This window comes from Dietzia sp. IBK-p2-15D (genome assembly GCF_057773105.1).
Genome location: NZ_JBYMTK010000002.1, coordinates 225462 through 281599 on the forward strand (window position 1 = coordinate 225462; position 56138 = coordinate 281599).

General features: G+C 72.2%; 53 protein-coding genes and 1 tRNA gene (2 of these 54 cut by a window edge). 29 read left to right on the plus strand and 25 right to left on the minus strand.

Features of this window, described 5'->3' with window-relative positions; translation table 11 throughout:
- A protein-coding gene (locus tag AC3DEV_RS03925) for a DEAD/DEAH box helicase (protein WP_488371351.1) crosses the window boundary here: on the plus strand, positions 1-508 show its 3' portion. The gene continues 1865 nt to the left of window position 1, outside the view; the window shows 508 of its 2373 coding nt (coding positions 1866-2373); its start codon lies beyond the left edge, outside the window; it ends in the stop codon at positions 506-508.
- 4 nt (positions 509-512) lie between these two features.
- Here the strand turns inward: AC3DEV_RS03925 and AC3DEV_RS03930 are convergent, their stop codons facing one another.
- The 7 genes from AC3DEV_RS03930 to AC3DEV_RS03960 form a co-directional block, all read right to left on the minus strand.
- Complete coding sequence (locus AC3DEV_RS03930; protein WP_308203071.1) at positions 513-917, minus strand: Rv3654c family TadE-like protein; 405 nt, start codon at positions 915-917, stop codon at positions 513-515.
- On the minus strand, positions 914-1273 hold the full coding sequence (locus tag AC3DEV_RS03935; RefSeq protein ID WP_206473847.1) for a TadE family type IV pilus minor pilin: 360 nt from the start codon (positions 1271-1273) through the stop codon (positions 914-916). Before AC3DEV_RS03935 ends, AC3DEV_RS03930 begins: the two co-directional genes overlap by 4 nt.
- Positions 1273-1473: a DUF4244 domain-containing protein gene (locus AC3DEV_RS03940; RefSeq protein ID WP_307872396.1), complete on the minus strand. Its 201-nt coding sequence runs from the start codon at positions 1471-1473 to the stop codon at positions 1273-1275. The genes AC3DEV_RS03935 and AC3DEV_RS03940 overlap by 1 nt, the downstream gene beginning before the upstream one ends.
- A 153-nt stretch (positions 1474-1626) precedes the next feature.
- Complete coding sequence (locus tag AC3DEV_RS03945) at positions 1627-2289, minus strand: type II secretion system F family protein (protein WP_488371352.1); 663 nt, start codon at positions 2287-2289, stop codon at positions 1627-1629.
- Positions 2286-3161, minus strand: coding sequence for a type II secretion system F family protein (locus AC3DEV_RS03950; RefSeq protein WP_488371353.1), 876 nt, complete (start codon positions 3159-3161; stop codon positions 2286-2288). The genes AC3DEV_RS03945 and AC3DEV_RS03950 overlap by 4 nt, the downstream gene beginning before the upstream one ends.
- Positions 3158-4342, minus strand: coding sequence for a TadA family conjugal transfer-associated ATPase (locus AC3DEV_RS03955; RefSeq protein ID WP_488371354.1), 1185 nt, complete (start codon positions 4340-4342; stop codon positions 3158-3160). The genes AC3DEV_RS03950 and AC3DEV_RS03955 overlap by 4 nt, the downstream gene beginning before the upstream one ends.
- Positions 4332-5345, minus strand: coding sequence for a CpaE-like family protein (locus tag AC3DEV_RS03960; RefSeq protein ID WP_488371355.1), 1014 nt, complete (start codon positions 5343-5345; stop codon positions 4332-4334). Before AC3DEV_RS03960 ends, AC3DEV_RS03955 begins: the two co-directional genes overlap by 11 nt.
- Positions 5346-6018: 673 nt before the next feature.
- On the opposite strand from AC3DEV_RS03960, the gene AC3DEV_RS03965 reads away from it, so the two are divergent.
- Positions 6019-6852: an HAD family hydrolase gene (locus AC3DEV_RS03965; RefSeq protein ID WP_096906146.1), complete on the plus strand. Its 834-nt coding sequence runs from the start codon at positions 6019-6021 to the stop codon at positions 6850-6852.
- A gap of 478 nt (positions 6853-7330) precedes the next feature.
- Here the strand turns inward: AC3DEV_RS03965 and AC3DEV_RS03970 are convergent, their stop codons facing one another.
- Positions 7331-8089, minus strand: coding sequence for a Fic family protein (locus AC3DEV_RS03970; RefSeq protein ID WP_253003116.1), 759 nt, complete (start codon positions 8087-8089; stop codon positions 7331-7333).
- 143 nt (positions 8090-8232) lie between these two features.
- Here AC3DEV_RS03970 and AC3DEV_RS03975 point away from each other — a divergent pair, with 143 nt between their 5' ends.
- From AC3DEV_RS03975 to AC3DEV_RS03990, 4 genes are all read left to right on the plus strand, one after another.
- Entirely contained in the window at positions 8233-9096 is an 864-nt protein-coding gene (locus tag AC3DEV_RS03975) for a PRC-barrel domain-containing protein (RefSeq protein WP_488371356.1), read from the plus strand.
- Positions 9097-9251: 155 nt separating this feature from the next.
- On the plus strand, positions 9252-11219 hold the full coding sequence (acs, locus tag AC3DEV_RS03980; RefSeq protein WP_119193268.1) for an acetate--CoA ligase: 1968 nt from the start codon (positions 9252-9254) through the stop codon (positions 11217-11219).
- Between the two features lie 80 nt (positions 11220-11299).
- Complete coding sequence (locus AC3DEV_RS03985; RefSeq protein WP_067711418.1) at positions 11300-11815, plus strand: phage holin family protein; 516 nt, start codon at positions 11300-11302, stop codon at positions 11813-11815.
- Positions 11816-11910: 95 nt separating this feature from the next.
- A complete protein-coding gene (locus tag AC3DEV_RS03990) occupies positions 11911-12780 on the plus strand; it encodes an alpha/beta hydrolase (protein WP_163375697.1) in 870 nt (289 codons plus the stop codon).
- A gap of 99 nt (positions 12781-12879) precedes the next feature.
- Here the strand turns inward: AC3DEV_RS03990 and AC3DEV_RS03995 are convergent, their stop codons facing one another.
- Genes AC3DEV_RS03995 through nth form a run of 4 tightly spaced genes read right to left on the minus strand, consistent with a single transcriptional unit; the run spans position 12880 to position 16500 of the window.
- A complete protein-coding gene (locus AC3DEV_RS03995; RefSeq protein WP_488371357.1) occupies positions 12880-14079 on the minus strand; it encodes a MarP family serine protease in 1200 nt (399 codons plus the stop codon).
- Complete coding sequence (locus AC3DEV_RS04000; RefSeq protein WP_488371358.1) at positions 14076-15047, minus strand: NUDIX hydrolase; 972 nt, start codon at positions 15045-15047, stop codon at positions 14076-14078. The genes AC3DEV_RS03995 and AC3DEV_RS04000 overlap by 4 nt, the downstream gene beginning before the upstream one ends.
- Complete coding sequence (locus AC3DEV_RS04005) at positions 15044-15712, minus strand: TlpA family protein disulfide reductase (protein WP_096906150.1); 669 nt, start codon at positions 15710-15712, stop codon at positions 15044-15046. The genes AC3DEV_RS04000 and AC3DEV_RS04005 overlap by 4 nt, the downstream gene beginning before the upstream one ends.
- Positions 15709-16500: an endonuclease III gene (gene nth / locus AC3DEV_RS04010; protein WP_259822612.1), complete on the minus strand. Its 792-nt coding sequence runs from the start codon at positions 16498-16500 to the stop codon at positions 15709-15711. The genes AC3DEV_RS04005 and nth overlap by 4 nt, the downstream gene beginning before the upstream one ends.
- A gap of 324 nt (positions 16501-16824) precedes the next feature.
- On the opposite strand from nth, the gene AC3DEV_RS04015 reads away from it, so the two are divergent.
- Positions 16825-17529: a Crp/Fnr family transcriptional regulator gene (locus tag AC3DEV_RS04015; RefSeq protein WP_096906152.1), complete on the plus strand. Its 705-nt coding sequence runs from the start codon at positions 16825-16827 to the stop codon at positions 17527-17529.
- Positions 17530-17739: 210 nt separating this feature from the next.
- Here the strand turns inward: AC3DEV_RS04015 and AC3DEV_RS04020 are convergent, their stop codons facing one another.
- The 4 genes from AC3DEV_RS04020 to AC3DEV_RS04035 form a co-directional block, all read right to left on the minus strand.
- On the minus strand, positions 17740-18714 hold the full coding sequence (locus tag AC3DEV_RS04020; RefSeq protein WP_488371359.1) for a type IV toxin-antitoxin system AbiEi family antitoxin: 975 nt from the start codon (positions 18712-18714) through the stop codon (positions 17740-17742).
- Positions 18715-18990: 276 nt separating this feature from the next.
- Complete coding sequence (locus AC3DEV_RS04025; protein WP_488371360.1) at positions 18991-19863, minus strand: MBL fold metallo-hydrolase; 873 nt, start codon at positions 19861-19863, stop codon at positions 18991-18993.
- A gap of 5 nt (positions 19864-19868) precedes the next feature.
- Positions 19869-20348: a RidA family protein gene (locus tag AC3DEV_RS04030; RefSeq protein WP_488371361.1), complete on the minus strand. Its 480-nt coding sequence runs from the start codon at positions 20346-20348 to the stop codon at positions 19869-19871.
- Positions 20348-20518 carry a DUF4177 domain-containing protein gene (locus tag AC3DEV_RS04035; protein ID WP_096906156.1) on the minus strand — a complete coding sequence of 57 codons (171 nt, stop codon included), beginning with the start codon at positions 20516-20518 and terminating at the stop codon, positions 20348-20350. The genes AC3DEV_RS04030 and AC3DEV_RS04035 overlap by 1 nt, the downstream gene beginning before the upstream one ends.
- A 66-nt stretch (positions 20519-20584) precedes the next feature.
- On the opposite strand from AC3DEV_RS04035, the gene bagA reads away from it, so the two are divergent.
- Both bagA and bagB read left to right on the plus strand, forming a co-directional pair.
- Positions 20585-21640: an ATPase BagA gene (bagA, locus tag AC3DEV_RS04040; RefSeq protein WP_096907367.1), complete on the plus strand. Its 1056-nt coding sequence runs from the start codon at positions 20585-20587 to the stop codon at positions 21638-21640.
- A 1-nt stretch (position 21641) separates the two neighbouring features.
- A complete protein-coding gene (gene bagB / locus AC3DEV_RS04045) occupies positions 21642-22751 on the plus strand; it encodes an ArsA family ATPase (protein ID WP_159147758.1) in 1110 nt (369 codons plus the stop codon).
- Between the two features lie 123 nt (positions 22752-22874).
- Here bagB and AC3DEV_RS04050 read toward each other — a convergent pair whose 3' ends face one another.
- Positions 22875-23252, minus strand: coding sequence for a WhiB family transcriptional regulator (locus AC3DEV_RS04050; protein ID WP_187352252.1), 378 nt, complete (start codon positions 23250-23252; stop codon positions 22875-22877).
- A gap of 268 nt (positions 23253-23520) precedes the next feature.
- Here AC3DEV_RS04050 and AC3DEV_RS04055 point away from each other — a divergent pair, with 268 nt between their 5' ends.
- The 4 genes from AC3DEV_RS04055 (at position 23521) to AC3DEV_RS04070 (ending at position 29300) form a co-directional block, all read left to right on the plus strand.
- Positions 23521-25908, plus strand: coding sequence for a transglycosylase domain-containing protein (locus AC3DEV_RS04055; RefSeq protein ID WP_488371491.1), 2388 nt, complete (start codon positions 23521-23523; stop codon positions 25906-25908).
- Positions 25909-25936: 28 nt separating this feature from the next.
- Complete coding sequence (locus tag AC3DEV_RS04060; protein WP_119193432.1) at positions 25937-26920, plus strand: metallophosphoesterase; 984 nt, start codon at positions 25937-25939, stop codon at positions 26918-26920.
- Positions 26921-26972: 52 nt separating this feature from the next.
- Positions 26973-27046: transfer RNA gene (locus AC3DEV_RS04065), tRNA-Pro, on the plus strand.
- Positions 27047-27206: 160 nt separating this feature from the next.
- Positions 27207-29300, plus strand: a complete 2094-nt coding sequence (locus tag AC3DEV_RS04070; RefSeq protein ID WP_488371362.1) for an acyl-CoA dehydrogenase family protein — start codon at positions 27207-27209, stop codon at positions 29298-29300.
- Positions 29301-29411: 111 nt separating this feature from the next.
- Here the strand turns inward: AC3DEV_RS04070 and AC3DEV_RS04075 are convergent, their stop codons facing one another.
- Positions 29412-30878: a hypothetical protein gene (locus tag AC3DEV_RS04075; RefSeq protein ID WP_488371363.1), complete on the minus strand. Its 1467-nt coding sequence runs from the start codon at positions 30876-30878 to the stop codon at positions 29412-29414.
- A gap of 137 nt (positions 30879-31015) precedes the next feature.
- Here AC3DEV_RS04075 and mbhE point away from each other — a divergent pair, with 137 nt between their 5' ends.
- The 9 genes from mbhE (at position 31016) to AC3DEV_RS04120 (ending at position 40707) form a co-directional block, all read left to right on the plus strand.
- Positions 31016-34090, plus strand: coding sequence for a hydrogen gas-evolving membrane-bound hydrogenase subunit E (gene mbhE, locus AC3DEV_RS04080; RefSeq protein ID WP_488371364.1), 3075 nt, complete (start codon positions 31016-31018; stop codon positions 34088-34090).
- Positions 34087-34419: a sodium:proton antiporter gene (locus AC3DEV_RS04085; RefSeq protein WP_067716236.1), complete on the plus strand. Its 333-nt coding sequence runs from the start codon at positions 34087-34089 to the stop codon at positions 34417-34419. Before mbhE ends, AC3DEV_RS04085 begins: the two co-directional genes overlap by 4 nt.
- Complete coding sequence (locus AC3DEV_RS04090) at positions 34416-36008, plus strand: proton-conducting transporter transmembrane domain-containing protein (RefSeq protein WP_488371365.1); 1593 nt, start codon at positions 34416-34418, stop codon at positions 36006-36008. Before AC3DEV_RS04085 ends, AC3DEV_RS04090 begins: the two co-directional genes overlap by 4 nt.
- Complete coding sequence (locus tag AC3DEV_RS04095) at positions 36005-36337, plus strand: Na+/H+ antiporter subunit E (RefSeq protein ID WP_253003105.1); 333 nt, start codon at positions 36005-36007, stop codon at positions 36335-36337. Before AC3DEV_RS04090 ends, AC3DEV_RS04095 begins: the two co-directional genes overlap by 4 nt.
- Positions 36334-36606: a monovalent cation/H+ antiporter complex subunit F gene (locus AC3DEV_RS04100; RefSeq protein WP_067716228.1), complete on the plus strand. Its 273-nt coding sequence runs from the start codon at positions 36334-36336 to the stop codon at positions 36604-36606. Before AC3DEV_RS04095 ends, AC3DEV_RS04100 begins: the two co-directional genes overlap by 4 nt.
- Positions 36607-36611: 5 nt before the next feature.
- Positions 36612-36968 (plus strand): cation:proton antiporter, encoded by a 357-nt coding sequence (locus tag AC3DEV_RS04105; RefSeq protein ID WP_235027895.1) that lies wholly within the window; start codon positions 36612-36614, stop codon positions 36966-36968.
- Entirely contained in the window at positions 36965-38350 is a 1386-nt protein-coding gene (gene mgtE / locus AC3DEV_RS04110; RefSeq protein WP_488371366.1) for a magnesium transporter, read from the plus strand. The genes AC3DEV_RS04105 and mgtE overlap by 4 nt, the downstream gene beginning before the upstream one ends.
- A gap of 172 nt (positions 38351-38522) precedes the next feature.
- Entirely contained in the window at positions 38523-39653 is a 1131-nt protein-coding gene (locus tag AC3DEV_RS04115; RefSeq protein ID WP_488371367.1) for a TIGR03857 family LLM class F420-dependent oxidoreductase, read from the plus strand.
- Entirely contained in the window at positions 39646-40707 is a 1062-nt protein-coding gene (locus AC3DEV_RS04120; protein ID WP_488371368.1) for a phosphotransferase family protein, read from the plus strand. Before AC3DEV_RS04115 ends, AC3DEV_RS04120 begins: the two co-directional genes overlap by 8 nt.
- 107 nt (positions 40708-40814) lie before the next feature.
- Here AC3DEV_RS04120 and AC3DEV_RS04125 read toward each other — a convergent pair whose 3' ends face one another.
- Together AC3DEV_RS04125 and AC3DEV_RS04130 are read right to left on the minus strand one after the other, a co-directional pair.
- A complete protein-coding gene (locus tag AC3DEV_RS04125) occupies positions 40815-42341 on the minus strand; it encodes a catalase (protein WP_082923904.1) in 1527 nt (508 codons plus the stop codon).
- A gap of 68 nt (positions 42342-42409) precedes the next feature.
- Positions 42410-42850: a Fur family transcriptional regulator gene (locus AC3DEV_RS04130; RefSeq protein WP_488371369.1), complete on the minus strand. Its 441-nt coding sequence runs from the start codon at positions 42848-42850 to the stop codon at positions 42410-42412.
- A gap of 225 nt (positions 42851-43075) precedes the next feature.
- On the opposite strand from AC3DEV_RS04130, the gene AC3DEV_RS04135 reads away from it, so the two are divergent.
- Positions 43076-43930, plus strand: coding sequence for a universal stress protein (locus AC3DEV_RS04135; RefSeq protein ID WP_488371370.1), 855 nt, complete (start codon positions 43076-43078; stop codon positions 43928-43930).
- Positions 43931-44184: 254 nt separating this feature from the next.
- On the opposite strand, the gene AC3DEV_RS04140 is transcribed toward AC3DEV_RS04135, so the two are convergent.
- Positions 44185-45864 (minus strand): hypothetical protein, encoded by a 1680-nt coding sequence (locus tag AC3DEV_RS04140; protein ID WP_488371371.1) that lies wholly within the window; start codon positions 45862-45864, stop codon positions 44185-44187.
- A 57-nt stretch (positions 45865-45921) separates the two neighbouring features.
- On the opposite strand from AC3DEV_RS04140, the gene AC3DEV_RS04145 reads away from it, so the two are divergent.
- Positions 45922-46968, plus strand: coding sequence for a class E sortase (locus AC3DEV_RS04145; RefSeq protein WP_488371372.1), 1047 nt, complete (start codon positions 45922-45924; stop codon positions 46966-46968).
- A 4-nt stretch (positions 46969-46972) separates the two neighbouring features.
- Positions 46973-47125 carry a hypothetical protein gene (locus tag AC3DEV_RS04150; RefSeq protein ID WP_488371373.1) on the plus strand — a complete coding sequence of 51 codons (153 nt, stop codon included), beginning with the start codon at positions 46973-46975 and terminating at the stop codon, positions 47123-47125.
- 57 nt (positions 47126-47182) lie between these two features.
- Here AC3DEV_RS04150 and AC3DEV_RS04155 read toward each other — a convergent pair whose 3' ends face one another.
- Both AC3DEV_RS04155 and AC3DEV_RS04160 read right to left on the minus strand, forming a co-directional pair.
- Positions 47183-47974, minus strand: a complete 792-nt coding sequence (locus AC3DEV_RS04155; RefSeq protein WP_488371374.1) for a SurA N-terminal domain-containing protein — start codon at positions 47972-47974, stop codon at positions 47183-47185.
- Positions 47975-48124: 150 nt separating this feature from the next.
- Positions 48125-49264 carry a baeRF3 domain-containing protein gene (locus tag AC3DEV_RS04160; RefSeq protein ID WP_488371375.1) on the minus strand — a complete coding sequence of 380 codons (1140 nt, stop codon included), beginning with the start codon at positions 49262-49264 and terminating at the stop codon, positions 48125-48127.
- 106 nt (positions 49265-49370) lie between these two features.
- On the opposite strand from AC3DEV_RS04160, the gene AC3DEV_RS04165 reads away from it, so the two are divergent.
- Positions 49371-51002 (plus strand): MFS transporter, encoded by a 1632-nt coding sequence (locus tag AC3DEV_RS04165; RefSeq protein ID WP_488371376.1) that lies wholly within the window; start codon positions 49371-49373, stop codon positions 51000-51002.
- On the opposite strand, the gene AC3DEV_RS04170 is transcribed toward AC3DEV_RS04165, so the two are convergent.
- The gene (locus tag AC3DEV_RS04170; protein WP_488371377.1) at positions 50999-53062 is read right to left on the minus strand and encodes an oxidoreductase; all 2064 of its coding nucleotides are present in this window, start codon (positions 53060-53062) and stop codon (positions 50999-51001) included. The two genes, AC3DEV_RS04165 and AC3DEV_RS04170, sit on opposite strands and share 4 nt — an antisense overlap.
- A 331-nt stretch (positions 53063-53393) precedes the next feature.
- Between AC3DEV_RS04170 and AC3DEV_RS04175 the strand changes: the two genes are divergently transcribed.
- From AC3DEV_RS04175 to AC3DEV_RS04185, 3 genes are all read left to right on the plus strand, one after another.
- Positions 53394-53927: a CAP domain-containing protein gene (locus AC3DEV_RS04175; protein WP_488371378.1), complete on the plus strand. Its 534-nt coding sequence runs from the start codon at positions 53394-53396 to the stop codon at positions 53925-53927.
- 252 nt (positions 53928-54179) lie between these two features.
- Positions 54180-54830: a CAP domain-containing protein gene (locus tag AC3DEV_RS04180; RefSeq protein WP_488371379.1), complete on the plus strand. Its 651-nt coding sequence runs from the start codon at positions 54180-54182 to the stop codon at positions 54828-54830.
- Positions 54831-54991: 161 nt separating this feature from the next.
- On the plus strand, positions 54992-55561 hold the full coding sequence (locus tag AC3DEV_RS04185) for a CAP domain-containing protein (protein WP_488371380.1): 570 nt from the start codon (positions 54992-54994) through the stop codon (positions 55559-55561).
- 102 nt (positions 55562-55663) lie between these two features.
- Here the strand turns inward: AC3DEV_RS04185 and AC3DEV_RS04190 are convergent, their stop codons facing one another.
- A protein-coding gene (locus AC3DEV_RS04190; RefSeq protein WP_488371381.1) for a TetR family transcriptional regulator crosses the window boundary here: on the minus strand, positions 55664-56138 show its 3' portion. It continues 62 nt past the right edge of the window; the window shows 475 of its 537 coding nt (coding positions 63-537); its start codon lies off the right edge, out of view; it ends in the stop codon at positions 55664-55666.

Sequence of the window (56138 nt, forward strand, 5' to 3'; positions counted from 1 at the left end):
CGACGTCACCCCACTGGACCTGCCCGAGACCACACTGGCCACGCGCGCCGTGGTCTACACGCTCACCCCGCAGTTGCTGCGGGTCGCCGGGCTGGAGGAGGCGGACTGGCCGGGGGCGCTGCACGCGGCCGAGCACGCGGCGATCGGGCTGCTGCCGCTGGTCGCGACGTGCGACCGCTGGGACATCGGCGGCGTGTCGACCGCCCTGCACCCGGACACCGCGCTGCCCACGGTGTTCGTCTACGACGGCTACTCCGGCGGGGCGGGCTTCGCCGAACGCGGGTTCCGGCGCGCCACCGCGTGGCTCGGCGCGACGCTGGCCGCGATCCGCTCCTGCGAATGCGAGTCCGGGTGCCCGTCCTGCATCCAGTCCCCCAAGTGCGGCAACGGCAACGACCCGCTGTCCAAGCCGGGCGCGATCGCGCTGCTCACCGAGGTGGTGGGACAGCTGGGCGACGTGGGTGCCGGGGAGCCCGCGCCGGCCGGGCCCGCCGCCGGTCCCCGCTGACCCGTCAGGCCGGCCCCGCCCGGGCCACCGCCGAGCCCGACCGCACGCCGAACACCCCGAGATCCACGCGCACCTCGGCGCGGGCCACGACGTCGTGGCCGTCGACCCGGCAGACCGACAACTCCGCACTGTTGGAGGCCGCGATCCCGGCCGCCGCGGCACACGCGTCCTGCCCCGCGCGCAGGGCGTGCGCGCCGGCCAACGCGGCCAGGTCCGCGGCGGCCCGGGCCGCATGCGCGGCCACCGCGGCCCGTCCCACCAGGAGAACCGCCACCGTCAGTGCCAGAACCGCGGCGACGGCGAAGGCGGTCATGACGGTCATGGCGCCCTCGTCGTCGTCGACCACCCGCCGCCACCCCGGCGAACGGGGCGCGGCCGCACCGGATCGGTCAGGTACGGGGCGCGTCATCCCACCACCCCCGGCTCGGTCCGCGCGACCGCCCGGCCACGGAGCTCGACACCGGGCAGGCCCCGCGCCGGGGCCACGACCACGGCCGTGACGAACGACCCGCCGCCGTCCACCGACACCTCCGCCCCGGGAGCCACCGCCCGTCCGGCCGCGACCCCGTCGCCCGGACCCGCCATCGCCGCCACCCGGGCGGCCTCCCGCGCCGCGTCGACCACCCGGATCTGCGTGAGCGCCGCGCCGGCCCCGGCGGCGGCGACGCCGAACACCGCCACCAGGGAGGCGATGCCGAGGGCCGCCTCCACGGTCACCGACCCCTCGTCGCGGGCCGACGCGGTCCGGAGCCGCCGCAGCACCATCACACCGAGGTGTTGAGGGCCTGTTCGATGATCCCGCTGAGCGCGTCGGGAATCGAGTCGCCGCTGACCACGGTGTAGAGCACTGCGCCGAACGCGGCGGCGGCGATCGTCCCCACGGCGTATTCGACCGTCGACATGCCGGCGTCCGGGGTGGTCACGGCACTGAACCGTCGGGCCAGGGCGGCACGGGCCCGGGCTATCGGCGCGCCGGAGACCGCTGGCGTGCGGGCGGCGTTCTCGGTGGCGTTCCGGGCGGTGGAGTGGGTCGTGAGGTGGGTGTTCATCTGGGTTCTCCTTCTTCGGTGACCGGGGCGGCGTCTCCGTCCCGGAATCGGTGTGGCCGGCCGGTCCGCTCACGGCAGGACCCCCGGCAGCATCCCGTCGGCCAGGCCCACGACGACGGGGAGGACTCCCAGGCAGACGAACGCCGGGAGGAAGCACAGGCCGAGCGGGCCGGCGACCATGACGGCGGCCCGCTCGGCCCGGGCGGTGGCGTCGGCGTCCGCCTCCGAGCGCAACCGGTCGGCGGCGTGTCCGAGCGCGGCCAGTACCGACCCGCCCCCGTCGGTCGCGCGGGCCAGCACCGGCGCGATCGGGGCCAGCCGGGCGGCGTCCGGGACCTCCCGCCACGCCTCGGCCGGGGCGGCCCCCAGCCGCATCCGCGCCGCGGCCGCCCGCAACGGACGCGCCGACGCGGGATCGGAGTGATAGACGGCGTCGGCGACCGCGGCCAGTGCGTCGGGCACGGGCAGACCGGACTGCAACGCAACCGCCAGCAGGTCCACCAGCTGGGCCAGGGCTCCGGTGTGGGCGCTGGTGGGGCCGCGGCGCGTGATCGTGGCCAGGGCGCGGGCGGCCACCTTCGAGGGGAGCCTGCCGCCGGGTCGATCGCTGTCGCGCGCCCGGGGTGTCGATCCCTCGGCACCGACCGGGAGGGCGTCCGCCCTGTCGGCGGCCCGCGGGCGCCACGGCGCCACGCACAGCGCGGCGGCGAGCAGGAGGACGGCCGCGGTCATCGGGCGGCACCGCCCGCGATGCGGTCGGTCCACAGGAGTCCGGCGGCCAGCAGGATCGCCCCGGCCAGGCACAACCCGCCGCCCAGGGCGCCGCTGCCCAGGACCCCCAGCGGGTCGGCGCCGAAGCCGGACCCCAGGAGCACGCCCAGTCCGGGGAGCGCGGTGAGGATGACGGAGGTGGCTCGGGGTCCGGCCAGGGTCGCGTCCACGCGCAGCGCCCGCTGCCGCCGCGAGGCCACGTCGGCCCGCAGTCCGTCGACGACATCGGCCAGCACCACCCCGTGTCGGGTGGCGAGGAGCCAGGCGCCGGCGAGCTCCCCGGCGACCCGGTCCCCGTCCGGGCCGTCGCCTCCGGCGGGTCGCAGAGCTGCCGCGACGTCGCCGCCCAGGCGGGCGTGCGACCCCGCCGCGGCGAGGATCCCGGCCACCCGCGGGTCGTGCGCGGCCGCGGCGTCGGCGGCCTGCCCGAGGGCGCCTCCCGGCCCGGCACCGGCGCGCAGGGCCGAGGAGGTGTCGTCGAGCGCGCGCTCCCACGCCCCCAGTCGCGCGAGACGCTGTCGGCGTTCGGTGGCCCGCCCGCGCAGGTCAGCCGCGGCGCCACCCAGCACGGCGGCCGCGCAGGCGTGGGTCGGGCCCGCCGCCACCAGCGCGACGGTGCCCGCGGCGACAGGCCACAGCACGCCGGTCGGCACCTGCGCGAGGGCGGACCGCAGCCGGGCCACGCCCGCGCCGCCCGCCAGCCCCGCGCCGCCCGCCTGCCCCTCGCCGCCGGCCTGCCGCGCACCGCCGACCCCGAGCGCGCGTACCCGGCCGGCTGCGATCCCGCCCGGCCACACCAGCAGCGCGGCGGCGAGGAGCACCGCGGCCGTCATGAGACCCTCGCCCCGAGCACCGCGTCCAGGCCCGCGCGGCCGGGAACCGCCCCACCGTCGGCGCGCCAGGCCGGGTCCACGACGATCCCGTGCGCCTCGCGCCGCACCACCCCGATCGAGTCGACGCCCCGCCGCCCGTCGGGCAGCCGGCGCATCCCCACCACCACCCGCAGGGACGCCGCGACCTGTGCGGACAGGGCCGCCCTGTCGAGTCCGCCCAGCGCGCCGAGCGCCTCCAGCCGGGCGGGCAGTTCCGTGGGCGAGTTGGCGTGGACGGTGCCGGCGCTGCCGTCGTGGCCGGTGTTCAGCGCGGCCAGCAGGTCGGCGACCTCGCCGCCACGCACCTCCCCCACCGCGATCCGGTCCGGTCGCATGCGCAGTGCTTGCCGGACCAGGTCGGCCATGGTCACCTGTCCGGCGCCCTCGACGTTGCCGTGCCTCACCACCAGGCGCACGACGTGCGGGTGCGCGGGTCGCAGCTCGGGGGAATCCTCGACGCACAGCAGCCGCTCGGTCGCCGGGACCAGCCCCAACAGCGCCGCGAGCATGGTGGTCTTGCCGGAACCGGTCCCGCCCACCACGAGGTAGCCCACCCGGGCGTCGACGAGTCCGCGCAGCAGCGACTCCGCACCGGCGGGCACCGTCCCCGCCTCCACCAGCCGGCCGAAGGTCACCTGGGCCGGACGCGACACGCGCAGCGACAGGCAGGTCCCGTCCACGGCCACCGGCGGCAGCACCGCGTGCAGTCGCCACGCCATCCCGTCGCGGGAGCGCACCACGCCGTCGGCCCAGGGTCGGGCGTCGTCGAGCCGCTGACCTGCCCGCCCGGCAAGGCGTACCGCGAGCGCCCGCAGCTCGGCCTCGGTGGGTACGACGACGTCCGTCTCCTCCAGGCCGCGTCCGCGGTCCACCAGTGCCGGCCCCGGCCCGTCGACCACGACGTCGGTGACCCCGGCGCTCGCCAGCAGCGCCTCGAGTGGCCCGGCCCCGGCCAGGTGCTCGCGGACCAATCGCGCTGTACGCAGCAGGTCGAGGTGGCCGTGCAGCACCCCGGACTCGGCCCGCACCGCGCGGACCACCTCGTCCGGCTCGGGCTCCACGCCCAGGCCGGCGAGCCGCGCGCGCACCCTGTCGACGAGGTCGGCCGGCGGTGCGACCACCGCCGGATCGTCACCGTTCATCGAGGTCCACCTGCTCCAGCAGTGCGTCGGCGAGCGCGGCCAGTCGTCGCACCCGGCCCGCCCGTCCGCGATGGAGCGCGGCCGCCAGCTCACCGGCGCCCGCCGCACGGCGGACCGCCCGGATCTCCGGCAGGACGTGCCAGTTCCTCGCCCCGGCCACGTCGGCGACGTCAGCGGCGTGCAGGGGGTCGCCGCGTCCGGTCCTGATGACCGGGACCACGCCCGGGTGGTCGCGCACCGCGTTCCCGGCGGCGACAGCGCCCTGGAGGTCGGCCCTGGTGACGACGACGACGAGGTCCGCACCGGCGAACACCGGCCCGCCGTCGGCGAGCCCACCGCGATCGCTCACCACGAGTCCCCCGGCCGACCGGTGGGCCTGCACCGCTCCCGGGGCGCCGTCGAGGGCGCGGACAGGGTCGACCACGACCGGTCCACTCCTGGACCGCGCCAGGACGCCGAGTCCGGGCAGGGCCTCGGGCACCGCACCCCACAGGGCCTCCGGATCAGGTCCGCCCAGGTCGGCGCGCACGTCCTCGACCCGTAGCCCGGGCCGCTCCTCGACGCCCAGCACCAGATCGACGCCGGTGCCGTGCGGGTCCGCCTCGACCAGCAGGGTCCGGAGGGACGGCGCAGCCCGAACCGCCAGCGCCGCCGCGAGGGTGCTGGCCCCGCAGCCGCCCACCGCGCCGGCGACCACGATCAGCGGACCCGACCGCGTACGCACCGGCGCGAGCAGCGCACCCACGAGATCGCCGGTGCCGGACGGCAGGCGGACCACCTCGTCGTCGTCGCCCCGGTCGCGGTCGGATCCCACCCGCACGACGCGTGAACCACCGGAACTCACGGCGGCGTCCGCGCGATCGGTGACCACCACCTCGGAGTGGTTCCCGGCCCGGGTGTCCGTGTCCAGGGCGAGTGCGGCCAGGACGGCACGCACGTCGGCGTCCAGATCGGGGTCGGCGACGTCCACCGCGACGGACCGCGCTCTCGTAGTCGTGTTCACGGGGCTCAGCCTCGCGCACCCACCCGCCCGTCGACCGCTCCGCGGAGGCCCACGGCGGCCCGCCTGTGGAGGGGGACGGGGCTGTGGACAACGTGCCGCGGAGTACGCCGCGCGGTGAGTTCGCCGCGCGGTGAGTCGACGCGCGGTGAGTCGACGCGCGGTGAGTTCGACGCGCGGCGGGTTCGACGCGCGGTGAGTCGACGCGCGGTGAGTCGACGCGCGGGGGTCGCCTGTCGCCTGCCCGGCCCGCTCTCGGCGCGTCCGCCCCAGCGGCCGCCAGACCACCGCCGCCGGCTGACCGCAACGGCCGACCGTTTACAGCTGCTCGCGGGCATGGCGTCTCGCACCGACCGCTGCGCAGGCGAGACGCCATGGCAGCGGGCGGCGACGGCCGTGGTGTGCAACCGCGGGAGCGAGACGCCGGGCGGGGGAGCGGATGAGCGAATGCGCGGCGACGATCGACGCGGAAGCGGGTCCAAGAGGGCGCCGAAGCGAGAGGGCGGGCTGGCCGAGGGACCCGCTAAATGCGAGAGACCGCGGCAGGGGGTGCCGCGGTCTCTCAGAAGTGTCAGTTCTTGGGGGGATGAACTGAGCACCTTAGGGGGATGCCCATCACGGGCACCGTCAGTATCGCCCATCTGCATGGCCAGCACAAGAACCGTATCGTTGGGGCGTGTCCGCCCCACGCCCACCGGGCCCCAGGATGTCGCACCGGCCTCGTCGGGTCGCTGCGTTCTTCGACCTGGACAAGACGATCATCGCGACCTCCTCGGTGTTCGCGTTCAACAAGTCGTTCCTCGGCGAGGGACTGCTGTCGCGACGGTCGGTGATCGATCTGGCCTACACGCAGCTGGCGTTCAGCCTGTCCGACGCCGACGACGAGCAGATGCAGAAGGTGCGCCAGGCCATGGCGACCGCCACCAAGGGGTGGTCGCCCGAGCAGGTCGAGCGGATCGTCACCGAGGGACTCAAGGAGACCGTCTCCCCGACCGTGTACGCCGAGGCCCAGGACCTGCTCGCCGAGCACCGCGCGCTGGGCCACGACCTGGTGATCGTGTCCGCCTCGGGCGAGGAGTTGGTGGCGCCGATCGCCCGGATGCTCGGCGTGGACCACTACGCCGGCACGCGGATGAACCGGGACGCTGACGGCCGCTACGGCGGATCGATCGAGTTCTACTGCCAGGGTCCCGGCAAGGCGGAGGCGATCAGCGCGTTCGCGGAGCGCTACGGTTACGACCTCGAGGCGAGCTACGCCTACTCGGACTCCTCCACCGACCTGCCCATGCTCGACATGGTCGGCCACCCGACGGTCATCAACCCCGACCGCGCACTGCGGCGCGAGGCGCTGGAGCGGGGCTGGCCGATCCTGACGTTCGAGAACCCCACTCCGCTGCTGCCCACGCTCGAACGGGCGACCGGGCCGATCGTTGGGGTGGCGGCCATCGTCCTGGCCGTGGGGTCCGCCACCGTGTCGTTCGTCCGGGCCGCGCGACACGCGGGGCGGTAGCGCGCACCATCGGGTGCGCGCACCATCGGGTGCGCGCGGCGGCGGGGCGGGCCCGTGCGGTGCGTCGGCAACACCTCATCATCGTCGTCGGCGACGGGCACGGGCGATAGCCGGACTCCCCCACGAGTTCCCGTGTTCCTTGTGCGATCCCACCATCGCCCCGGGCCGGTCACAGGCGGCATGCTCAGGGCACGGTGGTGAAGACGCCAGGACCGGGACGGAAGAGAAGTCACGGCCCCCCGCCCTCCTCACCGTCATCGACATTCGGAAACCCACGCGACGGATAACGCCCGAGAGGCAACACCAGCCGTGGGTCCGCGCCAGCCGTCACCGACGGTTGTCCCGGACCGGCGACACGGCGGATCACAGGACGCTTGGTACCCGGATCTCTCGATGCACCGCAGTGAATTGGCGGGTCGACTCCGGTCGGCCCGCCATTCGCGCGCGCCCGGCCCGTTCGGCCACCGGCGCGCTCCGCTTAGCCCCCGGCTGCGTCGGCGATCGAGGTGGCCTCGCGCGCGCCGGCCTCGAGGGCTCTACAGCAATGGAGGAGCCATTCGGTCACGCCCTCCTCGGTGCCGCTCATGTATCCCTGCAGGGTGGCCCGGTGTGCCTCCGGGTCCCGATAGAAGGTCACCTCGGGCACGCCCAGGCCATGGGGGTCGAGCCCGGTCGACACCCCGACCAGGCGGAATGCCGCCCGGGCGACGATCCCGTCCGCGGACCCGAACGGTCGCAGGCCCGAGAGTTCGCCGAGGACGACCGCGGCGAGGACGGGCGCCGGCGCGCGGGTGCCTCCGGTGACCAACTCGGCGAGGCCCTGGAGACGCTCGGCGACTCCCTCCTCCGGGCGCGGCCGGCCGAGACCCTGAGGGTCCACCCCGGGCCCGGACGCCGCGAGTAGGTGCAGATGGGCGAGTTCCTGGAGGGGCGAGCGGGTCCACACGGACACAGCGCGGTCGAGCGACTCGCCCGTCAGTTCCCCGGCCACGCGCAGCGCTGCCGAGAGCACCTCGTCCTGCTCGCCGTCGGTGTCCAGGCGGACGGACGCGCCCTCGACGCCGGCCGATGCGCGCGCACCCCGCAGCACCGATTCGGCGGCGGTGGTGGGCCATCCGCGGCGGTTGGCGGGGTGTCGGTGCACCGAGGCGAGGGCTGCCCGGGCGGCGTCCGCGGCCTCGGCCACACCGGGCAGGGCGAGGAGCGGGGCGAGCGGGTCGGGGGCGGTGGAGGTCACGGGTCGAGGTTACCGACCCGGCGCGAATCGGCCGACACAGGTGATTTTCAGCTGCCTCAACCGGTGTCGAGCTGGTGTAATCAGCCCAATCCGTCGGGGCACGCGCCCGGCTCAGCCCCTACACCTCGATCCCGGAGGCCCTCGTGAATCTCAAGGACCAGCTCGACGCGCTGCTCGACGCGACCGCCTTCGACTCGACCGGGGCCAAGGTCGGCGCCGTGCGCCAGATCTACGTTGACGATGCCAGTGGCAAGGCGACGTTCGCGACCATCGCCACCGGGATCTTCTCCGCCGACGCGATCGTCCCTCTCCACGGCGCGCGACTCCTCGATGACGAACTCCATGTCGACCACACCCGCGCCGTCATCCGCGACTCCCCGCGCCCCGACAACACCGAGGACGCCCTCACGCCGGAGCAGGAGGCCAGGTTGCTGGAGTACTACGGCATCGAGACCCCCACGCGGCTTCGCGGAACCTCCGCGTCCGGGCCCGGGACGGCGACCGGGGAGTCGGCGCCGAGCGGCGGAAAGGAGACGAGCGCGGGCAAGACGGCAGGCGCCGGGAAGGCCGAGGGCACCGGCAAGACGGCAGGCGTCGGCAAGGCCGAGGGCAGCGGCAAGGCCGAAGGCGTCGGCAAGACAGCCGTCGCCGACAAGACGGACACCCCGGCGGGTGCGGGCAAGACGGACAGCGCCCGGACGACCAGCGGCACGCCGGCGAGCGGCGGCGGGGCCGCGGTCGGAGACAGCGCAGAGGGAACGGGCACGTCGTCGGGCACCGGCGCGCCGCGCCGGCCGGCTACCCCACCCGCATCGACCGGGACCACGGCACCGACGGGCGCGACGTCAGAGAGCGGGAACAAGGCGACGACGACGAGCTCCGCGGCCTCATCTTCGTCGACCGACACCCCGGAGCCCGCGAAGCCCTCCGGCCCGGGGCCCGCCACACCCGCCGGGCCACCGTCCGGCGGCGGCTCCACGAAGGGCGAGAACACCCCTCGCGAGTGAACGGGATCGGGCAGGCCTCCCCCGACCTCCCCCCGACGGGCGGGATCCCGAACACGGTGCGCCGCATGTGACTACGCTCACACATATCGGTCCGGTCGCTTCCGCCGTGACGATCCCGGCCGTCCGTGAAATCTGATCCCGAGAGAGAGCCGCTGATGACCGCTCCCGAGCACGACCAGTCCTTCGCTCCCGACCCCGACTTCGCCGCGCAGGCCAATGCGCAGGCCGACCTCTACGACAGCGCGTCGAGCGACCGTCTCGCCTTCTGGGAGGAGCAGGCTCGCCGACTCGACTGGGACACCGAGTGGACCGAGGTGCTGGACTGGTCCGACGCCCCGGTCGCCAAGTGGTTCGTGGGCGGCAAGCTCAACGTGGCCTACAACTGTGTCGACCGCCACGTGGAGGCCGGCAACGGCGACCGGGTGGCCATCCACTGGATCGGCGAGCCCGGCGACGACGCCCGCGACATCACCTACGCCGAACTCAAGGACGAGGTCAGCCGGGCGGCCAACTACCTCAGCTCCCTCGGCCTCGTCGCCGGCGACCGCGTGGCCATCTACATGCCCCTGCTGCCCGAGGTCTACATCGCGATGCTCGCGTGTGCCCGCCTGGGCCTGACCCACTCCGTGGTGTTCGCCGGATTCTCACCGAACGCGCTGCGCTCCCGCATCGACGACGCGGAGGCCAAGCTCGTCATCACCGCCGACGGACAGTTCCGGCGCGGTAAGCCCGCACCGCTGAAGGCCGGGGTCGACGACGCGCTCTCCGGAAACGGCGTCGATGCCGACGGCGACGCCGAGTCCGTGCAGAACGTGCTCGTGGTCCGCCGGACCGGTCTCGACGTGGACTGGACCGACGGCCGTGACGTCTGGTGGGACGAGGCGATGTCCGAGCAGTCCACCGAGCACACGCCGGAGGCTTTCGACTCGGAGCACCCGCTGTTCCTGCTCTACACCTCCGGCACGACCGGCAAGCCCAAGGGCATCGTCCACACCTCGGGCGGGTACCTCACCCAGTCCGCGTACACCCACCACAACGTCTTCGACCACAAGCCCGGCGAGGACGTCTACTGGTGCACGGCGGACGTCGGCTGGGTCACGGGCCACACCTACGGCGTGTACGCCCCGCTGGCCAACGGCGCCGAGTGCATCGTCTACGAGGGAACCCCGAACTCGCCCGACGAGCACCGTCACTTCCAGATCATCGAGAAGTACGGCGTCACCATCTACTACTCCGCGCCGACCCTGATCCGGACGTTCATGAAGTGGGGCAACGAGATCCCGGCCGCGCACGACCTGTCCTCGATCCGCCTGCTCGGTTCGGTCGGCGAGCCGATCAACCCGGAGGCGTGGCGCTGGTACCGCGAGAACATCGGCGGCGGCAAGGCTCCCATCGTCGACACCTGGTGGCAGACCGAGACCGGCGCGATCATGATCTCCCCGCTCCCGGGCGTCACCGAGACCAAGCCCGGTTCCGCCATGCGGCCGCTGCCCGGTATCGAGGTCGCCATCGTGGACGGCGACGCCAAGGAGGTCGCGACGGACGAGCAGGGCTTCCTCGTGATCACCGAGCCGTGGCCGGCCATGCTCCGCGGCATCTGGGGCGACATGGAGCGCTATCGCGACACCTACTGGTCCCGGTTCGCCGAGGAGGGCTACTACTTCGCCGGTGACGGCGCCAAGTGGGACGCCGACGGCGCACTGTGGGTGCTCGGTCGCGTCGACGACGTCATGAACATCTCCGGTCACCGCATCTCGACCTCCGAGGTCGAATCGGCCCTCGTCGGTCACCGCGCGGTCGCCGAGGCCGCCGTCGTCGGCGCCAACGACGAGACCACCGGCCAGGCGATCGTCGCGTACGTGATCCTGCGGGGCAACGTGGACGCCGAGGAGGATCGTCAGAAGCTCATCGACGAGCTGCGGGCCGAGGTGTCGCGGGAGATCTCCCCGATCGCCAAGCCCCGCGACATCACGATCGTGCCCGAGCTGCCCAAGACGCGGTCCGGCAAGATCATGCGTCGCCTGCTCAAGGACATGGCCGAGGGCCGCGACGGCGGCGACACCTCGACCCTGTCGGATCCGACGATCATGGACCAGATCCGCGAGAAGGGCACGCGCGGCTGACGGGTAGCGGGTGAACACCGCCACGTGACGTGGCACGATGGACGACGGTGCATCCGTCGCCGGACTATGGAGGAACAACCGTGAGCCACGCCCAGGGAACGCACAAGCCGACCGAGGCCTCGATCCCCCTGCATGACGCTGACTCGATCGGCCGTGGCGACGCCAGTATCGGCACCCTGGTCAAGAACGCCACGACGCAGGTGTCGACACTGGTCCGTGCCGAGATCGAACTGGCGAAGACCGAGGTCACCGAGCAGGTGAAGAAGGCCGCGACCGGGTCCGGCTTCTTCGTCGCGGCCCTCGTCCTGCTGCTGATGTCCTTCTTCCCGTTCGTGTTCATGTGGGCCAAGCTCATCTCGATGTGGTTCGGCACCAAGACCTGGGACTGGATGGGCTTCCTCATCGTGTTCGTCGTCCTGGTCCTGCTCGCGGCGGTGTTCGGGCTACTCGGCTACCGCAAGGTCAAGAAGATTCGGAAGCCGCAGCGCACCATCGACTCGGTGTCGGACCTGAAGCTGGCCATGCCCAAGGGCAACGAGCCCCGGCCCGGCACGGTGCGTGTCACCGAGACGCCCTTGCCCGCGTCGAAGTCCTGAGAACTCCCGCTCACCGGCCGCCCGACCCGTCGATCGTCAGGATCGACGGGTCGTGGCGGCATCGTGACGTCTCGGCCAACGGCATCCGCCTGCACATCGCCGAGGCGCTGCCGGCTGACACCCCGCCGGGCCGACTCCCCCCTCTGGTCCTACTGATCCACGGTCTCAGTGGAATCTGGTGGACGATGCGGGCGCCCATGCTCGCGCTGGCCGACGCCGGGTTCCATGCCGTCGCCGTCGATCTCCGGGGCCACGGCGACTCGGACAAGCCGCCGCGCGGTTACGACGGGTGGACCCTGGCCGCGGACATGACCAACCTCATCCGGGCCCTCGGTCACTCCTCGGCGGTGGTCGTCGGCCAGGGCGAGGGCGGATTCATCGCATGGACCGCCGCCTACCGCCGGCCACGCGCGGTGCGGGGCCTCGTCGTCGTCGGCTCCCCCCACCCGGTCGCCACCCGGCGCGCCGCACTGCTCGACCGCTCCCAACGTCGCGCGCTGGTGCCTCGCCTGCTCGCGGACCAGGCGCCGCGGTTGCCCGAGCGGCACCTCACCCGCGACGGCGCCGCAGTGGTCGAGGAGATGCTCCGCCGTCGATCCGGGCCCACGTGGCCCGACACGGAGGACTTCCGCGAATCCGCCGACCTGCTCAGGCGGTCCATGCTCATCCCGAAGGTCGCCCACCTGACCCTGGAGAGCCGCCGCTGGATGGTGCGGAGCCAGTTCCGTCCGGACGGCCGCGACTTCCGCCGCGCGGTCTCGGGCGTCCTGCCGCAGCCCGTGCTGGGGATCAGTGGGACCGAGGACCGGTTCATCCTGCCGGCCACCGTCCGCGCGTCCTCGGCGTGGGCGCGCGACTTCACCACCGAACTGGTCCCGGGGGCCGGGCACTATCCCGCGATGGAGGCCCCGGACGCCACGTCCCGGCTGATCGTGGACTTCGCGCGGCGCGTCACCCCGCTCTGAGCCGCCGGGACTCCGACCCGCCGGCCGGGCGCCGCCGGTTCGGCCGGCCTGCCCCGCCGGTTCGGCCGGCCTGCCCCGCCGGCCGTGACCCCGCGGTGATCAGCTGGGCAGCCCCACGCACCGCCCCGTCGAGACCGACTCCTGCGCATCGACCGAGAGCTGGAGCTGCGGCAGCACCTGCTCCACGGTCAGCGCGTACCCGGTGTCCGCGGCGTCCATCGCGGCGCCGAACACCACACCGGCGACCTGCCCCTGCGGGGTGACCAGCGGTCCGCCGGAATTGCCCTCGCGAACGGAGCCCCGCAGGATGTATACCTCGCGCTCGACGGTCTGCTCGCGGTAGATGTCCGGGCCGCGCAGGGTCACACGCTCGCGGATCCGTGCCGCGTCCGGACGGTAGGGCCCGTTGCCCGGGTAGCCCACGACGATCGCGTCGTCGCCGGTGCGGGCACGGTTCTCGGCGAAGGGAAGAACCGGAGCGTCCAGCCCGTCCACGCGCAGCACCGCGATATCCACGCGGGGGTCGTAGACCACCACCTCGGCGTCCAGCTCGTCATCACCGGACACCACGGTCGCGGACTCGGTGCCCGCCACTACGTGCGCGTTGGTCATCACGAGCCCCGGCGCGGCCACGAACCCCGACCCCTCCAGCGCGCGGCTGCAGGACTCTGCCCGGCCGCGGATCTTCAGCACGGACGGCTGTACGCGGGCCACCACCTCGGAGCCGGCGAGAACCGGATCGGGCGGTGGGACCTCCTGCATCGGGGTGGTCCCGAAGGGGCCGAGGATGTCCGGGAAACCGGTGGTGCCGAGGACCGAGGTGAACGTCGCGGGGATCCGTTGCAGCTGTTCGGGGGCGACGTCGTCGATCTTGGCCAGCACGGACGACCCTCGCACCGCCTTGCCCAGCCCGGGTCCCTCCTGCGCGGCGATGGGCACCGCGACCAGCCAGGCCACGAGCAGCATGGCAGCGGACTGGAGGACGGCGCCCACCGTGCTGTCGAGGAGTCGTGCACCGGATCCGGCGATGTAGCGCCTGGCGGCGCGGCCGATCGTGACGCCGGCGACCTGCCCGATGATCACCATCACCGCGATGATCGCCAGCCCCGCGGACAGCCTGCCGAACGGCGAGTCGATCTCCCGCACGAGGTGCGGGGCCACCAGCAGTCCGGAGGTCGCGCCGATGCCCACTCCGAGCAACGCGAAGCCCGACGCGGCGGCCCCGTTGATCCAGCCCGAGATCGCCGCGGCCGCGGCGAGTGCGAACAGTGCCAGGTCGAGCCATTGCGAGCCCGTCACCGGTACCCCCTCCGAGGATTGTCCGCGGGCAGGTCGAGCGACTCCTCGCCGTCGGCGGGCTGCTCGCCGTCCCCGGCCAGCTCGCCGCCGGGGGCCGTGCCACCGGCGACGGCGCCGTCGGCGGCGCGCGCGCTCAGCCCGGGGACGCCGGCGACGGTGCGATCGGCCAGTGGGTCCGCGGATTCGCGGCGGGCCTCCTCCGCCGACATGCGGTGCTGCTCCCCGTTCGCGGACGTGGCCAGGGTCTTCTCGAGGTCCCGGATGTCGGACGTGTCCCAGTCCAGGTCCCATCCGGCGGAGTGGAACATCGCGGCGAGGATGCCGGCGGTGAAGCCCCACACGACGAGGTCGTCGTGCTGGAACGCCGGGCCGGTCCACCCGGTGGTGTGCCGGAGCAGGAATCGGTTGGCGGGATCGAGCAGCTCGTCGACCGGCACGGTCATCACGCGCGCGGTCTCCCCCGGGTCCACGACGTCGACCTCCATCGGCTCCCGCCAGTATCCGAGCACCGGTGCGACGGAGTAGTTCGAGACCGGGATGTACAGCTCGGGGAGCACCGCGAGCACGTCCACCCCGTGGGGGTCGAGGCCGGTCTCCTCCCACGCCTCACGCAGTGCGGCCTCCACCGGGCCGCTGTCCGTGTCGTCGACGCCGCCGCCGGGGAACGAGATCTGACCCGAGTGGTTGCGCAGCGTGGGGGCCCGGTGGGTGAGCAGGACGCGGGCATCGCTGGGCGGCTGGGGGCCGGGCGCGTCCTCCGAGCCGGAGAACAGCACCAGGACGGCGGCGTCGCGGTGCGGCCGGCCGACCTCGTTGGGACCGCGGTCCTCGGGCGGGCGCCGTCTCGGCAGCAACCCGTCGAAGCTGCCGTCGGTGCACGCCGTCATGAGGGGGTCCATCCAAGCGGGGTGCGGGACGCCGGTGACGTCGCCGGGCCGGGGCACGGGCCCGTTCGCGGGGTTGCTCACGCGGTCACTCCCAGGTGTTCGGCGACGGCGTCCAGCACGTCCTGCTCGCTGTCCATGGGTTCGACCAGCACGTGCGCGATCGTCCCGTCGGCGCGGACGAAGAGCGTCAGCGGCAGGACGGGGGGCGCGCCGAGCACGGCCGGCAGCTCCTCCTCCTGGTCGGAGACGGAGATCAGTTCCTCGATGCCCAGCGCGGCGAGGGTGTCGAAACCCTTGGTCTCGGACGGGTCCGTGTGCGAGAGCACCACCCGCACCTCGTCACCGAGGGTGGCCTGGGCGTCACGGATGGCGGGCAGCTCGCGGCGGCACGGTTCGCACCAGTAGGCCCACATGTTGACCACCATGGGCGTGCCGGCCTGGATCTTGCCGAGCGTGGTGGTGGAGCCGTCGTCCATGCAGCGCACCATCAGTCCGGCGACGGGGCCGGTGGTGGTGGCGGGCACGGCGCTGTCGCGGCAGGCGGGGAGCCCGGCCTCGGCGCGGACCGCGGGGTCCACGACGGTGCGCGGCTCGTCCGCGGGCGGGGCGCCCACGGGAGGTGCGGTGGGGGCGGCGGTCGGGTCGCCGGACCCGTCGTCGGTGTCACCGAACGTGGAGAGAAGTGCGACGACGACGCCGATCATCGCCACGAGAGCGACCAGCGACCACCGGGCTGAGGCGCTCACGCGTGGTCCCCCAGTCCGACCAGTTCCAGCAGGTGGTCGCGCTCGGGTCCCGCCACGAGGCGGGCGGCGGCGACCGGGTCGAGCGGGCCGGCCTCGCCCGCGGACGGGCAGTCGTCGGCCAGCACGCACGCCCCACAGGCCGCGGTCCGGGCGTGGCACACCCGGCGACCGTGGAAGATGATCCGGTGGCTCGCGTCGGTCCAGGAGGCCCGCGGCAGCATGCGCGACACCTCGCGCTCGATGCGGACGGCGTCCGTGGCCTCAGTCCACTTCCAGCGGTTCACCAACCGGATGAAGTGGGTGTCGACCGGCAGGCCCGGGATCCCGAATGCGTTGCCCAACACCACGTTGGCCGTCTTCCGTCCGAATCCCGGGAGGGTGACCAGGTCCTCGAGCCGCTGCGGCACCTCGCCGTCGTACCTCTCCACGAGCGCCGCGCCCAGGCCCTGGATGCTCCGCGCCTTGTTGCGGTAGAAACCCGTCGGCCGGATGAACTCCTCCAGCTCCTCACGGTCCGCCCCCGCGTAGTCGGCGGCGGTCCGGTAGCGCGCGAACAGTGCCGGCGTGACCTCGTTGACCCGCTTGTCCGTGCACTGTGCGGACAGGATCGTCGCCACGCTCAGCTCGAGCGGATCGGTGAAGTCGAGCTCGCAGTAGACGTGCGGGAACGCCTCCTCGAGGCGACGGAGCATGCGTCTCGCGCGCCGGGTGCGCCCGAGGTCGGTCTCCACCCCCCTCGCGGCCACCCCTCGGCTGCGGCGCTTCACGGCAGGAGCTGGGTCGGGCATGAGTCCACATTACGGCTCGGCGCCCCCGCGGCGCGGAACCGCCGCCCCGGGTGCGTGTGCGTCCCGCGGTCCGGGGGTGGATAATCGGACAGATGCAGGGAATCCTCGTCGTCCTGGTGCCGGTCCTCCTCGCCGGGTTCGCACTACTCATGGACCGTTTCGAGAACGCGATCCTCGACGAACCCGAACAGATCGACGTCTGAACCATCCCGCTGATCGCGCGTCGCCACCACCTCCGACGCGCTTACGACTACAGTGGTTTTCGCCACACGCACGCCATGGCACGGACACGCATGTCCGCGCCCGAACGGAGGGTCACAGACTGTGACGATTGATCGCCGCACGGACCAGTCTGCCGACGACGTCCTCACCAGAGCCGGAATCTTCCAGGGTGTGGAGCCGGCAGCGGTCTCCGCCCTGCGTTCCGACCTGACCAGCGAGGAGTACTCGAAGGGTGACGTGATCATCCGCGAGGGCGAGCAGGGCGACAGCCTGTACATCGTCACCTCCGGCAAGGTGAAGCTCTCCCGGAAGGCCCCCGACGGTCGCGAGAACCTGCTCTCCATCCTCGGGCCGTCCGACATGTTCGGCGAGCTCTCCATCTTCGACCCCGGCCCGCGTACCTCGTCGGCCGTGTGTGTCACCGACGTGTCCGTGCAGGCCATGGACCGCTCGGCCCTCAAGCGCTGGATCGCCGAGCGTCCGGAGATCTCCGACCAGCTGCTGCGCGTGCTGGCCCGCCGCCTGCGCCGCACCAACAACAACCTCGCCGACCTCATCTTCACCGACGTGCCCGGCCGCGTGGCCAAGGCCCTGCTGCAGCTCGCGCAGCGCTTCGGCACGCAGGAGGGCGGCAACATCCGCGTGACGCACGACCTCACGCAGGAGGAGATCGCCCAGCTCGTCGGCGCCTCCCGCGAGACGGTGAACAAGGCGCTGGCCGAGTTCGCGCACCGCGGCTGGCTGCGGCTCGAGGGCAAGAGCGTCATCATCTCCGACACCGAGCGGCTGGCCCGCCGCGCCCGCTGACGCCCCAGCCCCGGCCCCGGCCCCGTCCCCAGCCCCAGCCCCAGCTGCGCACCCCGCCCCAGCCCCGGCTGCGCACCCCGCCCCAGCCCCGGCTGCGCACCCCGCCCCAGCCCCGAAATCCGCTACTCGGATTCGGGATCCGCTAGTCCAATTCGACCAGCCGATCCCTATTCCGAGTAGCGGATTCTTGGTTGCCGGCGGGCGACGCTCTCACGCCGCGCGGCCAAGTCCGAGTTGCTTTTGCCGACGCATCGCGTCCTTCACCCGCCGGACGATCACGTCCGGACGCCGCAGGTCATCCCATACCAAGCGAATCACCACGTAGCCGGCATCTTCCAGATCGCGCTGCCTGTGGCGTTCGCGGCTCAGTGCTTCCCGTATCTCCTGCGGGCTGTTCCCGTATTTGCCGAAGCCGTCCGCCTCGCCGATGAGCCTCCATTCTCGCCAGTAGAAGTCCACGCGGAACCGCTTGCCGCTCCGGCCCGACAGCCACACCTGCATCTCGGGCTGCGGGAGACCCGCGAACACCAGGATCAGCCGTATCAACGATTCCAGAACCGATTCCGCCAACCCGCATGTCAGCTCCGGCAGCGCCCGCGCGCGCCCGACACCCGTGCGCCCCTTCGCCAGACCCGCCTCGTCCTGGAGTTCTGGGCGCGACAACATGCCTCGGCGGATGGCCTGATCGGCAGCAGCCACGCCGCTCTCCAGGCTCACCGTCCGTGCGACGTCGATGATCGTCCTGGCGGGAGAGGTCATCTGGATGCCGTCGACGAGTCTGGTCGCCCCCTCCACGGGCAGGGTGAAACACACGAGCGCCGAACTGCGCCGCGTTCCGCCGCCCTCGCGCGGCCGGGTGGCGGTGGGTCGGCCCAAGGGGATCCCGTGGAGCGGCAGCCCGTAGAGCGCGAGGGCGGAGCCGTGCGACATCACCGTCCCGGGTTCCACGGCGAGCGCGGCCGCCCGAGTTCGTTCGAGGAACTCCCGCTCCCTGAGGACGTAGTCGGGCCCGCTCCCGGCGGGCGCCGCTTCCGGCTCGTGGGCGTAGACGCCGGACCGCACCCGCCGTAGCGTTCCGGCGCCGATCCGCCTGTTGATCTCATCGTGGTCCAGGCCGCTGCGGGCGAGCTGCGCGAACGTCGAGAGAAAGGGACTGTCGTGGTCGTCTGTCTTTGATGCACCCATGTTCGGCAGTCTCGCCCACGCCGACACGCGCACTCCCGCCGTGACCTGCGATATGCAGGCAGCCTGTGGAGAAATCCTCCCTGTGGACAACCTCCCCCCGCGTCCCCGCGCCCCCACCCGAATCCGCTAGCCGGAATCCGGATCGGCGACTCCAATTGGACTAGCCGATCCCTATTCGGACTAGCCGATTTTCGCGAATGGTCGGACCCGGCGGGCGTTGCGGGCGGGTCAGGCGTCGCGGGCGGGGCGGGGCGGGCTGGTCAGGTCGCGGGCGGATCAGGCGTCGGCGGCGCCACCCGTGCCCCCCGTGTCCAGGCGGTCGAGGTAGCGCAGCGCGACCTTGGTGGACTGCTCGGCCACCTTGAGCAGGAACGGCGTCACATCGCGGTAGATGTGCTGCGTGATCGCCTCGGCCGAGGCGTCGCGGCCCAACTCGGCCCGGGCGGCGATGATCTGGTCGAGCCGATCACGCCGGTGTCGACCGAGTACCTGGGCCGCGCGGCCGGTGTTCTCCACGTCGGGCCCGTGCCCCGGGATGCCGATCACCCCGTCGGCCCGCGCCGCGAGGAGATCCATGCTGCCGAGGTAGTCGCCGAGATCGCCGTCGGTCGAGTCCAGCACCGTCGAATCCCGGCCGAGGATCGTGTCCCCGAGGACCACGCAGTCCGGCCGAGCCGTGAACCCGGTGCCCGCGGCCCGCACCTCGAGACTGATCGAATCGGCCGTGTGCCCCGGGGTGGCCAGCACGATGATGTCCAGTCCGGCGGCGTGGATCACCTCGTCGTCGTCACCGCCCGTCACCAACGGCGCGGCGTCGCGGCAGAACCGCTCCTCCACGGCCCTGACGGGGGCGGAGGTGAATCCGCGCAGGTGATCGATGCCATCGGTGTGGTCGCCGTGACGATGGGTGACGACGACGAGCTCGATCTCCCCCACGATGGCCGCGATCCGCCCGGCGTGCGCGAGGTCGTCGGGCCCGGGGTCCACCACCACGCAGGTAGGCGACCCCGGCGCCCGCAGGATGACGGTGTTCGTCCCCTCGAAGGTCATCTCGGAGGGGTTGTCGCAGAGGATGACCCCGGACAGCTCCGTGACGGGCCGGAGGGTCTCGTACGCCGGGAAGGTGATCGGGGCCAGGCCTGCGGACATCGCGGCTATCCCTCGACCTCGACCACGAGCTCGACCTCGACGGGTGCGTTCAGCGGCAGCTCGGACACGCCGACCGCCGACCGGGCGTGGACGCCGGCGTCGCCGAAGATCTCACCGAGCACGTCGGAGGCGCCGTTGAGGACACCCGGCTGCCCGCTGAAGCCGGGCGCGGAGGCGACGAACCCGACCACCTTGACGACCTTCACCACCGAATCGATGCCGACGAGCCCGTCGACGGCCGCCAGCGCGTTGAGTGCGCAGGTTCGGGCCAGGTCGGCGGCCTGCTCGGCGGTGACCTCGGCCCCCACCTTGCCCGTGGCCGCCAGGGCGCCGTCGACCATGGGCAACTGCCCGGAGGTGTAGACGAACGCGCCGGTCCGTACTGCCGGGACGTAGTTGGCGACCGGCGGGACGACCGTCGGCAGCTCCAGACCCAGCTGGTCGAGCTTGCGGGTCCAATAACCGGCGGTCTCGGTCTCCGACATCAGAGCTGTCGCTTCATGTAGGCGACGTGCTGCTCACCCGTGGGTCCGGGCAGTACGGAGACCAGCTCCCAGCCGTCGCCTCCCCACTGGTCGAGGATCTGCTTGGTGGCGTGCGTCAGCAGCGGGACCGTCACGTACTCGAACCGGGCTGCTCCAGTGGATTCGCTCATGTGCCCCACTCTAGGTAAGTCACGAGCGCCCCGCGCGCGGTGGTGTGAGCGCTTAGTGTGGAACGCATGCCGTCCACGATGAGTCCAGGTACGCGGTCGACACGATCGACCATCGCCGACGAGCTGTCCACCGGGTGGTCCGACAGCTCCGAACGGGCCGAGTTGCACTACGTCTCGGGGAAGGGCGGCACCGGCAAGACGACCGTCGCCACCTCCCTCGCACTGGCGCTGGCCTCCACCGGTAAGCGGGTCCTGCTGGTGGAGGTGGAGGAACGTCAGGGCATCGCCCGGATCTTCGACCGCGCCCCCCTGCCCTACCGCGAGGAACTCGTGGCCAGGGTCGACGGCGGCGGCAAGGTGTTCGCGCTGGCGATCGACATCGAGGCCGCGATGCTCGACTACCTCGACACCTTCTACCGCCTCGGGGTGGTGGGCAAGGTGATGAAGTCGGTCGGTGCGATCGAGTTCGCGACCACGATCGCGCCCGGGCTCAAGGACGTCCTGCTCACCGGCAAGATCTATGAGGTCGTCGCACGCGAGCACGCCAAGCGTGAGGTCGTCTACGACGCCGTGGTGGTCGACGCCCCGCCCACGGGCCGGATCGGCAAGTTCCTCGACGTCACCACCGCGATGGCCGACCTCGCGGGCGGGGGCGGGCCCATCCGTCGCCAGGCGGAGGCCGTGGCCGAGCTGGTCCACTCCACCCGCACGGTCGTGCACCTGGTGACGCTGTTGGAGTCACTGCCGGTGCAGGAGACCATCGAGGCGATCGCCGAGCTCAAGAGCCACGGACTGCGGGTCGGGCAGGTGATCATCAACCGCGCCGAGACCCGTCACCTCGACGACGAGGCGCTGCGGCGGATCGCCGAGGAGGACATCGACGCCGAGGCGGTCGCGGACGGCCTCGACGCGACCGGCGTGGAGGTCGACGACGAGGGACTGCAGGGTCTGCTGGTGCAGGCGATCGAGCACGCCCGCGTGGCCCGCGGCCAACTCCGCGCCGGCGAGACGCTCACCTCCGCCGCCTGCCCCACCCTCGTACTACCGGCGCTGCCCAACGGGGTGGAGGTCGCGGACCTCTACGACCTCGCCTCCGCCCTCGTCGACCAGGGAGTCCACTGACATGACACGCCGCCTCGACATCACCGCCATGCTCACCGACCCCGCCACCAGGGTGGTGGTGTGCACGGGCGCCGGCGGCGTGGGCAAGACGACCACCGCCGCGGCGGTCGCCCTGCGGGCCGCCGAACTCGGCCGCGACACGGTCGTGTTGACCATCGACCCGGCCCGTCGCCTCGCGCAGGCCCTCGGCATCGACGAGTTGTCCAACGAACCCTCCCCCGTGGACCTCGGGCAGGAGAAATCCGCCGCCGGCGGGTCACTGCACGCGATGATGCTGGACATGCGCCGCACGTTCGACGAACTGGTGGTGGCCAACACCACGGAGGCCAAGGCCCGGGACATCCTGGACAACCGCTTCTACAAGACGATGGTCACCTCCTTCGCGGGGACCCAGGAGTACATGGCCATGGAGAAGTTGGGGCAGCTCCTCGACGACTCCGCGTGGGACCTCGTCGTCGTCGACACTCCCCCGTCGCGCAACGCACTGGACTTCCTCGACGCACCGCGCCGCCTCGGCGCGTTCCTCGACAGTCGGCTCATGCGGTTGCTCTCCACGCCCGGCCGCGGGGTCGGACGCCTGGTGACCGGCGCGATGAGCACCGCGATGCGCGGCGTGTCCACGGTGGTGGGGTCCTCGATGCTCAAGGACGCCTCCGAGATGGTGGTGGCGCTGGACTCCACGTTCGGCGGGTTCACCACCCGCGCGTCCCGGACCCAGGCGATCCTGCGCCGCAAGGGCACGGAGTTCCTGGTGGTCTCCTCCGCGGAGCGGCCCGCCCTGCGCGAGGCCGCGTTCTTCGCCGAGCGCCTGTCCGAGGAGAAGATGCCGCTGGCGGGGGTCGTGGTCAACCGCACCCATCCGCGACTGACCGACCTGAGCGCCGAACAGGCCTGCGCGGCCGCCGACCGCCTGGCCGGGGAGAACCCGGAGGCCGAGGCGGTGCTGCGCATCCACGCCGACCGGGCGGGCACCGCCAAGCAGGAGGTCCGACTGCTCGAGTCGTTCACCGACACCCACCCGGACGTGCGGATCGTCGGCGTGCCCTCACTGCCGTTCGAGATCTCCAACCTGGAGGCACTGCGGTCGGTGGGCGACCAACTCTGCGGCTGACGGATACGAGCGCGGCCCGCGGCGGGTGCCGCGGGCCGCGCTCGAGGTGTCCGGGCCTCGACTCGCCAGGACTCGGTGGACCTCAGGACTCGGTGGACCTCAGGACTCGGTAGACCTCTGGACTCAGTAGACCGCGGTGTGCCGCTCGATCTGCTGCGCGAAGAAGTCGGCCCAGGAACGGACCTCGGGGTGCTGCTTGAGCAGGGCGCGGCGCTGACGCTCGGTCATACCGCCCCAGACACCGAACTCGACGCGGTTGTCTAGTGCGTCGGCCCGGCACTGCAGCAGGACCGGGCAGTGCCGGCAGATGGACGCGGCCTTACGCTGCGCCGCGCCGCGGACGAACAACTCGTCCGGATCGATGTCCTTGCACCGGGCCTGGGCCACCCATTCCTGGCGACCCTCCCCGATGATGATCTCCTCGGAGCCGAGGGGGTTGCCGGCACCGGGGCGGACCCCGTGGTCGGAGGAGTGGGTGGTCCCGGGGAGGGTGGACGTCATCGAAGTACCCCTAGCGTGAGTGGAGTCGTGGACGGGTTCACCGCGCACGCCTCCGGCCTTCTGAGCCCGCCCGACGCGGCGGACTCACTGTGTCGGCGGGCGTTCGCACCTGGGATCCGTGTATCGCGATCCCATCCCGGTCCGATCCGTCCCGCGTTCCCCCATATTGTTACCGCAGTCACACAACAGAAGTAAAGAGTCGACACATGATCGCCGCGCGACGGGTGGTCCCGAAGGGGTGGTCACGTACCCTGTGCGTGTGTCGGCTATGAGTTCGCTGGGAAAGCTGGTCGCGACGTGTGTCGCCGCCGGGGTGGTCACGGCGGGGTCCCTGTTCCCGATCGCGGGGGCAGCGGGGCTGGCATCCAACAAGATGGCCGACACGTTGGCCGGGACGTCCGCGGACCTCATCAAGGGTGACCTGCCGTCGATCTCCACGGTGACCGACTCGGCCGGCGCCCCCATCGCGTGGCTGTACGACCAGCAGCGCGTGCCGGTGCCCAGCGAGGAGATCTCGCAGCAGATGAAGCTGGCGATCATCGCCATCGAGGACCGTCGGTTCGCGGACCACAACGGCGTCGACTGGCGAGGCACCGTCCGCGCGGCCCTGACCAACGCCACCTCCGGCGAGGTCGAGCAGGGCGCGTCGACGATCGACCAGCAGCTGGTCAAGAACTACCAGTTCCTCGTCTCCGCCGAGAACGACGCGGAGCGTCGCGCCGCCGTCGAGACCACACCCGCCCGCAAGATCAAAGAGATCCGGATGGCGCTCACCCTCGACGGGGAGTTGAGCAAGGACGAGATCCTCACCAAGTACCTCAACCTGATCTCGTTCGGCAACGGCACGTTCGGCGTCCAGACCGCGGCACAGACCTACTTCGGCGTCGACGCCCGCGACCTCAGCGTCCCCCAGGCGGCGATGCTGGCGGGCATGGTGCAGTCCACCAGTCGGTTCGACCCGTACACCAACCCCGAGGGCACCACGCAGCGCCGCAACACCGTCATCGACACGATGGTCCAGACCGGCGCCATCACCCCGGCCGAGGGCGAGGCCTACGCGGCCGAACCGCTGGGCGTGCTCGAGCGACCGAACCCGCTGCCCCGGGGGTGCATCACCGCCGGTGACAGCGGATTCTTCTGCGACTACGTCCTCCAGTACCTCGAGGAGAACGGCCTGAGTCGGGACATGGTGGAGCAGGGCGGGTACACGATCCGCACCACCCTCGACGAGACCGTCCAGTCGAACGTCCAGCGCTCGGTCGACACGTACGGCAACCCGACCGCCCAGGGCGTGGCAGAGGTCATGAGCGTCGTCCGGCCCGGCAAGGACGCCCACAAGGTCGTCGCGATGGCCTCCAGCCGCCAGTACGGACTCGAACTGGGTGACAGCCAGACCGTGCAACCGCAGCCGTTCTCGCTGGTCGGCGACGGCGGGGGCTCGGTATTCAAGGTCTTCACCGTCGCCGCCGCCATGGAGAAGGGCATGGGCACCAACACGAGCCTCCCGGTGCCGCGTCGCGTCCAGGTCTCCGGACTCGGCGCCGGGGGCGCCGCCGGGTGCCCGCCCGCACAGTACTGCGTGGAGAACGCCGGCTCGTACCCCTCCTCCCTGTCCGTGACCGACGCCCTCGCGCAGTCGCCCAACACGACGTTCGTGAATCTCATCAAGGACGTGGGCGTCTCGCCCACCGTCGACATGGCGGTCCGCCTCGGCATGCGTTCCTACGACCGCAAGGGCACCGCGCCCGGAGGCGACTCGATCAGCGAATTCGTCAAGAAGAACAACCTCGGCTCGTTCACCCTCGGGCCCACCGCCGTCAACGCGCTGGAACTGTCCAACGTCGGCGCCACCATCGCCTCCGGCGGCGTCTGGTGTCCCCCCAGTCCCATCGAGTCGATCACCGACCGCACCGGCGCACCCGTCGAGCTGAACGAGCCGGAGTGCGAGCAGGTGCTCGAGGAAGGGCTCGCCGACACCCTCGCCGTCGCCATGTCCAAGGACCACGTGAGCGGCGGCACGGCGGCCGGCGCCGCATCGGGCGCCGGGTGGAGCCTGCCGATGTCCGGCAAGACGGGAACATCCGAGGCCAACCGGTCCTCCGCGTTCCTGGGCTTCACCAACAACTACGCGGCGGCCGTCTACGCGTTCAACGACGGCACCACCACCACCGAGCTGTGCACCAGCCCCCTGCGCCAGTGCTCGTACGGCAACCTCTTCGGTGGCCTCGAGCCGGCACAGACCTGGTTCTCGGCCTTCTCCCCGATCGCCGACATCTACGGCCCGCTCCGACTGCCCGCACCCGATCCCGCCTACCAGGCCGGGACCAGCGGGGCCGCCGCCCCGGACGTCGCGGGCATGAGCCAGTCCGCCGCGACGTCGCTGCTCACCAACGCCGGGTTCGTCGTCAACACGCAGTTCGTCTCCGGCACGGGCCGCCCGTACGGCACCGTCATCGGCGTCGACGGCAGCACCGGCATCCCCGGGTCCCAGCTCACCCTCCGCGTCTCCGACGGATCGGGCGGCGGCGGGGGCGGGGGCGGGGGCACCGGCGCGCAGGGGCAGGGCGCCTCCGGCCCGGGGGCGCCGGTCGGGGACGAACCCATCGTGCTCAACGTGCCGGGCCTGGCCCCCATCACCATCTCGCCGCCGCGGTGACCCCGCCCGGCGTCGGTAGTCTGGACTGATGTCACGCCCTTCACGCAAGACCCGGGTTTCGACGACCTCCCCCGCCCGCGCGGCGGCCGTCCTCGCCGGGGCGGTCGTGGCGGGAACCGTGTACGCCACGGGCTGGGAGCGCAACGCCTTCACGCTGCGCCGCCACTCCCTGCCGCTGCTCGCGCCCGGCTCGCGGCCCCTGACGATCCTCCACGTCTCGGACCTGCACATGATGCCCGGCCAGAAGCGTAAGCAGCAGTTCGTCAACTCGCTGGCGGAGTTGGAGCCCGACCTGGTCGTCAACACCGGCGACAACCTCTCCGACGCCCGGGCGGTGCCCTCCGTGGTCCAGGCCCTCGGGCCACTGCTCGACCGGCCCGGGGCGTTCGTGTTCGGCTCCAACGACTACTACGCCCCGGTCCCCAAGAGCCCGCTGCCGTACATCGGGATAGGCCGCCAGAAGCACTCGGCCGTCCCGTTGCCGTGGCGGGATCTCAGGGCCGCCTTCACCGAGCGGGGCTGGGTCGACGCCACCCACCAGCGCGCGGAGATCGCGGTCGACGGCCGTAGCGTGCTGGTCGCCGGTGTCGACGACCCCCACATCGGACGGGACCACTACAACGAGATCGCCGGACCCGCCGGGCCCGCCTTCGACCTGCGGATCGGGTTGCTGCACTCGCCGGAGCCACGCGTGCTGGACCGGTTCGACGCCGACGGGTACGACCTCGCGCTCGCGGGGCACACCCACGGTGGTCAGCTCTGCCTCCCCACCGGCGCGATCGTCACCAACTGCGGCATCGATCGCTCGCGGGCCCAGGGCCTGTCCGCGTGGGGGCGGAACCTGGTGCTGCACGTCTCCGCCGGCCTGGGCACCTCTCCGTACGTGCCGGTTCGGACGTTCTGCCGCCCGGAGGCGACCCTGCTGGAACTGGTCGCCGCCCCCGGTGGTGGCGGAGAGGGATCCGAGGTCCCGGTGACCCCGCAACGGGTGAAGGTGCCCCTGCCGGTCTGACCCGGTTTCGCGATTCCGGCGGCGGGGCGCTAGAGTATCCCTCGTTGTCGACCGGGGTGTGGCGCAGCTTGGTAGCGCGCTTCGTTCGGGACGAAGAGGCCGTGGGTTCAAATCCCGCCACCCCGACAATGCGAGGGCCCGGATCACGTCGGTGATCCGGGCCCTCGGTCTTTTCGTGCCCTCGGTCATTTCGCGCCGTGCCCTCGGGTTCCCCCTGCCGTGGTGCCGCCGACGTGGGGCCGCTCTTCCGGTGCACAGCGGCGCGGACTCTCCGTAGAATCGTGTCATGACCTCCGAGACCGACGTCCAGAACGCCGCCGCCGCAGGGGACAGTGCACCCGGGACCGGCCCGGCCGTGCACCCGAACTACGGCCGCATCACCACCACCGGGGCGGGGGACGCGGTCCTCGCGGCCTCGCTGCAGAAGGTCCTCGACGGGACCTGGGCCGATGCCCGCGAGTTCACGCGCGAGGCCATGACCCCGGACATGCTCAACCCGATCGGGCTGGGCATGGAGGAGCATCGCGACCATGTACTGGCGCAGCTCCAGCGCCTGGCCGACTCCGGGATGCCCAAGCTGGGGTTCCGCGAGGAGGACGGTGGGACCGGCGACACCGGCGGGGCGTTGACGTCCTTCGAGATGCTCGGCCACCTCGACCTGTCCCTCATGGTCAAGGCCGGCGTCCAGTGGGGCCTGTTCGGCGGCGCGATCGCCAACCTCGGCGACTCCGAGACCCGTAAGAAGTACCTGCCGGACGTCATCTCCCTGGATCTGCTCGGCTGCTTCGCCATGACCGAGGTCGGCGGCGGCTCGGACGTGCAGAACCTCGAGACGACCGCGACGTTCGATCGTGAGACCGGCGAGTTCGTCGTCAACACCCCCACGCCCAGCGCGGAGAAGGCCTACATCGGCAACGCCGCCCGCGACGGCCGGATGGCCGCCGTGTTCGCCCAGCTGATCACGACCGCGGACGACGGCGGGGAACTCCGCCACGGCGTCCACTGCCTGCTCGTGCCGATCCGCGACGAGGCCGGAAACGACCTGCCGGGCGTCCGCACCACCGACCACGGCCCCAAGGGTGGGCTTGCGGGCGTCGACAATGGCAAGATCTGGTTCGACGACGTGCGGGTTCCGCGCGAGGCACTGCTCGACCGCTTCGGCGCCGTCGACGCCGACGGGGAGTACTCCTCCCCCATCGATTCGGTCGGCGCCCGATTCTTCACCATGCTCGGCACGCTCATCCGCGGCCGGGTGTCCGTGGGCGCGGCGGCCGGGGCGTCCGCGCGCACGGCGCTGGCGCTGGCCGTGCGGTACTCGCTGGTCCGCCGGCAGTTCGACCACCCGGAGACCGGCAAGGGCATCCCGCTACTGGAGTACCGCGAGCACCAGCGCCGGCTCATGCCGCGGGTCGCCCGCGCTTACGCGTTCGCGTGCGCCCAGAACGCGATCATCCTCGAACTGGACGAGTTCGAGAAGAACCCGGAGGCCTTCGACGAGGTCCGTCGCCGCGAGATGGAGACCCACGCCGCGGGCATCAAGGCCTCGGTCACGGCGTTCGCCAACGACACGATCATCGAGGCCCGCCTGGCCTGCGGCGGCGCCGGCTACATGGCGGAGAACCTGCTCACGGAGATGCGCAAGGACTGCGACGTCTTCTCGACCTTCGAGGGCGACAACGTGGTGCTCACCCAGTTGGTGGGCAAGGAGCTCCTGAGCTCCTACGCCGCGGACTTCGGCGACATGGACCAGCGCGAGACCGTCGCGTTCGCCCTGAGCACGGCCGTCGACGTGGTGCAGGAGAAGGCCCGCGCCTCCACCCTGTGGCAGAAGCTCGTCGACGCCGTGACGGACCGTGAGCACACCGACCTGCTCGACCGCGGCAACCAGCTCCAGCTCCTCGTCGACCGCGAGGAGCACCTGCTGGAGACGGTCGCGCGCCGGCTGCGCAAGGCGCAGGGCCAGGACGGTTCGGCGGCGTTCAAGGTCTTCAACTCGGCGCAGGATCATCTCCTGCAGGCCGGTCGCGCCCACATGGACAGCTGGGTGTTCGCCCGCTTCGCCGAGGCCGTGGAGGCCTGCGAGGACCCGGAGGCCAGGGAGGTCCTCGGGATGTTGTGCGACCTGTACGTGCTCGACATCGTGGACGGCGACAAGGGCTGGTTCCTCGAGCACAACCGCCTGACGACCGAGCGGACGAAGGCGGCCACCGCGGCCCGCAACCGCCTCTGCACCAAGTTGGCCGGCCGGGCGCGCACGCTGGTCGACGCCTTCGCGATCCCCGAGTTCGTCTTCAGCGTCCCCATGCTCACCGACGGCGGCGTGGACGCGATCACCGACGAGCCCTCCGACGAACACGAGGTCGTCGGCCTGGCCGACTGACCTCGCGCGACCCCTTCATCCCGAAGAGCGTTCCGCACACGTTTCCCGAGAGGGAGGCGTGCGGAACGCTCTTCTCGTTGCGGCGGGAGCGGGTCCGCCTCGGCGCGACGTCTACCGGCGGGCGCGGGGCCGACCGGAGACGATCACCGCCAGGAGCGAGAACACCGCGACCGCGATCAGGACCGCCGCACCGGTCCAGGCGACGGAGGCGGGCCCGGACAGGAGCACGGCGTCGAGCGCCGCGGTGGCCTGCCCGGTCGTGGTCGCCGACGTGACGGTGACGATCGCCGAGGGCGCGCCGCCGGCGACCCACACCCACCACGCCGCGCCGGCCGACGCGGCGGCGAGGATCACCGCCGTGATCCGGCCGGGCCACGGGCCGAGCACCGCGACGAGGGCGCGCCACAGGGCGGAGGAGGCGACGACGACGAGGGCGACGAGAGCCACGGCGGCGGTCGCCCCGCCCGCGGTGGGGCCGTCGGCGGTGGCCAACGCCCACGCGGACAGGCCAGCGGTGAGCAGGGCGAGCGCGAGAACCGACTCGGCGATCGACGAGCCGGGCCGGCGGACGAGCTGGACGAGCAGTGCTCCGAGCATCGCTGCGGCGGCCACGCCGAGGATTCCGGCGGAGGTGCGGCGCTCGGAGTCGTCGGCGGCCGCGGCGGCCTCCAGCCCGGCGTCGCCCTGCTCGACGGCCAGGGCCCGCCCGGTCTTGCCGATGGACTCCTGGGTGCGGCCGGCGGAGTCGGCGACGCTGGCCGCGCCGTCGCGGAGCGTGTCGGCTCCGGTGGCGAGCTCGCCCGCGCCCCCGGCGAGTTCGCGGGCACCGCGGGTCGCGGAGTAGACGCCGTCACGCAGCTCGGCGCCCGGGGCGGAGAGCTGGCGGGCGAGTTCCGCCGCGCCGGAGTCGAGCTGATCGAGGTTGCTCAGCGTGTTCTGGTCGAGGCCCTGGGTCGCCAGCTGGTCGCGGAGCCCGGTCAGGGCGTTGCGCGCCTGGACGACCTCGGGGGCGTCGCCCTGCAGCCGCGACAGGGCGTCCTCGATCGCGGTGGAGACCTGCCCCTGGATCACTGCGACCCCGCGGACCGCACCCACGACCTGACGGACGCCGCCCGCGACCTCCTCGGCCCCGGATCCGGCCTGCCCCATCCCCGCCTGCAACTGCTCCATGCCCGTGGCCAGCTCCGCGGAGCCGTCGCGCAGCTGCCCGGCGCCGTCGGCGAGGTCGGCCGTCCCGGAGCGCAACTGCTCCGCTCCGGCGACCGTGAACGACGAGTTGGCCGACGCCTCCGCCAGCGCCGAACGCAGCGGCCCGCCGGCGCCGGGGGCGGCGTCCTCCTGCTGGGGGGTCGGCCCGACGACCGCCCACAGCGCGGCCAGGACGAGGGGCAGGACGATCAGCGCCAGGCCCAGTAGTCGCCGTGCGGGTCCCCCGCGGGCAGCGCCCCGATCGGCCCCCGGGGGCGAGGAGTCCTCGTCCGCTCGGGGCGCGGCGCCCGAACCGGCTTCCGTCACTGGCAGGACGTCCGTGTCGGGACTGTTCTCCGAGGTCTCCGAGGGGGTCACAGAGGGGCTCATGTGCGGAGCGTAACCGCTGATCGGCCCTGTTCCCGCAGGTCACTCGGCATGCCCCCGCATCGGCGTCCGAGGCTGTTGATAAACTTCCGTGGAAACCTTCGCACCCCTCGCCACCCGCTGCCGCGCAGGAAGGAGCCATGAGCCCCGTCCTCGCGATCGCTGCTGCAGGTCTGGCCACCCTGCTCGCGTGGCCGCTCACACGGTGGTTGGGCCGGGGCGCGGGATGGCCGCTCGCGGCGCTCTACCTACTGGGGGCGTTCGCGCTGCTGGGGCCGCTCTCGCTGGCCCTGTCGGGGAGGCCCACCGAGGTCGTACGCATCCCCTGGGTGCCCGCCCGAGACTGGACCCTGGATCTGTTCGCGGACCCCACGGGCCTGCTCTTCGCGATGCTCGCGTTGGTGATCGGCGCGATCGTGTTGATCTATTCGTCGTCGTATCTCTCCGGCGGCGGTGACCACGGGCACGGGCGCCGACACGGTCGCGAGCGGCGCCCACAGCACTACGGCTTCTACCAGCTCATGACCCTGTTCACGGTCTCCATGCTGGGGCTCGTCCTCACGGACTCGATGGTGCTGCTGTACGTGTGCTGGGAGCTCACGTCCTTGGCGTCGTTCGCGTTGATCGCCAACTCGGGCCGCCCCGCCTACGCCGCCGCGCTGCGCACCCTCACGGTGACCGTCGTCGGTGGCCTCGTGCTGCTGGGCGCGCTCGTGGCCATGTGGTTGCGCACCGACACCACCTCCATCTCGGAGGCCCTCGCGCACGACGTGTGGTCCACCGACCCCGGCTTCACCGCAGCGATCGCGGTCGCCGTGGCGGTGGCCGCGTTCACCAAGTCGGCGCAGTTCCCGTTCCACTTCTGGCTACCCGACGCGATGGCGGCGGCGACCCCGGTGAGCGCGTACCTGCACGCCGCGGCCGTGGTCAAGGCCGGGATCTTCCTGTTCATGCGGTTCTCCCCAGCTTTCCACGACGTGCCGGTGTGGAACGCGCTGCTCGTGTCCGTGGGCATGGGAACCGCCGTGATGGCGGCCGTGTTCGCCCTGCAGAAGACCGACCTCAAGCAGCTCATGGCCTATTCCACCGTGAGCCAGCTGGGGTGGATCACCGCGGCGATCGGCGTGGGGACGCAGGAGGCGCTCGCCGCCGCCGCACTGCACACCGTCGCCCACGCCCTGTTCAAGTCCGGGCTGTTCATGCTGGTCGGCGTGGTCGACCACGAGGCGGGGGCCCGCGACATCCGCGACCTCGGCCCGCTGTGGCGCCGCATGCCGTGGACGTTCGGCGCCACCGTGCTCGGCGCGGGCGCCATGGCCGCCGTGCCGCCCACCCTGGGCTTCGTGTCCAAGGAGTCCATGCTCATCGCGTTCGGCGACGTCGCCGGCGGGAACACGGTGGCGGTGACCGCCCTGCTGACCGCCGCCGTGATCGGGGCGATCCTCACCTTCCTCTACTGCGCCCGGATCGTGCTGGGCGGCTTCCTCGGCGTCTACCGCGACCCGGCCCGGACGGCGGCCGACCCGGACGAGGTCCACGAGGCACCGGTCCGGCTCTGGCTGCCCGCGGCCCTGCCCGCCGCGATCGGGTTGCCGCTGGCGCTCGTGGTCTGGGTCTTCGACGTGCCGATGTCCGCGGTCGCCGAGGCCGCGGCCGGGCCGTTCGGCTGGCCCCCGAACGAGCCGGGCACCGCCGTCGTCTACGGCACCGCTCCCGCCGGGACGATCGACGACCTGACCTACGAGGCCCACTTCGTCCTGTGGCACGGGCTGACCCTGGAGGTCGGGCTCACCGCCCTGATCCTCGTCGTCGGTGCCCTGCTGGCCTGGAAGCGCACGCCGATCGACCGCGCGCTCGACCGGGAGCTGCTCCCCTTCACGGGCGCCTCCGTCCTCGAGGGTCTGACGTCGGCGGCGACGCGCGCCGGCCGCGTGCTGGTCCGTCCCACCGCGTCGGACTCCCCCGCCCGGCACGCCGGCGCCCTGCTGGCGGTCCTGAGCGTCTACGCGGTCGGGATCGGCGGATGGGCCCTGGCGACGGGCAGTTCGATTCCCCCGCGCGTCGGCGGGCTCGAGAGCGCGATCGACGTCGTGTTGCTCCTCGTGGTCGCGGTGGGCGTGCTGGGACTGTGCATCACGCGCTCGCGCCTCTCGGCCGCGGTGCTGCTGTCGGCCGTCGGGATCGCCGTGACCATCCAGATCTTCGGCCTCGGCGCGCCCGACGTCGGACTGACCCAGCTGCTGGTCGAGGCGCTCACGATCATCATGTTCGTGCTCGTCCTGAGGCGGTTGCCCCGCGACTTCATCGCCGCCTCCCGCCCGAGGAACACCGCCGCCATCGTGCTGGCCGTCCTCACCGGCATCACGACCACCATCGGGGTCCTGGTCTTCACCGGGCGCCGGGAACGCTCCCCGATCGGCGTGTACCTGCTGGAGAACGGCCCCGAGATCACCGGCGGGAGCAACATCGTCAACACGATCCTCGTGGAGTTCCGCGCTCTCGACACCTTCGGCGAGGTGGCCGTGCTCGGTGTGGCCGGCATCGCGATCCTCGGCGTCCTCGGCTCGGTCCGGGCCACCGCCCAGACCATGGATCCCGGGTCCGTCCGCGAGACCCTGCCCGGTTCCGCGAAGAGCACCGGCACGGCCGCGGAGGCGTTGGAGGACGCCGCCCGCAACACCGTGCCGTTGAAGCTGCTCGCACGGGGCGTGACCCCGGTCCTCGCCGTGGTCTCCGTGATGCTGCTGTGGCGTGGCCACAACGAGCCCGGCGGCGGTTTCATCGCCGCCCTGGTGGCGGCGTGCGCGTTCGCGCTGGTCTACCTGGCCCGCGAGTCGGATCGCCCCGTGAGCCGGCCCTCCACCCCGGTCGCGCTCATCGGCGGGGGGCTGGTGGTCGCCGGACTCACCGGGATCGGCGGCTACGCGCTCGGGCAGTTCCTCCAGCCCGCCCACGGGTACTTCCTGGGCCAGCATTTCTCCAGTGCCCTTATCTTCGACCTCGGGGTCTACGCCGGCGTCCTCGGACTGGTCATGACCGCGTTCAACACGCTCGGCGCGGGCCGCGCCCCCGCAGAGGTCGTCTCCGGCCCCGACGCGCCGGACACCGGCCGACGCAGGTCAGCGCCGCGGAAAACCGGTGGTGGGGCCGACACCGGCGTAACCGGGGGCACCCCGGGGACTCGTCGCGGAACCGACGAGGAGGTCGCCCGGTGACCATCGCGATCATGATCGGCGTCCTCACCGCGGGCGGCGTCTACCTGATGATGCAGCGCGGCATGGTCCGTGTCGTGTTCGGTCTCGCGCTCATCAGCCACGCGGTCAACCTCACGTTGCTCAGCGCCGGCGTGGCGGCCTGGCGGGCCGAGCCACTCGCCGACGTCAACGCAGTCGACGTGTCCGCCGACCCGCTCCCCCAGGCGTTCGTCCTCACCGCGATCGTCATCACGCTCGCGGTGACCGTGTTCATGCTCTCGCTCGCCGTGGTGAGCCGCGACGACGACACCCACAACGTCCCGCCCACCGGTGAGGAGTACGCGTCGTGACCGCCCTGCTCCTGCCCCTACTGGCGGCCATTCCCGTGATGGCGGCCGCCGTCACGGCGATCCTGCCGTCCCGGCAGGCCGGCCGTCTCGTGGCGCTGGCGGTCCCGGCGGCCACCGCGGTCGCCGGGGTCGTGCTCCTCGTACTGCACCGGTCCGAACCGGTGATCGCCGCGTCGGTGGGCGGCTTCGTGCCGGGCGTTGCGATCCCCTTCGTCTCCGACTCGTTCGCCGCGCTCATGCTGGTCACCACCGGTGTGGTGGCGTTGATGTCCCTGGTGTTCTGTGACCAGACCGGCGAGTTCGGCCGGAGCCGCTACTTCGCCCCGCTGGCCCTGCTGCTGCTCGCCGGCGCCAACGGCGCCCTGCTCACCGGCGACCTGTTCAACCTCTTCGTCTTTGTCGAGGTCATGCTGCTGCCCTCGTACGCCCTCATCGCCATGACGGGCACGTGGCGCCGCCTCGGCGTGGGCCGGTTGTTCGTCGTGATCAACCTCCTCACCTCCACGCTGCTGCTCGCGGGCGTCGGCTTCGTGTACGGCACCGCCGGGAGCGTCAACCTCGCCGTGCTCGCGGGAGCGGCACAGGAGGACGGCCGGGTCGCCGCCGCCCTGGGCGTGGTGCTCATGGCCCTGTGCATCAAGGCCGGCGCCGTACCCGTCCACGGGTGGCTGCCCCGCGCCTACCCCGGCACCTCCGCCGGGGTCATGGCGCTGTTCTCCGCGCTGCACACCAAGGTGGCTCTCTACGCGGTCATCCGGATCTGGGCCACCGCCTTCGACCTCGATCCGGCATGGGGCCGCGTCCTGTTGGTCGTGGCGCTGGTGACCGCGCTGTGGGGTGCCGTCGCCTCGGCGTCCCCCGTCGGTGCCCGCGAGATCCTCGCCTGGCAGATGGTCTCCGGGGTCGGCGTCATCCTCGCCGCGCTGGCGGTCGCGCAGGCCCCCGGCGGTGCGATCGTCTACATGATCCACCACATGGTCACCATCGGGGCGCTCGTGATGCTGATCGGTGCCGCCGAGCACGTCTACCGCAGCGGACAGCTGGGTGGGCTGTCGGGCCTCTGGTACCGCGAACGCTCGCTGGGGGTGCTGCTGGTGCTCGCCATCGCCGCCCTCGTCGGACTGCCGCCCACCTCGGGGCTGATCGGCAAACTCGAGGTCGTGACCGCCGCCCTGGGGACGGGCGACGCGTGGGGAGTCGCCACCGTCGTCGTCGTCCTGGTCTCCTCCCTCATCGGGCTCGTGGCCATGCTCCGGCTGTGGCGCGGCGTCATGTGGGGCGGACCCGCGCCCCGTCCCGGCGATGACGACGGTGACAGCGACGAGCGCCAGCGGGAGGTCGACGAGCACGGCGACGATGACGACGACGACGACGACAACGTTCGCCCGTCTCCGCGCGTGCCGGCGCGCCTGCTCGTGCCCGGGGGCGTGCTCGCGGCCCTGTCGGTGGCCATCTTCCTGGGGTACGGGGCGATCGCCCCGGAGGTGGACCGGGCGGTGGCCGGGCTCGTCGACACCGACGCGTACGTCTCGGCCGTGCTCGACGGCCCCGATGCGATGACCGACTCGACGATCGGGGGACGCTCGTGATCCGCCGGGTACTCCGCGCCCCGATCGTCCTGGGGTGGTTGCTGTGGAACGTCGTGCTGTCGTCGGTGGCCCTGGCCAAGGAGGCCGTCACCCCCGGTCCGATCGGCACCCCGGTGCTGGTGCGCTACCCCATGCGCTGCCGCACCGACGTGGAGATCACGGCCCTGGCCTGGGCGATCACCGTCACGCCGGGAACACTGGTGACGGTCATCGGTGACGACGAGATGTGGGTCCACGTCGTGCTCGGCGGGCCCCGTCAGGAGATGATCGAGTTGCTCGGTCAGACCGAGGACCGGGTGCTGTCCGTTCTGCGAGGTGAAGACGAATGAGCCCGCTGTTGACGGTGCTGCTGGCCGTGTCGACTGTGATCGTCGTCGCGAGCATGGTGGTGGCGGCGGTCCGCGCGGTACGCGGACCGGGCGATGCCAACCGTGCCGTCATGGCCGATCTCAGCTATTTCTGCGCGGTGGCACTGTTCGTGCTGTTCGTGATCCGTCAGGGATCTGCGGTGGCACTGGACGTGGTGATGCTCGGATCGCTCATCGGTGTGCTCTCGACCGTCGCCCTCGCACGGTTGCTCTCCCGAGGACAGCGGTGACGGGGATGGGGGGCTCGATGATCGCGGACCTGGTGATCGGTGTACTGGCGCTGCTCGGGTCGCTGTGCTTCCTGGTGGCCGCGGTGACCATGTCCCGGGCCGGCGACGCGCTGACCCGGATCAACATCCTTTCCGTGGCGACCGGCCTGGGGATGATGCTGTTCATCTTCTCGGCCTACGGGCACGAGCTGAGATCCGGGTTCTCCTGGGCGCAGCTGCTCATGGCGCTGGTGGCCCTGGGAGCGACGGTGGTGGTGACGACGGTCGCCTCCATGACGCTGGCCCGCGCCGCCTACCGGGCCGACGGCAGACTCGACCCGCTGACGGCCTACGACGACATCGCCGAGGAGACCGGGACATGACCGGGCCGGGTGACGCACGCGACGGCCGGGACCAGACCCTGCGTGATCCGGCCGACGCCGCCCGACGGATCGACTCCTTGATCGACAGTGGTGACCTGCGCACGGCCTCCGACATGGTCGAGGAGATGCCGCCCTGGCTGATCGTCGACGTCCTCGAGCGCAGCGGCGCCAAGGACCGGGCCGTGCTGTTCCGGTTGCTGTCCAAGGGCACCGCGCTGGTGGTCTTCGAGGCCCTCGACCCGCCGCTGCAGTCCGAGCTGATCCGCGCGCTGCACACGGACCGCGTCAACCAGATCTTCACCGACCTCGACCCCGACGACCGGGCCGGGCTGATCGACGAACTCCCGGCGCGCGTGGCCACCCGGCTCATGCGGGAACTCGACCACGACGAGCAGGCCCTCACCGCAGCGGTGCTCGACTACCCGATCGGCTCGGTCGGTCGGCGGATGAGCCCGGAGTTCATCTCCACTCACCCCGAGGTCACCGCCGGCGAGACCCTCGACCGTGTGCGCCAGCGGATCGACGAGGCCGAGACGATCTACGGCATCCCGGTGACCGACGACCAGCGTCGCCTGGTGGGGATCGTGGGCCTGCGCGCGATCATGCGCGCCGAGCCGGGGACACCGGTCCGCGACCTGATGAACGACGCGATCACCGCGCGGGCACGCGAGTCCGCCGAGACCGCCGCGCGCAGGTCCGCGGAGGAGCGCCTCATCGTGATGCCGGTCGTCGACGACGAGGGCCGGCTGGTCGGGATCCTCACCTTCGACGACGCCCTGCGGGTCCTCGAGGACGCCGAGACCGAGGACACCGCGCGTGCCGGTGGTTCGGAACCGCTGCGCGCGCCCTACCTCGCGACCCCGGTGCGATCGCTGGTGCGGTCGCGTGTGGTCTGGCTGCTGGTCCTCGCCCTCGGTGCCGCGCTCACAGTCCAGGTGCTCGAGGTGTTCGAGGGGACGATCGAGCAGGTGGTGGCGCTGTCGCTGTTCGTGCCGCTCATCATCGGCACCGGCGGCAACACCGGCAACCAGGCGGCCACCACCGTGACCCGCGCGCTCGCACTGGGCGACGTGCGTCCCCGCGACGGGTTGCGCGTATTGGCCCAGGAGGTGCGGACCGGGTTCACGCTGGGGCTGGTCCTGGGCGCTGTCGGGGCGCTGGCGGCGGGCCTGATCTACGGCACCGATCTGGGACTCGTGATCGGGTTGACCCTGCTCGTGTTGTGCACCGTCGCGGCGACCGTGGGCGGTCTGATGCCGCTCCTCGCGCAGGCCGTCCGCGCCGACCCGGCCGTGTTCTCCAACCCGTTCATCACGACGTTCGTCGACGCCACCGGGTTGATCGTCTACTTCCTCATCGCGCGGGCGGTCCTGGGCCTGTAGGCGGAACTCCCCGGTGCGCTGCGGTGCGCTGCGCTGCGTCGCCGACCCGCGACACCGTAGGGCGACCAAGCCGACGGAGCGCGGGAACCGCCGCTGACGGGCACCACGTGGCGCTAGGGTGACACATGTCACATCCGGCTCGTCCGGAGTCCCCACCGCCCTGAAGGTGTCCATGGCCGACGAAGCCACAGCACAACCGCCTGCCGTTCCCCCGGCCCTCATGCCCGAGCTCGCCTGCTACGGGCTGGCCGGACACAGCCCCTCCCCGGCGGATCTCATCGTCGAGGCCGCGCGGGCCGAGGAGCTGGGCCTGGGGTCCATCCTGCTGTCCGAGAGGTTCGCGCTCAAGGACGCCGCGGTGATGGCGGGCGCGGCGGTGGCGGCGACCACCCGGATCGGAGTGGGCACCGCCGCGACCAATCACAACACCCGCCACCCGCTGGTGACCGCGACCATGGCGACGACCCTGCACCGGATGTCCGGCGGGCGCTACGCCTTCGGACTGGGCCGGGGCATCTCCCTGCTCTTCGACATCATGGGCCTGCCGCACGTGACGTCGGCGCAGCTCGAGGACGCGATCGGTATCTACCGCACGCTGTGGGGCGGCGGGGCGGTGGTCGGTCACGACGGCCCGGCCGGCAGCTACCCGTACCTGATGCAGGACGCGTCGTTCGACGAGGACATCCCGGTGCTGATGATGGCGATGGGCGACAACCAGCTGCGGCTGGCCGGGCGGATCGCCGACGGCGTCGTACTCCACACCTTCATGTCGGATGCGGCGGTGCAGCGCTGCGTCCGCCTGGTCCGGGAGTCCGCGGAGCAGGCCGGCCGCGACCCCGCGGGCGTGCGGATCTGGTCGGTGATGGCGACCATCGAGGACTCGCTCGACGAGACGGCGAGGTTGCGCAAGCTCGTCGGGCGATTGGCCACCTACCTCACCGGCTACGGCGATGTCCTGGTGCGGGTGAACGGGTGGGACCCGGCGGGGCTCGAGGCGTTCCGCGCGGACGAGCGACTGTCCTCCCATTCCGGCGCGCTCGACGCCACCGACGATCTCGACCTCCTGCGCCACGCCCGCGAGGTCCTGCCCGACGCGTGGCTCGCCACGGCCGCCGTCGGCAACGCCGCGCAGTGCGCCGACCGGATCGAGGGCCAGCTCGCGCTCGGCGCCGACTCGGTGGTCCTGCACGGTGCCACTCCCGACGAGCTCGCCCCGGTGCTCACCGAGTGGCGCGGGCGCCGGGACCCCGACCGCTTCGCCCACCTCGAGCCCAATCCCGGAAGGATCTCCCGTCATGACTAGTGTCGCGTCGAACCCGCAGGTGGTCTGCACGCCGGAGGAGGTCACCGCGCCGTGGCTGTCGCAGGCCCTGGGCACCGAGGTCCGGTCGGTGCGCACTGAGCTGGTGGGCACCGGCCAGATCGGATGCTGCCTGCTCGCTCACGTCGACGGCGACGGGCTCCCGCCGACGCTGTTCGTGAAACTGCCGAACCCCGACGAGGGCATGCGGCCGCTGTTGCACGGCGTGTACCGGACCGAGGTGCTGTTCTATCGTGACCTCGCGCCGACCGTGGCCGTGCGGGTCCCGCGGGCCCGGTTCGCGGAGCTCGGCGAGCGGGAGGGCGAGTTCACGCTCATCCTCGACGACGTCACCCCGCTCGTCCAGGGCGACCAACTCGCGGGATTGAGCATCGACCAGGCCCGCGACTGTGCCGTCAACCTCGCGGGACTCCACGGCCCGCGCTGGTGCGACCCCACGCTTCACGGCATCGAGGGCCTCTCGGTACCGTCCGTCGAGGACAACGTCACACTCCAGGAGCTCGGCGGGCCGGCGCTGGAGGCGTTCCTCTCCGAACTCGGGGGAAGACTCGACGACGACGAGCGCCGCATCATGGCGGAGATCGCCCCGCTGATCGCGCAGTGGTCCAACGGGCGGGCCGAGCGGTTCGCACTGCTGCACGCCGACTACCGGGCCGACAACATGCTGGTGGACCCGGCCGGGAACCGTCCCTCGCTGGCCTGCGACTGGCAGACGCTCGCGGTGGGCCTGCCCGGCCGTGACCTGGGCGGGTTCCTCGGTTCGAGCCTCACCGTGGACGACCGGCGGGCCGCCGAGCGCGACATCGTGGCGGACTACCACCGGGCCCTGCTGGGTCACGGTGTCACCGACTATTCCGCCGACGCCTGTTGGGACGACTACGTCTACGGCCTGCTGCAGACGCCGGTGCTGGGGATCTTCGGCTGGATGTACGGCACCCGGACGGATCGGGGTGACGAGATGTTCGCCCTTCTCATGCGGCGGGCGTGTCGCGCCATCGACGATCATGACGCGCTGGCGGTGGCGCGGGCCGGCTGACCGACGACGAAAGACCGAAATCCGCTACCCCGCCCTCGGATTCGCTAGTCCAATCGGAGTAGCGGATCCGTAGGGGGAGTAGCGGATTTCGGCCGACTACTGGGGTGTCACTCCTGCAGCGTGTGGTTGCCGCGGGGGCTCGCCTCGACGCCGGCCTTGACGGCCTCGCAGAGGCCCTGGTCGACGGCGGCCCAGTAGGCGTAGACGCGGTCGAGCAGCTCGGTCTCCGACGGGTCGATCGCCGAGACGTGACCGGCGATGTTGGCCGCCAGCCGCTCGCGGGCGGCGTCGTCGAGGACCTCGCGGTACAGGATGGAGGCCTGGACCGAGTCGGTGTCCTCGGCGTGCGGGCTCACGTCGCCGCGGTGGATGTCCGAGCCCTTGGTGTCCCAGGCGCCGATGTCGAACGCCTTGGACGCGTCGGCGGTCGGACCACCCAGCGAGTTGGGGTGGTACTCGGCCTGCGCGGGGTGCGGGTACTCGTACTGCATGGCGCCCTCCTTGGAGTAGGAGTTCACCGGAGACAGCGGACGGTTGACCGGCACCTGCTGGTAGTTGGCGCCGATGCGGTAGCGCTGGATGTCCGGGTAGGCGAAGACGCGGCCGAGCAGCATCTTGTCGGGCGAGAAGCCGATGCCCTTGACGATGTTGGTCGGCGCGAACGCGGCCTGCTCGATCTGCGCGTGGTGGTTCTGCGGGTTGCGGTTCAGCGTCATGGTGCCGACCTTGCGCAGCGGGTAGTCCTTCTGCGACCACGTCTTGGTGAGGTCGAACGGGTTGTACTTGTACCCGTCCGCCTCGTCGACCGGCATGACCTGGACGTGCAGGTCCCAGGACGGGAAGTCGCCGTTCTTGATGGACTCGAACAGGTCCTGACGGTGGTAGTCGGCGTTCTCGCCGGCCAGCTTGTCGGCCTCGGCCTGCGTGAGGAAGTCGATGCCCTGGTTGGTCTTGAAGTGGAACTTGACCCAGTGGCGGACGCCGGCGGCGTTGATGAACTGGTAGGTGTGCGAGCCGAACCCGTCCATGTGGCGCCAGGTCTTGGGGATGCCGCGGTCGCCCATGAGCCAGGTGACCTGGTGGGTGGACTCGGGGCTCAGGGTCCAGAAGTCCCACTGCATGGCGTGGTTGCGCAGGCCGGAGGCGTTCTTGCGGCGCTGCGAGTGGATGAAGTCCGGGAACTTCATCGCATCGCGGATGAAGAAGATCGGCGTGTTGTTGCCGACCATGTCGTAGTTGCCCTCTTCGGTGTAGAACTTCAGGGCGAAGCCGCGCGGGTCGCGCCAGGTGTCCGGGCTGCCCTTCTCACCGGCGACGGTGGAGAAGCGGGCGAGCATCGGGGTCTTGACGCCCTTCTGGAACAGGCCGGCGCAGGTGATGTCCGAGATGTCCTCGGTGGTCTCGAACTCGCCGAAGGCGCCCGAGCCCTTGGCGTGCGGCAGGCGCTCCGGGACGTTCTCCCGGTTGAAGTGGGCGAGCTTCTCGATGAGGTGGAAGTCGTGGATCGGCTGCGGACCCTGCGGGCCGACCTGGGCGCTGAACTCGTCATGTGGGACGGGCTGGCCGCTGTCGGTGGTGGTGTGGGAGTTCGGCTGGAAGTCGCGCACGCCGCGGTCTGCGGGATGAATGGTCACGTCAGTTGCTCCTCGAGATGGGTGTGGAGTGGAAGGTGCGGAGTAGTGGTGTGGTCCAGGTCTCAGTATCAGACAAGCGAGGCCTGCTCTGCCCGGCATTCGGGGCAAGTGCCCCAGTAGTTGACCTCTGCTTCATCGATCTCGAAGCCGTGTTCCCGGTCGGCGGTGAGGCAGGGGGCGTGTCCGACCGCGCATTCGACGTCCTCGATGCGCCCGCACTTCCGGCACACGAGGTGGTGGTGGTTGTCCCCCGTCCGTCGCTCGTACAGCGCCGGTGAGCCGGCGGGTTCGATGCGGCGCATGAGGCCGACGTCGGTGCACACGCGCAGCGCGTCGTAGACGGTCTGCGTGGACACCGCGCCCAGCCGTTCCCTGACGAGAGTCGCGACGTCCTCCGCCGCGATGTGGGGACGACCGGCGACGACGGCGAGGACCGCCAGCCGCGGCGAGGTGACCCTCAACCCGGCATCGCGGAGCACTGCCCCCTGGTCCTCGGTTGCTGTCGTCATGCGCATCACCCTAGCCCACTTTCTGGAACAGGTCCAGAAAAAGACGGGTTCTGATCTAGGAATCCCTCCGGCCGACCCGGCACGCCTCCGGGGTCCGCGGAGCACGGGCGACCGTCGACGGGCTGCGACTAGGCTGGACCCTGCACCAGGACCCCCGACCCCGGATCGCCGTCACCGCACCGCGGCGGCCCTGACGCCGTGCCCCCGAACCTCCAGGAGGAACCCATGTCGGAGACCACCACCGGACCGGTCGTGTGCGGGTACGACGGTTCGCGTGACGCCCGCAGAGCCGTGGCCTGGGCGGCCGCCTGGGCGCGCGACCACGGCACGTCACTCGAGGTGATCTCCGCCGACCGGGCGGTGGGCCGCGTCGTGGCGTTCGACGAGACCGCCCGCGCGAACGTCGAGGGCGCGATGCGCGACCAGCTCGCCGACCTCACCGCCGACGTGCCGACCACCCACCGGGTGATCGCGGACAGTCCCGTCAGTGCGCTGGTCGGGGCCGGCGGCGACGCCTCGGCGATCGTCGTGGGCAGCCGCGGCCTCACCGCGCGCGAGGACTTCGCGATGGGGTCGACCTCCGCCGGCGTCGTCGAGCACGCGACCTGCCCGGTCCTCGTCATCACCCCGCGGACGCCCGAGAGCCCCACCGGGGGCCCGGTCGTCCTGGCCGCCGACGGTTCGGCGGCGAGTGACCCCGCCGTGGCGTTCGCGTTCGCCGAGGCCGAGCGCCGGGGTGTCACCCTGCGCGCCGTGCACTCGGTGGAGGTGCCCAGGTTGCCGGGCACGTCCCTGTTCGACCTCGACCAGTTGGCCGAGAGCGTGCTCGCCGAGGACGAGAAGGAAATCCTCGACTCCCTCGCCCCGCACGAGGCCCGCCACCCGGAGGTCAGCGTCGAGCTCATCCTCGTCGTCGGCGAGCCCGCCGTCACGGTCGCTGACGAGGCCGCGGGGGCGTCACTGCTGGTCACCGGCTCGCGTGGCCACGGCGGATTCGCCGGATTGCTGCTCGGGTCCGTCAGCCGCCGCCTGCTCCAGACGGCGCCGTGCGTGGTCGCGGTCGTCCGCCCCGCCGACTGACCCCCGCCGACTGACCCACCCACCACCTGACCCACGCACCGCCTGACCCGCGCGCCTGACCCACGCAACGCCTGCCCCCACCCGCCGACAAGAGGATTTCGCGTGTATCGCCCGAGAGCGGCCGCGCGTTTTCCTCTTGTCGGCGGCAGGGTCGGCTTGTCGGCGGGAGGGTCGGTGCGCGGGTGCGCGGGTGGGCGGGAAGACAGTTCGGCGCGAGTGGGCGGGCGTGCGCCGCCGCGGTCGTGCAGTCCGCGTCAGGCCGGGCCGATGCGGAGCATGCGGGTGAGGGTGGGTTGCCACATCACGCCGGGCGCGTCGCCGCGGGAGGCGATGGTGCCGGTGAGCTCCATCGGCTCGTCCAGCGGGGCGTGGCCGAGGAAGCTGCGGGCCACCTCGCGGCCGGTCTCCACGTCGGTCGAGGTCACGTCGACGGGCCCGAACTTCTGCGCGAGCCCCTGATCGAGCGCCGAGGCGAGCCCCGGGTCGGTCGCGGAGCCGGGCGCGGACAACACGCGGGGCGGGCCGTAGGCCAGCGCGTGGATCTGCCCGTCGCCGGTCGTGAGCTTGGGCAGGGACGCCGTCCGGGCCAGCGAGGTCCACGCACGCGAGCACGCGTCGTCTCCGGCGCCGACGCCGACGCTGACGCCGTCCGGTCCCCCTGCCCCGTCGGCCCGCACGTCGATTCGGGTCATCCCGCCCGTGTACGGCGCCGACGGGGGCACCGCGGGACCGTCGACGGCGAACGGCGGGTACTCGAACCCGTACGTGTTGACCAGCACCAGCGCGTTCCCGGAAGCGATGATCGAGTTCTCGGTGGCCGCGGGCCCGTCGATGAGGGCCCCGTCGGCGGCGGCCGAGTCGGGCCGCAGGGTCGTGGCGAACGCGGGCATCCGGCACACCTGCGACCCGTCGTCGCGGCGCAGGACGATCAGCTCGGGGTGCTCGGCGTCGTCGGTGATCGCCACGAGCGAGTCACCGGGCCCGAAGTAGGTGGGCGTGGTCCCCGACCCGTGCGCGAGCAGGCCCGGTTTCCGCGCCTGCCCCACCTCGTAGCCGCGCCGCCAGCGCACGCTCGGCGTCCCGTCCTCGGAGCTGTCGATCTCGTAGAGGGCGCGGGTGGTGATCACCGATGCGCCGCCGGGCCGGACCGTCAGTCCGTTGGTGATCTTCTCCCCTGCCGGCAGGGCGAGACTGCGGAGCTCGTCGTCGTCATCACTGTCATCGTCGCCCCCGGGCCGCACGGTCCCCACCACCCCGCCGGAGGTGGCGAACCACACCCGCCCGTCGAAGGCGGGCATGAGGCCGGTGACCGCGTCACCGGCCGGGACGGCCCGGGAGAGATCGGCCAGGACGTCGACCGTCATGCGCCACGGGCCGGCGTCGGTGCGTTCGTGCCCGACGGCCGACAGCCTGCGGTTGCCGTCCGCGACCACCACCCGGTCCTGCTCGTCGAGGTATCCGTAGACCCCGCCGAGCAGCGCTCCCTTGGCCAACTGCACCTCCGCCAGCACTGCCGCGGTGTCGGGGTGGAACAACTTGACCGTCGGCGCGAGCGGGGTGGGCGGGGTGAGTCCGACGTACGAGGTGCACAGCGCGACCGGGAGGCCGTCGGTGCCGACGAAGACGGTCGAGCAGGTGGCTCCGGTGAGCGCTGACGCCACCGCCGGGGTCGTGCCGGGACCGCGGCCGGGCAGGGTGTCGGTCGAGGCCGCATCGCCGTGGACGGTGGCCGTGCCCGCGGGGCCGAGCCCGGGCGGGGAGGCCGCCTGCGGCGCGGCGACGGCGGGCGCCGACGGTGCTTGCGCGGTGGCAGAGGCGGGCAGCAGGACCGCGCCGGTGCCGAGGCCGACGATCAACGCCGCAGCCGTGACCGCCCCGGCGGCCGAGACCCTCCGGGCAACCCGGACCGTCCCCGCCGGGGGCTTCCGTCTCATCGAGCGCATGGGGTTGATTCCATCACCGCCGGCACCGCGGTGTCCCCGGATCCGGTCGTGAGACGATTCCAGCGTGGCGCCGAGGAACGGGCATGCACCGGGGTGGTCGAGCAGATGAGCCGGCCCCCCGACCCATCGCGCATACCGGCCCCGTCGCGCACACCGGCCCGCAGCGCAGCCGGCGACTCCCGCCGCGAGCCCGGCGAGCCCCGCCGCTCGCCCGGCAAGCCCCGCCGCGCACCGGGCGTCGGCCAGATCCTCGGCGAACTGCTGCTCACCGTGGGTGCGGTCCTGCTGCTGTACGGGTTCTACGAGGCGTTCTGGACAAACCTCGCCTCCGGGCGACTGCAGGCCGAGGCCGCCGCCGGCCTCGAGGAGCAGTGGGGCGACGGTCCCGGCCCCGACGCGAGTGGCCCCGGCGCAGCCGGTCGGCCCGCCCGCGAACCGATCCCGCCGCCTGTGCCGACGCTCGGCGACCCCTTCGCCCGGATCCACCTGCCGACGCTCGGACAGGACGCGGTCTACGCGGTGGTGGAGGGGACGCGCGCCGAGGACCTGCGCACCGGGCCGGGCCACTACCCCGGAACCCAGCTGCCCGGCGAGCCGGGCAACGCCGCGCTCGCGGGCCACCGCAACGGCTCCGGCGCCGTCTTCGAGCACCTCGACCGGCTGGACTCGTGCGATGCGATCGTCATCGAGACCGAGACGCAGTGGCAGACCTACCGGCTCCTGCCGGTGGAGCCCGGCGGCGCGGATCGGCTCGCGGCCGCCCGCGACTGCCTCACCCCGCGGCAGGCCGACCGCGTCGCCGTCGGCGACTACGCCCACGTCCCGGGCCGGCACATTACGACCCCCGACGCGGTCGAGGTGATCGCCCCGGTGCCCGGTGCGGCAGGCACGGCAGGCGAGGCAGGCGCAGCGGGCGAGGCGGGCGCGGCGGGCGCGGGCGCGCCCACTGACGACGCGGCCGAGGCCCCCGAGCGCCTGCTCACCCTGACCACCTGCCACCCGATGTACTCCAACGCCGAGCGGCTCATCGTGCACGCCGCCCTCGTGGAGACCACCGCGAAGACCGACGGCCGCCCGGCCGCCCTGGAGGAGTGAGCCGATGTACGCCTACCTGTGGCGATCCCTGCCCGGCCCGCGCCCGGTGAAGGTCGTGCTCGTCCTCCTCGTACTGGCGGCCGTGTTCGTGCTGCTCATGGAGGTCGTGTTCCCGTGGGTGGCGCAGCAGCTGCCGCACACCGACGTCACCGTGTAGGCACGATCACCGCGCAGGCGCCGTGACCGTGGCGGCGACGTCACCGCGGCGGGCCCCCTAGATGTGGACGGTCACGTCCGCATCCGCGCGGAGCTTCTGCGACAGCTCCTCCATCGCGCCGGCCTCCTGCTCGGCCCGCACCTGCTCCTCGACCTGGCCGCGGACCTGCTCCAGCGGCGGCAGCCCGCCACCGCCGGCCGCACCGCCGCCGGACATCGCCTGCTGCTGCGCGACCTGCTCGTAGGCGGCCTGCACCTCGGCCTCGGTCACCTCGAACTCCCCGTACTCGTCGGTGATCAGCTTCTGGACGCGCAACTGCTTGTCGATCTGGTCCAGCACGGCCGCGCGGTCCAGGCCCTGCCCGCCCATCGCCTCGACGAACTCGTCGGTGCTGACCTGGTTGCGCTCGGCGAACACGGCCAACTCGGCCTGGATCTCCTCATCGGAAACCTCGATCCCCCGAGTGCCGGCCTCCTGCGTGAGCAGTTCGGTGCCGATCAACCCGTCGGTGGTCAGCTCCTTGAGCTGGGCCTCGTCGACGGGCTGGCCGGACATCTGGGCCTGCATGCTCATCTGCTGGTACTGGTTCTCGAACACCGACAGGAACTCGTCGCGTGAGATCTCGGTGCCGTTCACCTCGGCCACCGGGTCGGGGATGTCGGAGGTGTCGGGCCCGTCCGCGGACTGCTCGCCCTCCTGCCCGGGCTCGGTCGCCTGTTCGGACTGTCCGGCCGCTGCCTGCGTCTGGGCGGCGCCGCCCTCGTCGTCGTCGCCCCCGGCGCCGCAACCCGCGACCACCAGAACGAGTCCTGCGGCGGCGACCGCCGACCTCCATGTTCGTGAGCGCACTCGATCTCCTGACGTTGACGTGTGCGTGAAGCCGCGACGCTACACATCCGAGTTGAGCGGGAGCTGTGCACGAGACGCCAGCGGGTGCGGGCAGCGCGCCGTCACGCGCCGCCCGCACCCGCGTCGTCGTCGGGGGTCAGGGGTCAGGGGTCAGAACCGGAGGATCGCGCCCTCCGCCACGTCCTTCGGCAGGGAGTCCACCACGACCACCGATCCGGACGTGGCCAGGACCTGACCGACCGCGGTGTCGAGATCGTCGGGGCCGTGCTCGGCGGTGCAGCGGCGGCGGGTGAGCAGCAGTGTCTCGACGCGTCCCTCGCGGGCGGCGTGCAGGATGTCCGACCCGCCACCGGCCAGTGCGCGACCGGCGCCGATCGCGTCACCGAAGCGTTCCGCGACCGCGTCGGACTGCCGTTGCATCGCCGGCCGGACCACCGCCCACGCACGCTCGTGCAATTCGGCGGGCGACAGGGCGTCCGGGTTGCCGGCGGCCACCTCGTCCACCAGGTGTTCGTAGTTCAGGTACCCGCGGAACTGCGGGAGATGCTCGGTCACCGCCGCCAGGACGACGGGCCGCCGATCGTTGGGGCGCAGCGCCTCCTGCAGCCCTTTAGCGATCTGCCGCAGGAACTTCTCCCGCTGCACGTCCCCGACCTCGGCGCCCGTGCCGTGACTGTGCACCATCCCCCCGCCGGCTCTGTTCGCCCCGGGGCCGGCGCCGGCCCCCGCGCTGAACCGCTGCTGCTGGTGCGAGGGCGGCTGGGTGTCGCCGGCCATGTCGTCGATCGAGGACGGGATCGAACCCAGGTCGAGCTCGCGGATCGTCGAGGCGGTGCCCTCGAGGAGGCGGACCTTGTTCTGACTGCCCGCGAGGACCAGGAACTCGCCGTCGCCGACCGCGGCCGGCACGATCGGCCGGACGGCGAACCGGTCGCTCACGTGAACCGCCTCGGCGACGTCCGTGGCCAGGCGGTACGCGCGCCAGAACCCCTTCGACGCGAACAGCGCGAGACCGTCGGACAGGCGCTGCCAGTACGCGTCGTCCTCCAACAGGGCTACCAGCGGGCCGAGGATCTCGTCGGACTCCTCCTGGGCCACGCCGTGCGCCTTGAGCCGGGTCTCGGCGTCTTTGATGAGCGACTTGGCGCGGATGGGGTTCTCGCGGACCTCTGCCCCGGCCCGGGCCGTGGGCAGGAAGATCGACACGGCCCGGCCGCTGGCGGTGCCCAGCTCGGCGAGGTCGGTCAAGGGGATCGGATCGACTTCTGCGGTGCGGGTGACATCAGCCATGACCTGACGCTACTGATCGCGACGGCGCACGGGTAGGTCGTGACAGGGTTGTTGCGCGCCCGTGACCTTCGGGCCCGGGGCGTCCGCCGTGGATACCATCGCGGAAGTGACCGATGCGCCCGTGACCCCCGCGACGACCCGGCCGGTCAGCACCGCCCGGGTCCTCACCACCCTGATGGTCCCCATGTTCATGGCGCTGCTCGCGCTGTCGGTGATCAACGTGGCGCTGCCGGTGATCGGCACCGCCCTGGACTCGGACTCGCGGGGACTGCAGTGGGTGGTGTCCGGGTACGCGTTGGCGTTCGGGCTGCTGCTCGTGCCGTCGGGGCGACTGGGCGACGCGACCGGACGCAAGCGCCTGTTCCTGGCGGGCGTGGCGGTGTTCGTGGGCGGTGCGGTGGTCGCCGGGTTCGCCCAGTCGATCGAGATGCTCAACCTGGCGCGCCTCATCCAGGGCGTGGGGTCGGGGATGCTCAACCCGCAGACGTTCGGCCTCATCCAGAAGTACTTCCGCGGTGGGGCGCGGGCGCGCGCGTTCGCCACTCTGGCCACGACGGTCTCCATCGCCACCGCGTCGGGTCCGCTGGTCGGGGGGTTGCTCATCGAGGTCCTCGGCGATGACCTCGGGTGGCGCGCGATGTTCCTGGTCAACGTGCCGCTCGGCGCGTTGGCGCTGGTGCTGGGCTGGCGCTGGTTGCCCGACGACCGCCGCCTCCCGCCGGGCGAGGCGGGGCCCGACGTGGGTGGGTCCGCCGCGCGTGCCGGCGACATGGCGCGCCTGTCCGCGGAGCGCGGCGGCGACGCCGGAGCTGGGGACGAGCGTGGGGACGACGACGACCACGACGACGAGGCCGGCCGCGCCTCCAGGATCGCCGCCGCCGTGAACGCAGGCCTGCCGAGGCCCCGGCACCGGGGCCGGCGGACGCGCCTGGACCTCGATCCGGTCGGCATCGTCCTCCTCGGCGTCGCGGTGCTGTCCCTGATGCTGCCCTTCCTGACCCGTGGCGGCAGCCCCGCCCTGTGGGCGCTGGTGCCGGTCGGGCTGGGCCTCATGGCAGCCTTCGCGTGGTGGGAGCGGCGCTACGAGCGGATCGGGCGGCCGCCGCTGGTCAACCCCGACATCTTCCGCGACCCGGCGTTCCGCAACGGCATGATCATCGTGTCGATCTACTTCGTGGGCGGCACGAGCCTGTGGATCGTCATGCCGATGTACCTGCAGTTCCACCTGGGCTACGCGCCCATCGACTCGGCGTTCATCAGCCTGCCCGCCTCGGTCCTCGCCGCCATCTCGGCGCAGGTCGCGGGACGGTTCGTGCTCCGACTCGGGCGGCGGATGGTCATCGGCGGTTTCTGCCTGACCATCACCGCGCTGCTGACGTTCATCCTGCTCGCGGGCGTCGTGGAGTCCGGGACGGTGAGCTACCTGATCTTCATGGTCCCCGCCGCGATGATGGGCACCGCGCAGGGCATGACCATCTCCCCCAACCAAACCCTCACCCTGCGCGCGGTGGATCCCGAGTACGGCGGGGTCGCCGGCAGCATCATCTCGCTGGGCCAGCGCATGGGCACCGCGGTGGGCACGGCGATGGTGCCGGGCGTGTTGTTCTGGATCGTCGAGACCCAGGACGACTGGCTGCTCGCGTTCCGGGTGGCGCTCGGGCTGATCGCGGCGCTGGCCGCGGGTGCGTTGGCGTTCAGCATCGTCGACCGTCGCCGCGAGGTGCGCTGCGGGTCCTAGAGGGCTGCCGCGAGCTCCACTCCCTGCTTGATCGCGCGCTTGGCGTCGAGCTCGGCGGCCACGTCCGCGCCGCCGATCACGTGGACCCGCCCGTTCACCCCGTCGCCCAGCTGATCGGCCGCCCCCACCAGGTCGCGCACCGATTCCTGGCCCGCGCACACCACGACCGAGTCCACGGGCACGAGCTGCGGACGGCCGTCCGCGTCGAGGATGTGCAGCCCGTCGTCGTCGACCTTCACGTAGGTCACCCCGGTGTATTTCCGCACGCCGCCGGCCTCGAGCTCGGCGCGGTGCACCCAGCCGGTGGTCTTGCCCAGGCCCCGGCCGATGCGGGAGGTCTTGCGCTGGAGCAGGTGCACCTCGTGGGCCGGCTCGGCGTGCACGGCCGTACCCAGTCCCGCGCGCTCGAGCGCCGGATCGGTCACGCCCCAGTGGCGCCGCCACGCCTCGACATCCGTAGAGTGGCGGCTCGGTTCGCGGCCGTCGACGGCGATCCCGGGCCCGCCGGCCAGCAGGAACTGCGAGACGTCCACGCCGATGCCGCCGGCGCCGATCACCGCGACCCGGCGGCCGGGGGTACGCGCGCCGGTGAGCAGCTCGGGATAGGTCATGACCGTGGGGTGGTCGGCGCCGGGGATCGTGATCTCGCGCGGCCGCACCCCGGTGGCGATCACCACGTGGTCGAAGCCCGCGAGATCACCCGGGTGGGCGCGGCGGCCGAGGTGCACCGGCACGCCGAGGACGTCCAGGCGTCGGCTGAAGTAGGCGATCGACGCCGCGAACTCCTCCTTGCCCGGCACGCGCATCGCGTAGCGGAACTGCCCGCCGAGCTCGTCCTCCGTCTCGAATACCTCCACCGCGAGCCCGCGGGACGCGGCGGCCTCGGCGCACGCCAGCCCCGCGGGTCCCGCGCCGACCACCGCCACCCGACGCCGGGTGGGGGCCACGGTGAGCAGGAGCTCGGTTTCGCGGCCGGCGCGCGGATTGACCAGGCAGGAGGCACGTTTGTTGGCGAAGGTGTGGTCGAGACAGGCCTGGTTGCAGGCGATGCAGATGTTGATCTCGTCGGCCCGCCCCTCGGCGACCTTGGCGGCGAACGCCGGGTCCGCCAGCAGCGGCCGCGCCATGGACACCAGGTCGGCCTGACCGCCGGCGATGATCTGCTCCGCGATGTCCGGGGTGTTGATGCGGTTGGACGCGATCACCGGGACACCGACGGTCTGCTTGAGCCGGGCCGTGAGGTCGACGAACGCGGCCCGCGGCACGGAGGTGACGATGGTGGGGATGCGGGCCTCGTGCCAGCCGATGCCGGTGTTGAACACGTCGACACCCGCGGCCTCGAGGCGCTGCGCGAGCTCGGCGGTCTCCTCCCACGACTGGCCGCCGTCGACCAGGTCGAGCAGGCTGATCCGGTACTGCAGCAGGAAGTCGCGGCCCACCTCGGCGCGGACGCGGCGCACGATCTCCTCTGGCAGCCGCATCCGTTTGCTCGCGTCGCCGCCCCAGGAGTCGGTGCGGTCATTGGTCCGGGCGGCGAGGAACTGGTTGATGAGGTAGCCCTCGGAGCCCATGATCTCGATGCCGTCGTACCCCGCGCGCCGGGCCAGGCGGGCGGCGCGGACCCAGTCGTCGATCGTCCGCTCGACACCCCGGGCGCTCAGGGCGCGGGCTCTGAACATGCTGATCGGCGATTTGGTCGACGCGGCCGAGCGGACGAACGGCTGGTAGCCGTAGCGGCCGGCGTGGAGGACCTGCAGGAGGATGTGGGCACCCTCGGCGTGGACCGCCTCGGTGAGTCCGCGGTGCTTGTCGGCCATCCGGCGCGAGGCCATCATCGACCCGGCCGGCAGCAGCCACCCCTCCACGTTGGGCGAGTACCCGCCGGTGACCATGAGGGCGGCCCCGCCGCGCGCCCTCTCGGCGAAGTAGGCGGTGAGCTCGGGCAGGTGCTTCGAGCGGTCCTCCAACCCGGTGTGCATGGACCCCATGACCACGCGGTTGCGCAGGGTGAGATGCCCGACGGCGAGGGGACTGAGGAGGTGAGAGTGACTGTGGCCCATGGGGGCTGATTCTGCCCGGTATCCGGTCGCCCGACCCCGCCGTAGAGGAATTTTCGCTCACCGGGGCGTCCGGACCGGCGTGGCGATGCGGGCCGATCAGGGGCACGCCCGAACATCGATCCGGAGGCGTCGCACGCCTTGCTGGACGAACGTCTGTGTGACGAGTCAGCAACTTGGGCGCCTGACCTGCAGTTTTGAGGGTGCACAAAATTGTGTCGCGGGGGTCGATAATGCGGCGATCTCGAAGAACTGACCTTATCCTCAGATTCGTGGCTTCCCTCGGTCACATGTCCTCCCCCGACGTTCCCCCAACCCCTCAGGAATCCCCTCAATGCGAACCATCGTCAGGCGGCGCATCGGCGCCGTCGCCGCCGCTGCCGCCACCTTCCTCGCCTTGGCCGCCCCGGTCACCGCCGCCCAGTCGCTCCAGTTCACGGTGGGCGCCCCCGCCCCCTGTGAGCAGGCGACCCCGGCCGAGACCGAGCAGGTGATCGCGGACATCCACGAGTACACCAACCGCGAGCGTGTCGCGGCCGGAGCCAAGCCCGTCCAGCGCCTCGAGAGCCTCGAGCAGATCGCCCAGAACTGGAGCGAGCAGATGGCGGCCGAGGACCGGATGTACCACAACCCGCAGATCAAGGCCCTGGTGGCCGACGCCTACACCGGGCAGTGGCGCAGCTACGGCGAGAACGTGCTGCAGAACTGGTGTGGCGCCTCCGGTGAAGCGCTCGTCCAGCAGTGGATGAACTCGTTGCCGCACCGCCTCAACCTGCTCAACCCGTTGCACACCCACCTCGGCGTGGGTGTGGAGGTCGCCGACAGCCGGAAGCTGTACTCCACCCAGAACTTCGTCCGACTGGCCTGATCCGCCGCGGCCACCTCGGCCGCCACGCCTTCCTCGACGCCCCCGCCCCGGTCCACGCCGGCAGCGGGGGCGTCGTCGTGTCGGCGCCGTCTCGCGCGCGGGCCCACGACTGGGAATCGCATCGGTGTAACGCATGTGACTAGAGTGACGACAGAGGCAGGAGTGGACCAGATCGGGCGGCACCGTCCGGTCCGGAACACGCTCCACACGCAGGCCGCGGCGCGAGCTGCGGCCCGAGGAAAGGACCATCGCGTGCGTCATCCCCTTCGTTCCGCCGTCGCCACCGGCGCGGCCGCCCTCCTGCTCGCCTCCGGCACGGGCACGGCGGCCGCGCAGGGCTCACTGGAGCTCGCGTTGCCGTTCTTCGCCACCATCCCCGGCTTGGCCTCGCTCGCCGCGGACGCCCCCGGGGCACCCACCGCCCCGGTGGCCGACCCGGCCGCCGCAGCCGCGGACGATCTGCTGCCGGAGGAGATCAGGCTGATGGCGTTCGAGGGCAGCGTGGTGGCCGCCGTCAACGAGGCCCGCCTCGTGGTGGGCGCCGCCCGGCTCATCACCGACCCCCGGCTCGAGGCGTCAGCCCGCGACCGGGCCGCCCAGCTCGCCGCGGGCGACCCCACGACCGGCGAGGTGACCGTCCCCGCCGATGCACGGGTCGACGCCGACACCGACACCCCTGACGCCGCTGCCCCCGGCGAGGCCGCGGAGGTCGATCAGTCCGGCGACCGCACCGTTCTCGCGCTGCCCGCCGGCGCGACCCCTCAGAAGGCGCTCTCGGCCCTGCTCTCCGACACCGGCACGCGCGAGCGGATGCTGGACGGCCGGTTCGTCCGGGTGGGCGTGGGCGTGGCCACCGCCGAGGACGGCACCGTGCACGTGGTGCAGGACTTCGCTCGCGACTGACTGCCGGACGATCGTCCAGCGGGGGTGGGGTGGGTAGCGCCCCTCCCCTGCTCACGGTGGTTACGGGGTGATGACGGCTGGCTTAGGGCTCGAGCCGGTTCCTACCGTTGCGCTCGGCGACCCGACAGTCGGGTCCCAGCACGCGAAAGGTACCGACACTCGTGACCCGAGCTCTCCAGCACCTGCGTCGTGGCCTGATCCTGGCCGCCGCCGCTTCCGCCGCACTCGCCCTGAACGCGGCCCCGCAGGCCTCGGCCCAGGCGCCGCAGATCCAGCTGCCCCAGATCCACCTCCCGGGCCTGACGATCGGTTTCGCCAACCCCGCCCCCGCCGGCACCGTGCCGACGATCGACCCCGCCTCCGCCGAGTACCGGGCCCAACTCGAGGGCGCCACCAACGCCGCCCGCGCCGCACACGGCCTCGCCCCCCTCGCCGTCAACGGCGGCCTCACCGCGGTGGCCACCAACTGGAGCGGCACGCAGGCCGCGCAGAACCGGATGTACCACAACCCGGCCGTGGGGGCCCAGATCCCCGGCGGATGGGCACACTACGGCGAGAACGTGCTGCAGAACTACGCGCACGCCACGCCGCAGCAACTGGTGGACCAGTGGATGGCCTCCCCCGGCCACCGCGTGAACCTGCTCAACCCGGGCCACACCTCGATGGGCGTCGGCGCCGCGGTGGCCGCGGACGGCAAGCTCTACGCCACCCAGGTCTTCGCCCGGTACTGACGCGCCCACCCCCCGCCCCGGGCGGTCAGCGTCATCGACAAGAGCGTTCGGCCCACGTCTACTCGCCAGACGTGGGCCGGACGCTCTTCTCGATGGGAGTCGTCAGGCCTGGACGCCGGCGAGCATCGCGTCGAGCCCCTGCCGGAAGCGCGGATCGAAATCGACCGTCGGCGTCGCGGGGTCGGCGACCGTGAGGTTGTGGTGGGTCTGTTCTTCCAGGCTCAGGCCCACCACGTAGCCCGTCAGGGCCGTGGTCAACCCCGGCGCCCGGCCCTCGAGTCCGTGGCGGGAGCACGCCGCCTCGACCACCTCGGCGACCGGATTCACCGCCCCCGCGGCCAGACCCAGCGCCACGATCTCGGCGCCGTCCGGAACGCCGGTGACGGCCGCGCGCAGCGCGTGCCCCACCGCCCGCAGTTCGTCGGCGGCCGAGCTCCCCGCCCCGACGGGCCCCATCGTCGCCAGGATGCGTTCCGCGACGACCGTGAGCAGCGCCTGCTTGGACGGAACGTGCCAGTACAGCGCGCTCGGCTGGACCCCCAGCCGGGTCGCCAACGTGCGCATCGACATGCCGGGC

What these genes read in the sequence shown, in the direction of transcription:
- AC3DEV_RS03930 (WP_308203071.1), bottom strand. Translation starts at nt 917, where the DNA reads ATGACGCGCCCCGTACCTGACCGATCCGGTGCGGCCGCGCCCCGTTCG.
- AC3DEV_RS03935 (WP_206473847.1), bottom strand. Translation starts at nt 1,273, where the DNA reads ATGGTGCTGCGGCGGCTCCGGACCGCGTCGGCCCGCGACGAGGGGTCG.
- AC3DEV_RS03945 (WP_488371352.1), bottom strand. Translation starts at nt 2,289, where the DNA reads ATGACCGCGGCCGTCCTCCTGCTCGCCGCCGCGCTGTGCGTGGCGCCG.
- AC3DEV_RS03950 (WP_488371353.1), bottom strand. Translation starts at nt 3,161, where the DNA reads ATGACGGCCGCGGTGCTCCTCGCCGCCGCGCTGCTGGTGTGGCCGGGC.
- AC3DEV_RS03955 (WP_488371354.1), bottom strand. Translation starts at nt 4,342, where the DNA reads ATGAACGGTGACGATCCGGCGGTGGTCGCACCGCCGGCCGACCTCGTC.
- acs (WP_119193268.1), top strand. Translation starts at nt 9,252, where the DNA reads ATGACCGCTCCCGAGCACGACCAGTCCTTCGCTCCCGACCCCGACTTC.
- nth (WP_259822612.1), bottom strand. Translation starts at nt 16,500, where the DNA reads ATGCCCGACCCAGCTCCTGCCGTGAAGCGCCGCAGCCGAGGGGTGGCC.
- AC3DEV_RS04020 (WP_488371359.1), bottom strand. Translation starts at nt 18,714, where the DNA reads ATGGGTGCATCAAAGACAGACGACCACGACAGTCCCTTTCTCTCGACG.
- AC3DEV_RS04025 (WP_488371360.1), bottom strand. Translation starts at nt 19,863, where the DNA reads ATGTCCGCAGGCCTGGCCCCGATCACCTTCCCGGCGTACGAGACCCTC.
- AC3DEV_RS04030 (WP_488371361.1), bottom strand. Translation starts at nt 20,348, where the DNA reads ATGTCGGAGACCGAGACCGCCGGTTATTGGACCCGCAAGCTCGACCAG.
- AC3DEV_RS04035 (WP_096906156.1), bottom strand. Translation starts at nt 20,518, where the DNA reads ATGAGCGAATCCACTGGAGCAGCCCGGTTCGAGTACGTGACGGTCCCG.
- bagA (WP_096907367.1), top strand. Translation starts at nt 20,585, where the DNA reads ATGCCGTCCACGATGAGTCCAGGTACGCGGTCGACACGATCGACCATC.
- bagB (WP_159147758.1), top strand. Translation starts at nt 21,642, where the DNA reads ATGACACGCCGCCTCGACATCACCGCCATGCTCACCGACCCCGCCACC.
- AC3DEV_RS04050 (WP_187352252.1), bottom strand. Translation starts at nt 23,252, where the DNA reads ATGACGTCCACCCTCCCCGGGACCACCCACTCCTCCGACCACGGGGTC.
- AC3DEV_RS04055 (WP_488371491.1), top strand. Translation starts at nt 23,521, where the DNA reads ATGAGTTCGCTGGGAAAGCTGGTCGCGACGTGTGTCGCCGCCGGGGTG.
- AC3DEV_RS04060 (WP_119193432.1), top strand. Translation starts at nt 25,937, where the DNA reads ATGTCACGCCCTTCACGCAAGACCCGGGTTTCGACGACCTCCCCCGCC.
- AC3DEV_RS04070 (WP_488371362.1), top strand. Translation starts at nt 27,207, where the DNA reads ATGACCTCCGAGACCGACGTCCAGAACGCCGCCGCCGCAGGGGACAGT.
- AC3DEV_RS04075 (WP_488371363.1), bottom strand. Translation starts at nt 30,878, where the DNA reads ATGAGCCCCTCTGTGACCCCCTCGGAGACCTCGGAGAACAGTCCCGAC.
- mbhE (WP_488371364.1), top strand. Translation starts at nt 31,016, where the DNA reads ATGAGCCCCGTCCTCGCGATCGCTGCTGCAGGTCTGGCCACCCTGCTC.
- AC3DEV_RS04100 (WP_067716228.1), top strand. Translation starts at nt 36,334, where the DNA reads ATGAGCCCGCTGTTGACGGTGCTGCTGGCCGTGTCGACTGTGATCGTC.
- AC3DEV_RS04105 (WP_235027895.1), top strand. Translation starts at nt 36,612, where the DNA reads ATGGGGGGCTCGATGATCGCGGACCTGGTGATCGGTGTACTGGCGCTG.
- mgtE (WP_488371366.1), top strand. Translation starts at nt 36,965, where the DNA reads ATGACCGGGCCGGGTGACGCACGCGACGGCCGGGACCAGACCCTGCGT.
- AC3DEV_RS04115 (WP_488371367.1), top strand. Translation starts at nt 38,523, where the DNA reads ATGGCCGACGAAGCCACAGCACAACCGCCTGCCGTTCCCCCGGCCCTC.
- AC3DEV_RS04120 (WP_488371368.1), top strand. Translation starts at nt 39,646, where the DNA reads ATGACTAGTGTCGCGTCGAACCCGCAGGTGGTCTGCACGCCGGAGGAG.
- AC3DEV_RS04130 (WP_488371369.1), bottom strand. Translation starts at nt 42,850, where the DNA reads ATGACGACAGCAACCGAGGACCAGGGGGCAGTGCTCCGCGATGCCGGG.
- AC3DEV_RS04135 (WP_488371370.1), top strand. Translation starts at nt 43,076, where the DNA reads ATGTCGGAGACCACCACCGGACCGGTCGTGTGCGGGTACGACGGTTCG.
- AC3DEV_RS04140 (WP_488371371.1), bottom strand. Translation starts at nt 45,864, where the DNA reads ATGAGACGGAAGCCCCCGGCGGGGACGGTCCGGGTTGCCCGGAGGGTC.
- AC3DEV_RS04150 (WP_488371373.1), top strand. Translation starts at nt 46,973, where the DNA reads ATGTACGCCTACCTGTGGCGATCCCTGCCCGGCCCGCGCCCGGTGAAG.
- AC3DEV_RS04160 (WP_488371375.1), bottom strand. Translation starts at nt 49,264, where the DNA reads ATGGCTGATGTCACCCGCACCGCAGAAGTCGATCCGATCCCCTTGACC.
- AC3DEV_RS04170 (WP_488371377.1), bottom strand. Translation starts at nt 53,062, where the DNA reads ATGGGCCACAGTCACTCTCACCTCCTCAGTCCCCTCGCCGTCGGGCAT.
- AC3DEV_RS04175 (WP_488371378.1), top strand. Translation starts at nt 53,394, where the DNA reads ATGCGAACCATCGTCAGGCGGCGCATCGGCGCCGTCGCCGCCGCTGCC.